The organism is Cellvibrio sp., from assembly GCF_039207905.1.
Classification (GTDB): domain Bacteria; phylum Pseudomonadota; class Gammaproteobacteria; order Pseudomonadales; family Cellvibrionaceae; genus Cellvibrio.
Map to the genome: position 1 here is coordinate 1 of NZ_JBCECX010000004.1, position 57,671 is coordinate 57,671.

The window sequence follows — 57,671 nt, forward strand, 5'->3', positions numbered from 1 at the left end:
GCATATTGTTGTTTTCTTCAAAGTAGAAGAGGCCGGTGATCCACTGCAATTTGCTTTCGCCAGTGGATTGCAATTGCAACTCGTGGGACTGGGATTTGAAGGTGGCCTTGTTGAAGAACATCGACATATCCCAATCGGTAATGCCGCGATCCAGATCCGAACGTTGCGACTGGATTTGTTTTGCCCAACCGGCGTTGTACACCACCGCGAGGTTATCGCTGAAATCCCAACGCAAGTTAGAGCGCAGGTTTTCGATGGTTTGGTCGAGCATGCCGGGGGTATTAACTAACAGCGTGTATTCGTCAGCACCTGGACCATAGACGTTTTCGCAACCCTGTAATGGCGCTGGAGTATCGCCGTTCATCACCGTAGTTTTGGCGGCTTTGCTGCAGTCGATGCTGTCGCTGCTACCGGCGCCGTCATTTTGGAAGCGCTCGTACGCCAGTTGCCAGGAGAAATCATCGCTCGGCATCCACAAGCCGGCGATACGGAACGCGTATTGGTCGGAGTTGTTATAGAAAGTGCTTGGGTCGGCTTTCACCACATCTTGCGCTGCGCCCCACCAGCGTTTTGCTTGCACGCGGGTACGGTCATCGGCAGCACCGGAATAGGCGGGCGCATTTTTCACACTCTCGGGCAGATAGCGCTGATCCCATTGGTTGGGGTCGTAGTAACCATCCAGATAAGAATCGCGCTTCTCCGTCATAAACGAGGCGCGCAATGCGAAAGTCTCTGCAACCGGAATATTCACCATGCCGCGCACTTGCTGGTGGTTCCAGCGCCCGGCTTCCAGACCTATGCTCGCATCCAGATTCTCAACATCCGGGCGTTTACTGATGATGTTGATGTTACCCACGGTTGAGTTGCGGCCGAACAAAGTTCCTTGCGGCCCGCGCTGTGCTTCGATGCGCTCAACGTCAAACATCAATGCCATCGCACCTTGCGGACGCGGCGAGTAGATGCCATCCAAATGCAAACCAACGGCTGGGTCGCCCAATTCAGTGTTGTTGGTAGAGCGCACACCGCGCATGGAAATCACCGGCGCCGAGCGCGCGGAATCGAGGGTGATGTCCATATTGGGCACCATCTTCGACAAGTCTTTTACGTTGGCGATACCTTCGCGATCCAAATCATTTTGGCTAAATACGGTGATCGCAATCGGCGTTTCCATCAAATTGGTTTCGCGTTTGGTCGCGGTCACGATGACTTCTTCAAGCTTGCCAGCGCCTTCATTAATGGCTTCTTGGGCGTGAACATTCAGGATCAAACTTGCGTTAATCAAACCTATGGCTAATGCCAGCGGCGCGCGCAAATTGCGCACCCGGCGAAATTGGTTGGGAGTGTGTTTCATGGTGATGGGTCTCGTGGCTTGCTTGTTATTTATCGTTAGTTTTTTCTCACTGCACAGATGCCGTGGCATGTGTGCTGAGTTGATTTAACTGCGATGAATAAAGCGCCGCGTCCGGCCACTTGCATCAGAACCAAAAAGTTTAAATAAACGTCAGTTTTGTTGGTGAAAATCAAACGAACGCCAGGAAACTTTAATAAATACAAGTGGATAGGATTTTCAGGGGATATTGGTTGGGGGTGAGATAACGCCAATAGCGGAATAAAAATTTTGGTTTGCAGTCTCGTCGGGTTTGTTTGTTCACAAAAGGATTCGACCAAACGAACGGTCGATCGGCGATTATTTACTTCCCCCGGAACCTTAAGAAGCTTGGCGTTGCACCAGCGTGGATCAGCCAGCGCGGTTAACTCTGTTTTTTGTAACCCGGTAACACCTTAGAATTTTGGTGATTGTGACATTTTGAAACAACTTTTATTAAATATTTTTGAATATCTGCGCGAGCGGGATTTTTCTTTTAGAATAAAAATATAAGAACAGGAGAACAACGATGAAAAAAATAATCTCAAGCAACGAACTCTTTAAAATCTTCCTCGTAGAAAAATACGATCCCGATAACCAGACGGTTACATCCTATTACGAACTCTTCGAATGTGGACACCGCCCGGTAGAGATTTTCGAGTCTCTCGCCAAAGCCGAACAATCCATGCTGCAAAAAACCGAATTCTGGAAGCAGCTGATTAAGAAAATACCCTTGCATCTTGAAGGGCGTTTTATTGCTTGATTGCTGTTGGGTAGTTTTACCCAACAGATGTTCAATCGATGTAGGTGGGGGGGATGATGCTTTCGATAGCTACCATATCGAATAGTGATCGCCCATCCGTGTGGCTAAGGAAATTAAGTAGGCACAAAAAATAAAGAACGTACCTGCAATTAATAACTCTGTGTTAAACACAGCCAGCAAAAGAAAAACAACACCAACAATGGCTGATATCTTTTCGCCTCTTACATAAGCTTGTTTTTTGTAAATTCCCATCCAGGGATAGTCTGGTCCTACAAATGCTAATTTGACGAAAAATGGTAACTTTTTCCATTCATCAGTGCTTTTATCAATCATATCTATCTCCTGCTCTAAAGTAGCAATGTCAACTTCCAACGCTGAAGCAAGAGATCTTAATGATTCAAAACTGGCCTTATGGCCCCGTTCAATGCGTTGTATGGTTCTCACACTTAAGCCAGCCATAAGTGCTAACTGCTCTTGTGAAATCTTCCGCTTTTCTCGCAACTGTTTCAGAATCATTTTTATTCTCATGCTTCAAGTGAAGCTCAAGATTGATATGTTATTTTCCTTGTCAGGTACGAAAATTACCCGACAAGCACCTGACAATATGACATTTTTGAATACTGTAACGGGTATATGCGCACAAGTTGTTGAATCGGTTGATTTTGAGTTTTCAAAAAACTGTCTCGTCAAATAGCTGGGTAAGTAAATTTACATAATATCAGGCTTGTTCAATTACGCTGGATCGGCAATAACAGGTGGCTCAATCGCCAGCGAAAAACCAAACGTATTAATGCCTGAGTCGCTGGAGGCAAACACTTTGCCGTTGTGCATGAGCGCAACGGCGCGGACGATGGACAATCCCAGTCCGTGATGGAGATTGCTGCGCGAGCGGGATTCATCGACGCGGTAGAAGCGTTCAAACAAGCGTTCTAAATGCTCGGCTTCAATTGGTTCGCCGATGTTGGCGACGCAGACCCAGGCGTAGCCATCTTCCTGTTTTAAGCTCACAGTGATTTCACTCGCGGCATACGCATGGCGCGCGCTGTTGTCGAGTAAATTGGCGAGCGCGCGGTGGAACAGGCGGCGGTCGATGCGCGCTTGCACATCACCGTCTATCGCGACTGTCAGCATTTTACGTGCGAAGGATGGCTCCAAATAATCTGCTGTTTTGAGTGCTTCTTCGCGCAGTGATACTTCACTTAATTGGAGTGCGTGTTCGCCTGCTTGTGCGTGGGACAAAAATAACATGTCGTTCACGATGGACGTCATGCGTTCCAGTTCTTCCAGATTGGATTGCAGTAAATCTTCCAGTTCATGTTGCTCGCGATGACGTGATAATCCGAGTTGGGTTTGGCCAATCAAATTGGTGAGGGGGGTGCGCAATTCATGTGCGACATTCGCGTTAAAACTTTCCAATTGGTTCCAGGCAACTTCTTGGCGGGTGAGTACGCCGTTGAAAGATTCCGCCAGCGTTTGCAATTCAATCGGTAAAGTGCGCGTCGCCAAACGTTGGCCGCGATTACCGGGCGCGAGTTTGTGCGCTTGCTGGCTGAGGTGATTGACGGGCAGCAAGCCGACGCGCGCAACAATAAAACCAAGCAGGGCCACTAAGAGCACACCGACTATCGAAATCAAAATCATCGCGCGCGTAAACGCGTTGAGTGTGCCCATGTAGGGGGTGGAATCCAGCGCGGCTGCGTAGCGCACTGCGGGGCGATCGCCATTGGCGGGAATATCAGTAATCAATAAATACAGCGAGCAAGGTTCTTTGGGGATGCGCGAAAATCCGCTGGGATATTTTGCCCAGTCGATACCTTCGGGAGCTGCGCCGCCGACTTGGTAGCGCGGGTCATCGCTGAGCACCCAATAATGGGTGTGGCCGCCTTCAACGGTGGTCCAGTTGGCGAGTTTGGTGGCGATGGAAGACCAGTCAGTAAGTGAGTTGCGCGCGGTGATGTAAGGCACCATCAAGCTGTGGCGAAACTGTAATTCCTGATGCATTTGTTTGCGCAAGGAATCGTGCAGCGAGTGGCGCAACATCAGCGCGGAAATGGCAACAATCGCGATGGAGGCGAGTAAAAACATCGCCGCTAAACGCACGGAAAGTGAACGGCCAATCAGGGTATTAGTCATCGTTTATTGTTCATCATTATTGTGGCGCTGGGATTCCGGGCGCACTTCCAATACGTAGCCCATGCCGCGCACTGTGTGCAGCAGTTTGATTGCATAGGGTGCATCAACTTTTGCGCGCAGCCGTTTGATCGCCACTTCAACGACGTTGGCGTCGCTGTCGAAATTCATATCCCACACCTGCTCGGCGATCATCATTTTGGAGAGAATTTCTCCTTGATGGCGCGCGAGCAAACTCAGCAGCGCAAATTCTTTGGCGGTGAGGTCGATGCGTTCACCGGCGCGCGTCACCCTCCGTGCGAGTAAATCGAGGTGCAGGTTTTCGATTTGCAATTGGGTCACATCGGCCCCGTCACTTTGACGGCGGCGCAATAGCGCTTGCGTGCGTGCAACCAGTTCGATCAGGGAAAAAGGTTTGGGCAGATAATCATCGGCACCGCAGCGCAGGCCTTTGACCCGCTCATCGACCGAGCCGCGTGCCGAGAGCATCAACACCGGCGTTTGTTTGCTTGCGCGCAAACCTTCGAGCACGGCGTAACCATCTTTACCCGGCAGCATTACATCCAGAATAATCACATCGTATTCGTGCTCTAACGCCAGATGCAGGCCGTCGACGCCGTTGCCGGCAACATCGACCATAAAACCCAACTCGCTCATCGCGCGGTTGATATAAGACGAGGTTTTGTCTTCATCCTCGACCAAAAGTAAGCGCATTCAGTGTCTCCGCAGACTAGTGAAAAACGGCTTGGTGGAACCATTGAGTAAAAATGGCGCATCTTTAGTGTAACCCCCAATTCCCGACAACAAGCCAACATTTACCTGACATTTCTGTCAGGAAGGGGTTGCGCGAATTCGGCTTCTATCTCCTCGATGCTTGGCAGACTGGATTTCAAATTTTCCGGTAGGGCTTGGGTTAATTGGTATGCAGAAATACCGATAGGTTTGTGAATGTCACACAGAGCGTATTCGGCAACGAGTTTGTCTTTTTGTTTGCAGAGTAATAGGCCGATGCTGGGATTGTCGTGTTCTGTTTTTAATTGCTTATCGATAGCCGTCAGATAGAAATTAAGCTTGCCTGTGTGCTCAGGTGTGAAGTCGCCGGATTTTAATTCGATTACCACATAGCTGCGCAATTTAAGATGGTAGAACAGCAAGTCCAGATAAAAATCTTTACTGGCTACTGTTAGCGGAACTTGTTTGCCTACATACGCAAAGCCTGCGCCTAGCTCCAGTAAAAATTGGGTTATGTGTTGTGTTAAAGCCTGCTCTAGCTCGCGCTCGTTGTAATCGTGAGTCAGGTTTAAAAAGTCGAATATGTAGGGATCTTTAAGCGTTTGCAGGGCAAGATCCGACTGCAGGGGCGGTAGTGTTTGTTCGAAGTTGGTTATCGCTTTGGCATCGCGCTGGTATAGACCGCTTTCGATCTGATGCACCAATACATTGCGGCTCCAGCCGTGCTTTAGGGTGTTTTGTACGTAAAACAGTGCTTCAACATGGTTTGGGCACTTACTAATGATGATCAGATTGTGCCCCCATGGAATCTGAACTAATTGCGCTACAGCCTGTAGCGCAATTGAACTGTCCGCAGTCCAGTACCGACACCATTGGCGAATTTGCTCCAAATTTCGTTTTGAAAAGCCTTTGATATCAGGGAATTCGGCTATCAAGTCGTGGCTGAGCTGCGCCAGAAAACCATCGCCCCATTGGGCACTTTTTTGCTTTTCAACAATTTCACCGCCCAGCTGCCAATAGAACTCCAGCAATGCAGTGTTCACACTGATGGCAGCTTTAAGTTGGGTTTGTAAAAAGGATTGTTTGATTCCTTTGAGCCAATCCTTGTATTCGAGATTGGTTTTTATGATGGTGTCTGCCACGTTTTTTCTCCTGTCCATGTGTTGTGTAGTGCTATTCCTTTACCGCCATTGAGCGGCGCGAGCCAGATGCTACCGCTTTTGTAGATGTGTGCCTATTGGAAATAAAAAAGCCGATGCATCGCTGCATCGGCTAAAGGTTTCATGGTTACACGAGGGGTTAACCACGAAGGCTGGAGAGACGGATGAGATTTAAAAAGGGCCGGCAGCATTGCTGTGCCGGCCAAGACTTCTAGGTACCGGGCCGCGTAGGCTAACGCTGGTTTACTGCTTGGTGAGTTGCCACCAGTTGATATTCCAGCCACCTTTTCTGACGAAGATCGCCAGGTCTTGCTGACCTGCTTGTAAGTTCACGGTGATGCTCACTGTCTGCCAGTTTTGCCAGCCGCCGGTATTGGGCACAGTCACTACGCCCAAGTCGTTGCCGCTGCGGCTGAGCACTAAAATGCCGCCGGTGTAGGGTGAGGCCACGCGCACTTGCAAGGTGTAATTACCCGCGGTCGGGATGTTGATTGGATAGCTCATCCAGTCGTTGTCATCGGTGCTGCCCGCGTTAAAGCCGCCGCCACTATCGGTAGTGGTTTCCATGCGGATGCCGCTGTGGTCTTTAAACATCTCAGCTTCGATGCGTTGGCCAACGGTCGGTTTCCAGTTCATCCAGGTGGCGATGCTTTCATTGCGCACCAGCGGTTGGGTGGAGAATTGGCGGAACCAGGTTTCGATTTGCGCCGCGCTGGCGTTGCTGACGTTGATGCCGCTCATGCCGCCGCCATTGCTGGAGTTGGTGATCATGCCCCAGTTCCAGCTGCTGGTATCGCCATTGGAGCCGCCGGATGAGGTGGTCTTCCACGCCCAGTTGGTTGCTGCCCAGCCGTAGCTGTTGTAGATGTCGTAGGTTTTGCGGGTCATCTGGCCGCCGTAGCTACCCAGTAATGTCCAAGGTTGGAATTCACCGACCAGGAACGGGGTTTGGATACCGTTGATCCGGTTGCGCCAATCGCAGCTTTCGCCGGTGCCTGCAGGGTTTGTTGCGGTGCTGTTGCAGTGCAGCCAGTTCGCATGCATGTTGGCTTGGCCAGCGCCGTAAGCGGCTGTGTCATTCCAGCCCCAGAGGCCGGGGTAGAAATGCATCCAGGTGGAGACGTTAGTTCGGCCGTTGTTGTTCGGGTTGCCGTAAGCATCGATACCGGAGTTGTGGCCGGGCAGCAGGATGATGTGGTTTGCATCTTTCGCGCGCACTACGTTGAACAGCTCGTAGGAGCGGTTGGCGAGGGTGGTTGCGTCTGTGCCCCAAGGCTCGTTCAGCAAGTCATAAGCGGCTACTGCAGTGCGACCGTTGTAGCGCTGGGCGATCATGTCCCACAACCACTTGGTGCGATCCCAGTAGTTGGCGTTGGTCCAGAGTTGCGCGGCACCGATACAACCATCGTGTTGCTCCGATGCTGCCGCTTGGCCGCCCACTGCACCGTGCAAATCGAGGATGGTGTACATGCCGCGTTTTTCCGCTTCATCTATCGCCCAGTCCAGATACTGCCATGCGTCGGCGCGCAGGTTGTAAGGATTGTATTCATCCTCAATCAGGCTGTAGAGGAAGGGAATGCGCACCACATTCATGCCCATTGCCTTCATCATGTCGAAGTCGCGGGTGGTGATGTAGTTGCTGCGGAACACTTTCATCAAGCGTTCTTTTTCGCCATTGCCGAAGCGTTGGGACAGCACCGATTCCAGCGTGCACTGGTCATTCACTGCACCACCGCTGTGGGAGATGATCCCACCCATCATCCAGAATTCCTGGATCAGCCAGTTGCCGAGGTTGGTGCCGCGCAGGTCGACGCGCTGGTTGTTGGTTGCATTTACCCATAGGTGGCCGCTTTGCTTGATCGCTGGCAAGCGCGCCCAGCTTACTGAGCTGGAGGAGCTAGAACTGGAGGAGGAAACTGCGGTGATACGGAACCAGTTGAGGTTAAAACCACCGGCCGGAATTGCGATACCAAAACTGCGGGTGCCTGCACTCAGGTTCACGCGGTGTTTGATGGTGGTCCAGGTTTGCCAGCCGCCAGTGCTGGGTACGGCGATGGTACCGTATACCGTTGCACCGCCCGACTCCTCTAAACGGATAGTCCCGCCACCGCTTTGGCTGGCGACCCGATATTCCACATCATAAGCGCCGGTGGTTGGGATGTTTACGGTATTGTTGGCGTAGGCCATCCAATCATTGGCATCGATCCAGCCGACATTCTGCCCGCCGCCGCTATCGCTGGTGGCTTCCAACTGCACGCCATTCATATGGCTGTAGGCTTCGGCTTGTATGGTGGCCGGTAAACTGGCCTGACTGAAGCTGTATTGACTGACTAATGCGCTGCATAGGCATAGCGCAAGTGCTGACTTGTTCATAGTTGAGTACCTGTAAACGTTATTGTTATTTCTCACAGAGTACGAAAGCCTGGTTCCAGGTTACTGCATTCCCTTGTTGCCATGCCGTCATCGCAAGGCGCTGGTTTTCGTGAGGGATGAGATTAGGCGGGTGCTGTAACCACTGTCGTTCGAAAGCAAAAGTGGTACTTTAAAAAATCACGAGGCGAACGGGTACGAGAGCGGGAAAAATGCTCGTACGCGATTTTTTCTGGCTCGAGGGGTTTATCTTCTATAGTATCCGGTGACAAAACCAAGGCGCGGTCAACCACCACAACAGCGCGCACTATAAGAAAACATCGGGAACACTATATGAACTTTGTCACATTCAACTTTCACGACGTCATACTGCTGATGACGGCCATACTCTGCTGTTTATTTGCACTCTTACTGATTGCAACCAATCCTCCCAAAAATACTAGCAATTATTTCCTTGCCGCTTTTTTGGTCGCCCACGCCTGTATTCCACTCCATGAGCTGATCCTCTGGGGCGCTGAATTCAAACTTCATGTGCGGGAACATGTGCCAGGAATTTATTTTATCGGCGGCTTCGCCTACTACCTGGATGCAGTGTTGCTCTACTTTTATGTGAAGTCGCTGGTGTTCCGCGATTTCCATCTGCGCCCCAAAGACTTCCTTCATCTAATACCGCTTGGGCTGTTTGCGCTGTTTATGATTGTGGCTTTCTACCGCTATCCGGCATCAATTCGTCTGGATTGGATCAATACCGAAGCCTTCGTATATAGCGGCGGTTACATCACTGCTGAATTCCTGAGCAAAACCCTGCGTGTTGTTTATTGCGCCGCTGCGTTTATGTTGATCTTCAAATATAAAGATATCCTCAAAACTACCCACTCCAATATTGAAAAGGTCGATATCCTCTGGCTGAAAATCCTGGTGGTAGGTTTTGTGGTTATCACCCTGATGCACGAGGTACTTGCCCTCGCCAAAGTGATTGGCTTTATCGGCGGGTACGATTTCCAACATCCCGACCCCAAAGGCAACATTATTGAGTTCATTGGCTTGAGCGGAAATTACGCACTATTTTTCCTGGTGTGCATCCTGGTGTTTACCAGCATGCGCTACTTCAGCAACTTTGAAGCTGTGCGCCAAAAAGACAGTAAAGAGCCGCCGAAAAAATCGACGCAGGAAAAACTGCTCAACCCCGAGTACGCCGAAAAGATCGACGGCATTATGCGCACGCAACAGACCTACCTGAATCCGGAGCTGACGCTCGACATGCTCGCCGAGACCCTTGCTATTCCTGCGAAAGATTTATCGATGATCATCAACCGCCATTTCAATCTCAATTTTTACGAGTTCATTAATGGCTATCGCATTGAAGAGGCCAAAAAGCGTTTGCTTGAGCCAGCGAATAAAGACAAAACGATTACCGATATTTATCTGGAAGTCGGCTTTAACAGCAAATCGGTTTTCAATACATTCTTTAAAAAACTGGTAGGGAAAACACCATCGGAATATCGCCAACAGCCTGCGGATGTGGCAACGACAACCTGATTCACGTCTGCTATTTATTTCCCTATTAATCATTACAAGAGAAACACACACCCATGACCATGCACAAACAACACTCACGAACGCGACAACTAAAACCTTTGGCTGTGGCTTGCGCATTAGTCAGCGCGCAGCTAATGAGCTTGCCTGCGTTAGCTGCCGATGCTCCTGCCGTAGAAGAAGTGATAGTCACTGCCTCCAAGCGCGGCCAGAGCCTGCAGGATTTTGCGGGCGCCGCGAGTGTGATCACTAATTTTGCCGGTGTTAAAAATATTGGTGATATTGCCAACCAGGTTCCGGGCTTCTCAATTGTCGATGCAGGCCCGCGCAACCCAACCGGTTTGGTGATCCGTGGTTTGCGTATGGATGAAGTAGGTTCAAATGATTTGGGTGGCGACGGCGCTGCAGTGGCGAGTTATGTCGATAACATTCCGCTACAAGGTTATTTTGTTCCGCCATCATTCAGCGTGAAAGATTTGCAGCAAGTAGAAGTCGTGCGCGGCCCGCAGGGTACTTTATATGGCAACGCATCTATCGGCGGTTTGATTCGCTACGTGACCGCAAAACCGGATCTCGCTAAACAATCAGTGCGCGTCGGTGCAGAAATTTCACAAACTGATCACAGCGATGATTTGAATTACGATACTGATCTGGTTGTGAATACCCCGTTAATCGATAACACACTCGGCCTGCGCTTAATGCTCGGCAAAACCGAAAACGCCGGTTTTATCGATAACGATTATTTACTCACCGGCCCCGCCGAAGACATCAACGACGATGAAACCAAACAAGCGCGCGTGAGTTTGCTCTGGCAAGCAACTGATAACTTCTCGCTGAACACCATGTATCACTACCAAAAAATAAATGTGGGTGATCGTCAGGCGACTAATGAAATTTTTACTGAGGATAAATACGCTGCATCAAGCCGTTATTTGCAGCCGATGCAAGGTGAATTGCAGTTGGCGAGCATTGATGCTGAATATGACATGGAATTTGCGACCTTAACGGCCAGCCTGAATCACTATGATCTTTCTCACAACGAGCGTGCAGATCAAACAGATTATTTAATTTATCTTGGCGGTAGCTATTACACCGACTATGAAGATTTTTCGGCATTCACTGCAGCGAATGTTGATGTAGTAAAAGATAGCGTTGAATTGCGCCTAGCTTCTGCAACAGATCAAGCATTGCGCTGGTTGGTTGGCGGTTTTTACAGTCGCGACGATCTGGACGTATTAACGCGCGATGTGGTGCCGGGCTTTGCCGAGTACTCGGGTGAATATCGCCCCGGTGATCTGGATTATCTGGCAACACAAACTGAAACCTTGGATGAATATTCTGTTTATGCGGAAGTAAGTTATGACTTGACTGAGAAATTGGAGGCAACGCTAGGGGTGCGCCATTTTCGTTATGACGATGATCTTGAGGTTTGTTGGGCACTCTATCCAACAGAAGATGGATTGAATTGTGAATCAGGTGATGATGTTAGTAAGGATACTCTCGGTAAATTCAGTACAGCCTATAACTTTACCGAAAGCCACAATGTTTATTTTGCCGTTGCCGAGGGCTATCGCCGAGGTGGCGCAAACCTGATGCCAGTGGGGGTCACAACACATCGATTCTATGCGCCTGACACAGCAGTTAATTACGAGTTGGGATGGCACGGCAACTGGCTGGATAATCGTGTTCAATTAAATACCGCTCTTTACACTATTGAATGGTCAGATATTCAATTGAGCCTTTCGGATGACGGGCGCGGCTATACAGGTAATGCTGGCGAGGCGCAAACAAAAGGTGTTGAATTAAATGGATCAATACAACTTAATAGTAATATCAAGTTGCTTGCCACTTACAATTACAACAACGCTGAAACAACTCAAGCTGTCGAGGAATTAGCGATCAATGATGGCGATAGGCTGCCGGGATCACCGCGCACTCAGGCAGGTGTTGCTTTGGATTTTATCTACCCCGTACATAGTGCTGAAGTTGATGCTAACCTCAGCTTCCATCGAACTGGTGATGTTTATACCGCATTAAATTCAGAATTTTACAATTATCAAAAGTTGCAAAGTTACAACATAGTCAATGCGCGTGTAGGTGTAAGCCTGCGTAATGTGCGTATTGGGGCATTCATTAATAACATCGGCAACACCCGTGGTATTACTGGTGCGCGGAATGACGGGATGCATGGTGACCAAGGCCAATTTGAATACGTGACGCGCCCGCGCACTATTGGCTTATCAGCAACTTACCAATATTAATCGTCAGTAGTGATGAATTAATCCTTCCATGCAGGCATTTATCGTATTTTTGATCTATGCTTGCTGGGCGTTATTTTTTGGCTGCTTGCTGGGAAGCGGGCAGTACACAATCAAAAAGCCGTTATTTTTTGATGTGATGATCATCTAGGGATTTCACACACTTAATTAACAGGAAATATTCAAGATGGCAGCAGATAAGAAAAAAGTGGATAAGAAAGCAGCAGAGAAAAAGACTACGAAAAAGGTAGTTGCTGCGAAAGCTCCGGTGAAAAAAGGTAAGAAAAATGTTGCGGCAACAGATTTAACTATATCTGTGCCTAGAGGTGGACAGATTATTAAGCATTTTAATTTGGCACCTGCCCTACCAACTGATTGTGGTCGTGGAGATTGGTTGTTTGCTGAAGAGGGATCAACGCAAGATATTGAAACACTGACTGTTCGCTTTGAATTGAATCCATCTGCCTTGGAAAGACAGCTAGAACGCGCAGTTTTAATTGTTAGTATGGTTCAAAATGCAGAATTAAATGGAACATGGCGTTTTGCTTTGGGTGGGGTTGCTACCGATCAGGCTGACGAAGATCCAAACAATGATGTTGTAGTTGAGATCATTGATAATGGGTTCACGTTGGTCGCTTACGTTCAAGTATTGGAAAATTCAGCAGAGTATATCCCATTCGGATTTGTTGCGTCATTTACAAGTAGTGATACTGGTGTTGTTTCTATTTATGAGTCACAAGATCCGGGTGTCGTGACAAAAAGACCGTAGTGTTAGTGTGAGAGGTGAGTGCAGCGATTGCGCTCACCTTTTTTCATCATTAGTGCGATGAACTTTGTATCCGTGCAGAGTGAATCGAACCATGGTAGATAAAACCAAGTTGCTCCCATTCCCATTGATAAACTTTTTTCCAAATTGAGTAGTGCTGAGGCGTTGTTTTTTGCTAGAGCATGAATAAGTGCCGCCGTAAATACTGTGTCTATACTTTGTGGGTCCAGCCGCTCTAACTTTTCTAATGTTCTTAAGGCTTCATTCGTTAACCCTAGTTGTATTTGCGCTTGTGCTGTATTCCTCAATGTTTCAGGAGTTTCACTTTCTCGGTTGCTTTGCTCGATTATCTTCCAATAAGCATTTGCTGCGGTTTCTTTATTGTTGAGCAGCTTTTGGTTGTCTGCATAATTCAATAAAAAACTTGTATTACTAGGTAGAATGCTTAAGGCTTTTTTAAGTGCATCATCAGCTTCGGAATATTTTTTATTAAGCATAAGTGCTATTGCAACATTGTTTAATGAGTCTATATCTGAAGGAATTTTTTGTAGTATTTCTTGATACTCTCTGATGGCTGAGTCTGCATCTCCAGAAAAAAGATAAATAAGCCCTTTTAAATTTTTTGCTTTGTAGTCATTTGGTGATAAATCAAGCGCTTTGTTGATGTGTTTCATTGCACTCTTATTGTCACCGCTGAACCAATAGGAGTTAGCTAGATAGTATTGTAGGGCGGATGTGTTCCTAACCTTTTCAAGCTTTTGTAGTAAGCTAATTGCCGCTCTGTAATCTTTACGAGCCATAAGACTATAGGCCGCAAGCTCCAAACTCATTGAGTTGTTTGAATCTATGGTGCTGATTTTTGATCGGGTCCCGTCTGCATCATCGTATTTTTGCAGTGCGATCTGTATTAGGAATAGACTGTAATAATAGTGCAGATCTGTTTGAGGAAATTTTATTAGTTTTTGCTCTAGTTTATCTAGGTGAGCGGAATTGCGGTCACGATGATATAGGTCTAGTGCAATCTCTGTAAGTAAAGTGTTTATTCCAGATATGGAATTAGAGTGTTCTGCTAAAGCGTTGAGCTCTGTTAACAGTTTTAGTGTTGCTCCATTTTTTTTATAGTCATCATTAATTGCAAGAAATTGTACATAGCTACTTTCGGAAAATTTATTGCCTGATGATAGGTTGATTGAATATAAATCACCAACTGCCTGCCTAACTGTTTCAGAGATAAATAAATAATTTTCAGTAAGTACGTCGATTTTTTTCGCGCTTTCAATGCTTAATCTATTTTCTGATAAGGTTTCCTTTGTAAGGCGCGCCAAACTAATTGTGCATGCCTCGATTTTGCACATAATTTCGATTGTGATCAATTCATTCGCTGCAGTAGCCTTATAAACTACCTCATTGTTGCCATTTGCACTCGCGATTTCACTGCTGGGAATCAAATAATACCCATCCAGCTGAATCACACTCTGCTGAATCGCATCATAAACTGCACCTTTAACCAACTCCTGCTGCGATTCCTGCATACCTTCCGCCGTTAATTTCGGCGGAATTACCGCAACATATTTCGGTGGTTTTGGTTGTAGTTGCCAAATCACAATAACTGCAAGAACTAAGACGCTAAATAAACCAGCGCCCACACTGATTTTATTTTCTGCCAGGTAATTTTTGATCTGCAGCCAGCGGTTTTTTTTCGGTGCTGTATTTACTGGCGCGAAGCGTGTTTCAAATGTGGGGTGATCTTGCGTTCTTACGGCGCTGTTGATTCCGGTATTTCCTGGATTCGATTGGTTCGCTGCGCTGCCATTGGGGATAAGCGCTTGGGTGTCGTCGCTGACAAAATCATTGGCCAGTTGCAAATGGCTGAGTTTTTCCAGTTGTGCTGCAACCCAGTGGGTATTGTCCGGGCGTTTGTCCGGATCTTTGCTGAGCAGTTGGCCGAGCAGGTCGTTAATCTCGGGCGGTAAATCTGGGTTGTGTTTGCTTGGCGCAATTGGCGGATGGGAAATAATCCGCTGCATTAATTGCAGTTTATTGTTGGTGTCGCCAAAGGGATGCGCGCCGCACGATAATTGATAGGCGAGTATGCCGAAGGAAAATAAGTCGCTCTTAAAATCGAGTGGTTCGCCCATCGCCTGTTCGGGCGACATGGAGCAATAGCTGCCGGCGACGTGATCAGTCAGGGTTGAGTTAAAGTCTTGTGATTTGGCGATACCCAGATCGGTAATCTTGGCGACTTTGCGCTGGTTGATCAGGATATTTTCAGCTTTTAAATCGCGGTGAATAATGCCGGCGTCGTGCGCAACCGCGAGGCCCTGTGCAATCTCTGTTAGCCAGCGCATGCGCTGGGCAAATGTAGCTATGTGTTCGCGCAGATGCAGTTGCAGGTTTTGCCCATCCACCAATTCCATCACCAGCGCGACTTGCTCGGACTCCTCGATAAAATCGTAGATCTGCACAATATTCGGGTGATTCAATTTCGCCAGCAGCAATGCCTCACGTTTGAATCGCTCTGCGTAGTGGGCTTCAAATAATTCGGTGCGCAAACATTTTATCGCGACCTGGCGATCCAGCTTGGTATCGCGGGCGCGATACACCAGCCCCATGCCGCCGCGCCCGATGCACTCTTGCAGTGCGTAGTGCCCAATGAGCCTTGGCTCCGTGGGTAATGCATCGGTGGATGGCGGGGTGGAATTATTCATTCAATGCTCAGCAGGATTTGGCTGGCGAGGCGAGGGTAAGTTTTTCGCCTTTGTAGATTTTAAATTTTTCGCAACCAAAACGGATTTTTCCGCCGCGCCGCTCCAGCAGGCATTGCTGGCCCAAGGCATCGGGCAATGCATCGACCAATTGTTTGCGCGCGCGGAAAATCTGGATGTTCATGTGGGTGTTGTCCAGCCCCAACTCTGCTGCGAGTTGGTCGGCGTAAACCCAGCCTTGGCTTTTATTGTCGAGCCCACGCACAGCATCTTCAGCGCGATGGCGTGCGAGCTGGAGCAGCAGGTAGTGATGGCTGCGCACGGCGAGGTCGAGGGTTTGCTGGTGATGTAGCTCAAGCTGGGTGGTCTCTTCATCCAGGCTCATATTAAAAATAAATTCGTAATCATTAATATGGCGAGACGATTTCGCTTCCGTCGGGCCATAAACCTGTGCACGCACAAACTGCCAATGGCTATTGTTGAATTGCACCAGGTCGCCATCGTTTAGCTCGGGTTGTTCGTGGTCGCCCTGATGCAGTGCCTCTTGATGCCATTGCTGGGTTTGCTCGTTGTAGAAGAGCGCGAGTTCGGGGGCATTGCTATCGGGCAACAGGTGATAGCGCGAGAGATAAATAGGTTGGAAGCTGGTGAGGTCTTTCTCCAGCGGCCAAAGCATATCGGCCGGTGGGGTCAGGTCGATCACCTTAAAACCGGGGTCTGCCTGTTCGGCAAAGCGAAGGTCGTCATTCGCGCTGAGGTCGCGCACATCGCCTTGGCCAAGCGCTACGCCATTGACCCAGGTGCCGTTAAGGCCGAGATTTTTAATTCGCCAATGCGCGCCGTTCCATTCGATGGCGGCGTGCAATTTGGACACGTAGGGTTTATCGATGTGGGTGTCCACACTCGCAGCGAGTCTGCCAAAGGTGTGATGAGGTGCGAGGGGAAAATAGGTCCCGGCAGCGACATCCAGCAAATAAGCCATAAGGTTTCCGCGTAAATAAAGTAAGAAGCTCTCAAGCGGTGGCGGTGTTGATTCTTTAGCTCCTTTGTATGAATGCTGTCCGCTACCGATGTTTTCTGTAATTGTCTGTAATGGGCAATATCTTGTTAGGCCTATAGATTGCCACAAGATGTATTACTTTTCCCACCTATTGTCCGCGTGAATGACGAGAATATCGCTATGATTGCCCTGTTCCAGGCCGCTATCACACCCAAACCACTCGCCCGCGCCATTCACAAGTTCAATCAATCGGCGACTGCTAAATGGGTGCCGCTCAATAAAAGCTTTATTACGCTGACCAAAATTATCCTGCGTTCCGCGGTCGAACGGCTCAATCTTGCACAGGCTGCAATTACCTTGCGCTGTGTGACGCATCAAGGTTATCGCCATCTGGTCCTGGTGAATGATGCGCAGGATTTGCACATGGTTGCCGGTCAAGTGGAAGAGTTTATTATCTCCACGCAAGAGGCCAACTCCACTCCATTTGAAGATTTTGTCGCGGCAACGGCATTTAGTTTGCCGCTGAATCACAAGCAACCGCAGGGGCAATCGCAGCGGCTGGGCTATTTGGTGGTGCAAGCAGATCCCGGCGTCGCAATTAAACGCGAGCAACTGACTAAAGATCTGGCATTGGTGGCCGATGAGATTGTGCGCACGATTGGCCGCTACCAAACCCGCTATCGTGCAATACATATTTATGGCGACCAAAGTTATTGGATCGGCAATAGCAAAGCATTGCGCCATTTGGATCAACGGATTGATCTCCTGGCCAAAGGGAGTAATCCGGTATTAATCCGCGCCGACAAAGGTGCAGGCAAGGTGATAGCTGCACGCAGTTTGCACTGTTTGTCGCGCGCTGATACGGCTCCCTTTATCGAGTCGGATTGCAAAGAATGGGAAGAGGGAACGGCAGCCAGCATTTTGCAATCGCTGCGCACTTACGCTAACGGCGGAACATTGTTTGTGCGCAATATCGATTCACTTTCAAGCGATAATTTCCAATGCTTGCGCAATTTTTGGCTGCAAACCGCCACCGCGCGTTTTGATGGCGCCGAGAGTGTGCGTTTGATTCTGAGTGTGAGCGAGTATGACTACAAAGTACCGGCCGCGCAGAAGCAGTGGTTGATGCAGTGCGCGCGCGAATTGTGTTTGCCGGATTTGGCCGCACGGCGTGAAGATATCCGCGATCTGGCGCAGTTTTATATCCGTGAATTTGCGTTGGGTACAGAGTTCGATTTGACCGAAGAGGCTTGGCGCTTGCTTGAAGCTGCCGACTGGTCGGGCAATGTCGAACAATTAAAGTTGCTGATTAAAAAGCTTGCTCTGGTTGCCAATGATGAATTGGTTTCTGCTGAAGAGCTGCAAGCCGCGCTCGTTTGATCCTGTTCAAACTGGCACCGTCAGCGAGAGCGGTGCCATCTTCTGATTAGTTGTTCATGCGTTTGAATTCATTGCCATCAAAATAATAAACAGGCACGCTCACATTTTCTGGTCGCTCAATGCTGAGCGAGCTGATACGGCCCGCAGCATCCAGATCATTAATTTGCAATGTGAATTGGCTTTGAGCGAGCGTTGCTGTCCGATCAAAAAAAACACGCGAGTCGCGCAATCTGAAATAGCGATAAGCCGTAGGTGTGAGCTTGAACGTCACTCCTGTGGCTGAAGGCTCAGCCTGAATCCTATTGTGGCTATCAAGATTCACGTAATTAAGCACTTCAATCTTCGGGCTGCTGCCGTAACGCACACGCAGTGCCTCTTCAAATGAGCTGTGGGTAAACAGAAATGCGCTCTGGTAACCGAAGGGCATATTGGCGATAGCTATGGTGTCGTGTTCACGCATTTCTTGTGTTTGCTCTGCGGACAATAAATATTCATTAAGTTCGCTTTGATGATTCCATATGAGCGATTGTCGCCAGTTCTCCCCGCTGTAAATAATCAGGATGATTACCGCTAATCCCCGCATTAGTAATTGGCGATTGGGTGCTGCAGTTGCCCATGCCGCTGCGAGCATCATGCTAAAGCCGGCGCTCGGCAAATATAAATACCAGCGGTGCGAATTGCCGCCGGACATGGGAATCAGTGTGATGAGCAACCAACCAAAACCCAGCCATAACAGTGGTGAGCGCAGCAAACTGCGTGCGGTTGGTCGCCAGATATAGATTGCCAGTGCGATAAGTCCCAGAACTGAAGTTATTGCAGCGGCAACAAATAATCCAGTGTGTAAGATCAACCACTCTCTGGCGATATAAAGATCAAACGGGTAGAGCAGTGCAAAGCCCCATTCCAGATAGTTTTTCAAAATATTGAGCGGGGCAAAATTGGTGTACACCGCGACTGTATCCATCGCTTGCCATTGGTAAATTCGCGCGATCAAATAAACAAATGCCAGCAGAACAAACGGCCAGAGCTTGATTGCCGAGCGCAACATGATCGCGGGGCTGAGTGTTTTTTGTTTAGTGATTGAAATGGCCAGCATCATCACCGGCAAGGTGATAGATAATTCTTTGGATAAAAGCGCAGCAGCAAACCAGATAAAGGTAATTACACGCAGTGTTATGCCGGAATTATTTTTCCAATTGCTAAAACAATAAAGTGTTGCCAGATAAAACACGGCGGCCACCAGATCGGTGCGCCCCAAAATAAAATGTACGCTGGTGATATGGATCGGATGCAGTGCAAAAACACTGCTTGCTACCAGGGTTGCCGTTTTTGACGCCCCCAAGCGCAGCAGCAATCCGTACAGCAGTGCGACGCACAGCAAATGCATGAGCAGATTGCTGATTTTATAAGGCAGTGCGGTATCACCCATTTGATGGTTCAGCCACAGTGACAGGCGCACCAGCGGGCGGTACTCCCGGCCGTAGGGTTTTACAAAAACCTCGGTGGCTGCCGCAAGATTTTCATAGTGGATATTGTTTTCCAGATGCACAAAATCATCGGACGAAAACGAAGGCGTAATCCCTTTGTAAAAAATGGTGCTGGTGAAAAGCAGCAATAACAATAGGTAGCGATGGTCAAAAAATGGTCGCAGGAGCGGGTGGCTGTTCATAAGTCATCGGTTCTGTGGTGATGCGCGGCATTATGCGGGCTTTTGCGTTTGGGTGCAGCCTTGATATTTCGGTCATTTGGGACCCGATTTGTCAGTCAAAAACAGCTATTCCGGTGTTTTGTTGTGAGGCTGCGGGTGCAGGGTTATACTGCCCCGTCTTTAATCCCGGCCCCGGCTGAAATTGCGGGGGTGTTATCGGATATCTGGTTATGAAAACTGCAGTTGTATTGATGTTGCTCTGTCTTGGCCTTGGTGCCTGCGGCCAGAAAGGGCCGCTGTATCTGCCCCAGCCTGTAAAACCCCAGCCGGAGAAAACAGAAGCTCCACGATCCCAGCAGCCTGAGCAAACTCAGGAAATTGCGCCTGCCAAATCGGCTGAGTAATCCCCAACAATTCGTCCTACCGCTTTTTGATCGAGATTTTTTATGCAGCATTTCATTGAACGCAATGGTGAACTCTACGTTGAAGATACCCCGCTGAGCGCCGTTGCCGAACGCTTCGGTACGCCCTGTTATGTCTACAGCCGCGCGGCTTTTACGCAGCAGTATTTATCCTACGCGCAAGCCTTGGGTTCGCATCCGGGCATGATTTGTTACGCGATCAAAGCCAACTCCAATCTGGCGATTTTAAATATGCTCGCCAAACTGGGTGCCGGTTTCGATATCGTTTCCGGTGGCGAATTGGAGCGGGTGTTGCTCGCCGGTGGCCAGCCATCGCGCATTGTGTTCTCTGGTGTGGGTAAAAGTGCCGACGAAATTGCGCGCGCATTGGATGTCGGTATTTTCTGCTTTAACGTTGAGTCAGAAGCGGAGCTGGAATTGCTCGCACAAATCGCGGCAGAAAAAGGCAAAGTGGCCAGCGTGTCACTGCGGGTAAATCCCGATGTGGATGCAAATACCCATCCCTACATTTCTACCGGTTTGAAAGAAAATAAATTCGGCATCGCCATTGAGCGCGCACCGGCGGTCTATGCGCGTGCGGCGCAATTGCCGAGCCTTGCGATCAAAGGTCTTGATTGCCATATCGGCTCACAACTTACCCAGCTGACTCCATTTTTGGATGCGCTCGACCGCTTGTTAATTCTGGTCGATGAATTAGCGAGCAGCGGTATTCATATTTCGCACCTCGATTTGGGTGGCGGTTTGGGCGTTACCTATCGCAATGAAACACCGCCGCCAGTAGCTGATTACATGGCAGCGATCAAAGCCAAATTGGGTGATCGCAAATTAGCGTTGATGTTTGAGCCGGGCCGTTCAATTTCGGCAAACTCCGGTGTGCTGCTCACCAAAGTGATGTTTTTGAAACCAACCGAGCACAAAAATTTTGCAGTGATCGATGCGGCGATGAATGACAATATCCGTCCATCGCTCTATCAAGCATGGCAAGACATTCGCCCGGTGAAGCCGCGCGCGGCAGAAACCCGCCAATGGGATTTGGTTGGCCCGATTTGCGAAACCGGCGATTTCCTCGGTAAAGACCGCGCCTTGGCAATTGAGCCGGACGATTTACTGGCAGTAATGTCCGCTGGCGCCTATGGTTTCAGTATGAGTTCCAACTACAACACCCGTGGCCGCGCTGCCGAAGTGGTTGTGGATGGCGATCAAATGCACTTGGCGCGCGCGCGCGAAACCTTTGAAGATATGATTCGCGGCGAGACTCTTTTACCTGAATAGTACGTCGCCGGAATAGCACGTTTTTATAACGGATATGATTATGCGTTTACGTTTTAGCAAAATGCACGGTTTGGGTAATGACTTCGTCGTGATCGATGGTGTCAGCCAAAGTGTGCGTTTAACTCCGGAAAAAATCCGCTATATCGCTGACCGTAATTTCGGTGTGGGTTGCGACCAGATTTTATTGGTTGAAACCCCGGACGCCCCCGATGTGGATTTCCGCTACCGCATTTTTAATTGTGATGGCAGTGAAGTAGAAAATTGCGGCAACGGTGCCCGTTGCTTCGCTGTATTTGTGCGCGAGCGCAAATTGACTGGCAAAAGTATTATCAAAGTGCAAACCGCGGGTGGCTTGATTGAATTGCGCGTGCAGCAAGACGAGCAAGTGAGCGTCGATATGGGCGCACCGCGTTTGCAACCTGCACAAGTTCCGTTTGTTGCCGATGCACAAGCAGTGACTTATCCATTTGAGGTTGCAGGCAAGACCTACGACATTTCCGCCGTATCCATGGGCAACCCTCACGGTGTACTGGTGGTCGATGATGTCAAAACCGCACCGGTTGCAGAACTTGGCCCGTTGATCGAACGCCATGCGCGCTTTCCCGCGCGCGTGAACGCGGGCTTTATGCAGATCCTGTCGCGCAATGAAATTAATTTGCGTGTATTCGAGCGCGGTGTTGGCGAAACCCTCGCCTGCGGTACCGGTGCCTGCGGTGCTGTGGTCGCCGGTCGTTTGCGCGGTCTGCTCGATGAAAAAGTAAAAGTTAATTTACCCGGTGGCAGTTTGCATATCGAGTGGCCGGGCGAAGGTCAGGCGGTGATCATGACGGGGCCTGCGGTTACCGTCTTCCACGGACAAATAAAAATCTAAAACGCTATGAACGAAAAAATCGCGACTCTTGCAGATCCACTGGAACCGGAACAAATCGAAGCGTATTTGCGCGAGAATCCGGATTTTTTTGAACAGCATCAGGATTTATTGGCAGAGATAACCCTGCCACACGATTCCGGTTCTGCTGTGTCATTGGTGGAGCGGCAGGTCGCGATTTTGCGTGAGCGCAATATCGATATGCGCCATCGCTTGAGCAAATTGCTTGACAACGCGCGCGATAACGACAAGTTGTTCGATAAGAGCAAACGTTTGGTGCTGAGCCTGATTGAAGGGCAAGACATGGGTGATATTATTGATGCCCTGCATTACAGTTTTGATAAAGATTTCAATATCCATTTCACCAGCGTTATTTTGTTTGGTAACACCGAAAAAATTCCCAGCAGCCAGGCACGTATTGTCTCAATCGCTGAAGCGCGTGAACACGTTGGCCCGCTACTAAAAAATAGCCGCGCCGTGTGCGGCACCCTCGGTGCCAAAGAAATGGAATTTATTTTTGGTGAACATGCTAACGAGATTGGCTCGGTTGCCACAGTGCCGCTTATTCACGGTAGCGTGTTTGGTTTGCTCAGCATCGGCAACCGCGACCCACAATATTATCGCTCCAGTATGGGCACTTTGTTTTTGAGTTATATTGCCGAAGTGCTCAATCGTTTATTGCCAAAATATTTGCCGCGCTAATTCTTGATACCATCTGCGAGACTGCCCAGCGGAGATTTATGAACGACCTTTCTCCACCAGCTACGTCCTTGCCCTTCACTGAACAGCTCACTGCGTTTTATACCTACATGCGCAGTGAGCGGCAGTTATCGATCCATACCCAAACGAATTACGCACGCGATCTGGAAAAATTCCAAAGTTTTTGTGCGGCAAAATCGCTCAGCGAACTACAGCAGCTGAATCCAAATCATATACGCATGGCAGTTGCACAATTGCATCGCGATGGATTGGGCGGGAAAAGCCTGCAGCGTTGGCTTTCGTCAGTGCGTAGTTTTTTTCAGTTTTGCATCAGGCGTAGCTGGATAAAAAATAATGTCGCTGATGGTATAGCTGCACCAAAATCGCCAAAAGCCTTACCCAAAACACTGGATGCTGATCAGGCTGCGCAATTTGTGCAAGTCGAGGGTGACGATTTTATTAACAAACGCGACCGAGCACTGGTTGAATTAATTTATTCATCGGGATTGCGTTTGGCGGAAGCGGTGAGCTTGAATCTCAATGATATCGATTGGGGCGATGCCATGCTTACCGTCACCGGTAAGGGCAACAAAACACGCACGCTTCCGGTTGGTTCTCTCGCACTCAGTGCGCTCAATCACTGGTTAGCTGCACGCAAACTCTATACGCAAGATGATGAGCAGGCGCTGTTCACCACTCATCGCGGTCAGCGCATCAGTCATCGCGCGGTGCAAATGCGCTTGCAACAGCTCAGCATAAAACAAGGCATGGACAACCCCGTTCATCCCCACATGCTTCGTCACTCTTTCGCCAGCCACATGCTCGAATCCAGCGGTGATTTACGCTTGGTACAGGAACTCCTCGGGCACGCCAATATTTCCACTACCCAGGTTTATACTCATCTCGATTTCCAACACCTTGCAAAAGTTTATGACAAGGCGCATCCGCGCGCAGGGAGGAAGACGGATGGAGATGATGAGTTGTAGTGGGGGATTGCTTGAACTTGCAAATACTAATAAGGAATTGTTTGATGAGTAATGCTTTTTTAAAATCCGTAATTAGCTTGGCTGTGTTTGTGCTAACACTCTTTTCAGTGACTGCTTTTTCACAAAGCACTGAAGAAAAGAAACCATTGCCGCTGCATCATGGTGGCAGGGTGGTTATTGGTGAACTGAATAATATACCTACTTACACTTATTCATGGCCTGGCGTTTATTTCGAGGCGGCTTTTGTCGGTACCGAAGTTGATTTGAAATTAAATGATAGCAATAACGTATTAAATATTATTGTTGATGGGCAAGCGCCTGTCGTACTTACAAAACCAGGTAGGACAACCTACTCCATTAATAATTTACCTCAAGGTAAGCACCGCGTTCGAATTGAAAAGCGCACCGAAACACTCTACGGCACGGGAACCTTTGAAGGTTTTTTTATTCCAAAAAATAGCCAAGCCATTACCTTGGAAAAACCGAAGCGTAGTATGGAGTTTATTGGCGACTCAGCCCTTGTTGGTTATGGTATTCGGTCGTCCAAGCGTGAGTGCGGCGAGGAGGAAATTGTCTCTTTCACTGATACGCAATTAACCTACGCAGCACTGACTGCTAAAGCATTTAATGCGGACTATCAAATTAATGCGTTGTCGGGCTTTGGTGTGGTGCGTAACTACAACGGTGCTTTTCCGGAGAATACCTTTCTCTCGCTTTACCCTTACTCACTGAATGACAAAGGTGTGCTCTACAAAAGTGATTGGTCACCCAATATTATTGTTATCGGTTTGGGCGGCAATGATTTTGCTACGCCGTTAAATGCTGGCGAAAAATGGAAAACCCGCGAAGCTTTACAAGATGACTATGTGAAGAGCTACAAAGATTTCATTTTGAGTTTGCACACAAAAAATCCTAACGCCCACTTTATATTGCTTTCATATGCAGTGTCTGGAGATGAGCTGGAAAACCAAATTGCGCGTGTAATTAAAGCGCTGAAGCAAGAGGGAATGCGTGATGCCGGCTTGCTCACCACAAAAGCGGTAGAGCTCTCGGCATGCCATTGGCATCCTTCAGAAACAGACCACAAAAATGCAGCGAAAATTTTGATAAGTTACATTAACGCTAATCCTGGGTTATGGAATTAATTGAACGAACAGCATTCACTAAATGAATGCTGTATTGCTTGGGCTTTCTATGGGTTGGATGCGTCTGCCTAACTACCTTAAGCCCTAACAACTATATCGAGATGTGAGTCCTGCATTTATGCTGAATTTTTCCGGAATTCCCGCCGAATTACATGCCCCCGCCCAGCGTTACTGGGATCAATTTGAAGCTGCGGTGCTGAGCCAGAGTTTGGTGCATCCGCGCGATCTATTGCCAGTTTCAATTTCTATTGATGAATTTTTTCGTCAGCTGACACGCGCGTTTGTTGCAAGTGAATTTATTGCCAAGACATCGGCGCAGCGGCCGCAGTACTTAATTGAATTAGTGCAATCCGGCGCGCTGTTTGAAGTGCAGGCAGACTCACATCTTGATGCATTTGCTGCGGCAGTAAATGCGTGTAATACCGATGCAGAATTGGATGTGTGTCTGCGGCGGCAGCGGCAGATGGCGATGATCCGGATTATCTGGCGCGACCTGAACCGTGTGGCAGATATGCGTGAAATCACCGCGGAGCTATCGCGCTTTGCGGATAAATCGATATTGCTCGCGGCGGAATTTCATTACCGCGCGCTGGAAAAAATGTACGGCACACCGATTGGGCGAGAGTCGGGTTTGGCGCAGCCCTTTATGGTGTTGGGCATGGGCAAATTAGGTGCGGGGGAATTGAATGTCTCTTCCGATATCGACTTGATTTTTACTTTCCCCGAGGGCGGTGAAACCAATCATGCGAGTCGTGCGATCAGTAACCAGGAATTTTTTATCAAGCTCGGACAAAAGTTGATTAAAAGTTTGGATACAGTCACTGCTGATGGTTTTGTATTCCGCGTTGACATGCGTTTGCGCCCGCACGGTCAGAGCGGCGCGCTGGCGATGAGCTTTGTGGGCATGGAGGATTATTACCAGACGCAAGGGCGCGAGTGGGAGCGCTACGCGATGATCAAGGCGCGCACTGTGGCGATGGCGGGTGGTGAAGGGCAAATTGCCGCGCGTAAATTGCTGGGGCAAATGCTGCAGCCGTTTACCTATCGCCAATACATTGATTTCAGCGCGATTGAATCACTGCGTGAAATGAAAGGGTTGATTGCGCGGCAAGTGCAGCGCAAAGGAATGAATCTTGATGTGAAATTGGGGGAGGGCGGCATCCGCGAAGTGGAATTTGTGGTGCAGGTTTTCCAATTGATTCGCGGTGGCCGCGATGCCAATTTACGCAAACGCAAAGTGCCGGTGCTCTTGCCATTTTTGGAGCAGGAAAATTATTTGCCACCGGGCGCTGGTTCCGCATTGCTTGAAGCCTATATTTTTCTGCGCAATACCGAGCACGCCATTCAAGGCTATCAAGATAAACAAACCCAATCCTTACCGGTTGATCCGGTCGGTCAGTTGCGCCTTGCTTGGGTGATGGGATTTGAAAATTGGGATAGTTTTTTTGCAACGCTCAGTGCCTATCGCCAGCGCGTGAATGCGGAATTTAAAGCCGTAATTGCCGCTCCCGATGAAGAGGATTCGGTCGACCAAAAGGCCTTGGCATTTTGGCTGGGGTTATGGGAGGGAAGCCTGCAGGGTGAAGATGCAGTGCAATTGTTGACGGCGCGCAATATCGAAGGGCCGGAAGCGCTGCTGAAAAATCTCGCCGACTTGCGCGAAGGGCGCGCAGCGCTCTCGATGCAGGCAAGTGCACGCACGCGGCTCGATGCATTTATTCCGCGCCTGCTGCAAGTAATTGTGCACGAAGCCTTTGGCCCCACCTTGCCGATTACTATTGCCGAAACTTTTGCGCGCGTCGTCCCGCTAATTGAAGCTGTCGCGCGCCGCAGTGCGTATTTGGTGTTGCTGGTGGAGAACCCAACTGCTGTGCAGCAGCTGGTAAAACTGTGCGCCGCGAGTCCTTGGATCGCCGATCAGCTTGCGCAGTATCCGGTGTTGCTGGATGAGCTGTTAACACCGGAAAGTCTTTATGCTCCGCCGGATAAAGAATTGTTGCGCGATGAATTGCGCCGCGATGTGTTGCGCTTGAATTGGGATGACCTTGAAGGGCATATGGAAGCCTTGCGCTATTTCCGCTCGGCGCATGCATTGCGTGTGGCAGCGAGTGAAGTGACCGGTGCGTTGCCGCTGATGAAGGTGAGTGACTACCTGACCTACATCGCCGAAGTGGTGCTGGAGCATGTGCTGAATTTGGGGTGGGAGCACATGGTCGAGCGTCATGGCCGGCCGCGCCGCAGCGATGGTTCGGTCGATACCGCGCCGGATTTTGTGATTGTCGGCTACGGCAAATTGGGCGGGATCGAATTGGGGCACGGTTCGGATCTGGATCTGGTGTTTATCCACAATACCGATTCCAATCTGCAGACCGATGGCGAGCGCGCTATCGATAACACGACTTTTTACACCCGCCTCGGCCAGCGCATTATCCATGTGCTTAATACCTACACCCCGTCCGGCAAGCTTTACGAAGTGGATATGCGTTTGCGCCCGTCTGGCAACTCGGGGTTACTGGTGTCGTCACTCACGGCGTTTGAGAAATACCAGGCCAACGAGGCCTGGACCTGGGAGCATCAGGCACTGGTGCGCGCACGGGTGGTTGCGGGCGATGCCGCGCTCGGCGAGCTGTTTGAGCAGGTGCGTCAGCGCATCCTCACACGGGAGCGGGATCTGGACAAATTGCGTGCGGATGTAAGCGAAATGCGCCGCAAAATGCGCGAGCAGTTAGGAAGCGAGGGAAAATCCAAACCAAACCATCTAAACAGCCCGAAAACACCGGTGTTATTTAATTTGAAACAGGATTCCGGTGGTATCGTGGATATTGAATTTATGGTTCAATACGCGGCTTTGGCTTGGGCTGCAAAAGCACCTGAGATCATCCGGTACACGGACAACATTCGCATACTCGGATCACTGGAAGAGGCAGGCTTACTCGATGCCCAGTCCGTGGCCCACCTGATCGCGGCTTACAAAGCATACCGATCCACCGGGCACCGCCTCGCGCTACAGCGTCAGGAGGCGGTACTAGAAGGCGACAATCACTTCCTGAGCGAACGCGCGCAAGTCACGGCTTTGTGGCAGCAGCTAATCGATCACGATTGATGGTGCGCCCCGAATACTGAATCGTGCGCAGCTGAGGCTGCGCCGACAATCCCCGAACAGACAGAATTTTTCTAACACAGACTTTTTTTGATAAAGAATTTGGAGTTGCTATGTCTTTTGCCGATCGCGACGGCGTTATATGGCTCGATGGTGAACTCATTCCATGGCGCGATGCCAAGGTTCACGTATTAACCCACACTTTGCATTATGGTATGGGCGTGTTTGAAGGCGTGCGCGCTTACAACAGCTCAACTTTGGGTACCAGCATTTTCCGTCTGCAAGAACACACTGATCGCCTGTTCCGCTCTGCGCACATCATGCGTATGAAAATGCCATTCACCAAAGATGTGGTGAATGACGCGCACAAACAAGTTGTCCGTGAAAACAAACTTGCTGAAGCTTACCTGCGCCCGATGGCGTTTTACGGTTCTGAGGGTATGGGCCTGCGCGCTGACAACCTGAAAGTACATGTAATGGTTGCTGCCTGGCACTGGCCTTCGTACATGTCACCGGAAGCGCGCGATCAAGGTATCCGTATCCGCACCTCAAGCTACACTCGCCACCACGTGAATATCTCCATGTGTAAAGCGAAAGCTAACGGTCACTACATCAACTCATTGTTAGCGCTGCAAGAAGCCCTGGACAGTGGTTGTGAAGAAGCTTTGTTGCTCGACAACGAAGGCTACGTGGCAGAAGGTAGTGGTGAGAATTTCTTCCTGGTGCGCGATGGTATTATCTACACGCCGGAACTGACTTCTTGTCTCGACGGCATCACCCGCAACACTATTTTCCAATTAGCAGCCGATTGCGGTTACACCATCAAAGAAAAACGCATCACGCGCGATGAAGTGTATATCGCTGATGAAGCTTTCTTTACCGGTACTGCAGCAGAAGTATTGCCGATCCGCGAATTGGATGGCCGTCAAATTGGTGAAGGTCGTCGTGGTCCAATCACGACTCGCTTGCAAGATTTGTATTTCAAATCTGTGCGCGGTGAATTACCTGAGCACACCAACTGGTTGGCACCGGTTGCGAAATAGCAGCCAAGTGACAATCGCGATAACGGAGCCTCACGGCTCCGTTATCGTTTTGCAGTTTTGTTTTTTTATGTGAATGTTGTTGCGGTTAGTGTCCGGTTTTTATAAAAGCACTCTTTCCTATACATCGAAACGTCGCCTATGAGTGAACCCTTGTTTGTAAGTCAAAAGGATTTTCCTGCCGAGCTGAAAAAAATCCAAAAAATTTTGGTGATTGGCCCTGCATGGATTGGCGATATGATGATGGCGCAAACCCTGTTTAAATTGCTCAAGCTGCGTAATCCACAAGTGCAAATTGATGTGTTAGCTTCCGGTTGGACGCGTCAATTACTTGCGTGCATGCCTGAAGTGGCAGATGTCATTGATATGCCACTTGGCCACGGTAAATTTGGTTTGGGCGAGCGACGTGCATTGGGGAAATCCCTCGCCGATAAAGGCTACGATCAAGCGATTGTATTGCCCAACTCGTTTAAATCCGCGTTCATTCCATTCTTTGCCAATACTCCACTGCGCACCGGTTGGCGCGGCGAGATGCGCTACGGATTATTAAATGATGTGCGCGCACTGAATAAAAAACGTTATCCGTTAATGGTGCAGCGCTACGCTGCGCTGGCGCTGCCAAAAGAAGCAGAGCCGCTAACTGAATTTCCTTATCCGGAATTGCATGTCGATCAATCACAGCGGCCACAATTATTAACAAAGTTTGCATTGCAGCTGGATCGCCCGCTGTTGATACTTTGCCCCGGTGCAGAATACGGTCCAGCCAAACGCTGGCCGGAACATTATTTTGCTGAAGTAGTGGATGAAAAAATTCGTGCAGGTTGGCAAGTCTGGTTAATGGGTTCCGCAAAAGATCGGCAAGTAACAGATGTAATCCGCAACTTATTGTTGGATGACGAGCGCGTGCATTGCCACAACCTGGCCGGTAGCACTTCACTCGGTGAGGCTATCGAATTAATGGCGTGCGCCGATGCAGTGCTAAGTAATGATTCAGGTTTAATGCATATCGCTGCTGCATTGCAAAAACCGCTTGCTGTTATTTACGGTTCAACCTCCCCCGAGCATACACCGCCACTGAGCAAACAAGTCAGTATTATCAGTAAAGAAATTGAATGTGCTCCCTGTTTTGAGCGTGAGTGTCCCAAGGTGCACCACAAATGTTTGCGTGAATTAATGCCGCAACAAGTGTTGCAAGCGCTCGATACGCTCGTATCTTCACCTGCCGTCATTTTCGCGGAAGCGCGAGGATGAAATTAGCCTTCGTTATTTTTCGCTATTTCCCTTTCGGTGGATTGCAGCGCGATATGCTGGCAATCGCCCAAGCTGCGCAAGCGAGAGGGCATAGCGTCAGTATTTTTTGCGAAAGCTGGCAAGGTGAAAAAGTTTCCGGCATTGATGTTGTTGAAATAAAAAGCTCCGGATTTTTTAATGTTGCCGGAGTTAAAAATTTTGTTGAAGCTTTCACTCGCCAATTCGATCAAGCTCAATTCGACCTTTTGGTCGGCTTTAATAAAATGCCGGGGCTTGATGTCTATTTTGCCGGTGATTCCTGTTTTACCAAAAAAGCTTACGAAGAGCGAGCATGGTTCTATCGTTTAACGGCGCGCGCAAAACTTTATCTGCGTTACGAAACAGCAGTTTATTCTCATCTAAGCAAAACACATATTCTCGAAGTCTCTGCAGCTGAGCGCCCATTTTTTGCCAAGTATTATGGAACACTTGATGCGCGGCAGACGCTCTTGCCTCCCGGTGTTGACCGCCAGCTAATAAGCTCCTATGAACTGCGAGATTCTGCACGAAAAAAAGTGCGTGCAGAATTGGCACTTGCTGATGATGCCTGTTTAATTTTGTGCGTCGGCTCAGGTTTTAAAACCAAAGGTTTGGATCGCAGTCTGCGCAGCTTTGCAGAGTTCCGTAAAAATAATCCGAACGCGAGGCTCGCTGTGGTTGGCAACGGCGATGCGCGACCATTTCGAGCGTTAATTGTGTCGCTTGGTTTGAGTGATGCGGTGAAATTTTTAGGTGGTCGCAGCGACATGGCAGATATCTACGCTGCTGGCGATTTGCTACTGCATCCAGCCTACAAAGAAGTTGCTGGTAATGTCATTCTCGAGGCTATGCTATCGGCTATCCCGGTGTTGGTGACGCCAGTTTGCGGCTATGCTCATTATGTCGTTGATTATGCAATGGGCGAATTGTTGTTAGTTCCGGATGATTCAAAATTCGTAGCAACACAAATGCAAAAGTTGTTAGCAGTTGATTCTGTTGAATGGTCATCCAAAGCAGAGCAGTTTGCTCATGCGAGTGATATTTTTGCGCGCCCTGATCGCGCAGTAAATGAGCTTGAGCGTATTGCGCGTGCTCCCGTATCCATTCCGTTAGTGCAATCCGCTGCAACCAATGAGTGGATCTTGTGCGATGAGATGATTGAGGCTTGGCAGGGGCAGGATGTGTTTGCTTTGGTTGCGTCGCTCGCCGGTCCGATTGCCCGCGAAATGCCCGATCGGCAAACCCTGCGCTTTGAAATAAATGGGTGCGCCTACTATCGCAAATGGCATCGCGGCGTAGGTTGGCGCGAGATCATCAAAAATCTGGTTCGTTTGCGCCTGCCGATATTGGGGGCAAAAAATGAGTGGGAGGCACTCACTAAATTACGCGCCTTGGCTATCCCCAGTCTGGTGCCTGTGGCCTATGGGCTGCGCGGTAAAAATCCGGCGAAGCAGCAGTCATTTATCGTGACTCGGGAGCTTGATGACGTTATCCAACTGGATCATTACTTCGAGCAACATTCAGTCGCGATTAAGACCCAACGAAGTATTCTTCGGCGTCTTGCCGTGATGGCTCGCACCCTCCACGGCGCAGGCATTAATCACCGCGACTTTTACCTTTGCCACTTTATGCTTAAACCGGCTTCTATTGTGGCAGGTGGACCGCCGGATATTTATTTAATTGATTTGCATCGCGCTCAATGCCGTGCGCAAGTACCGCTTCGATGGCAAATCAAAGATTTGGCTGCGCTCTATTATTCAACGTTGAATCTTGGCTTTAGTCGTCGCGATATATTGCGCTTTTTGGCTGTGTATTTTGATTGCCCGGTGCGTGAAATTTTGACCACCAAGACTCCGTTGCTAAAGCAGATTCAGCGTCGGGCATCAAAAATGTATTGGCGTGATTTTGGCCATGCACCTGCGCTTCATTGATATAAGGAATTTTAATGTCATTAGCATTTTTTAACGATGCGCTCTATCGGGAGAAAAAAATAGCCGCATGGGTATCAGTAGGTCTGCTGGTATTTATCAGCGCATTTATGTGGGCGCCTTCTCGTGATGGACTTGAGGGTATTTACGCGCTTTGTCTTTTTATTCCTATGTTGTGTTTGCTCCCTTGGCGTAAACCATCAATTGCTGCCTATGGCGGAGGCTTCACTCTGCTAGGGTTACTATTTGCTGGTTACTCCGCGCTCACGACTTTTTGGGCGCCGGAATCGGATCCCGGTTTTTTTATTTTGCAGTTTTTTATTTTAGCCAGCTGGTTGTGTGGATTGGGTTGGATGGCTCAGCGTGGACTGATTAATGTTGCAGTGATTATCAAAATGCTGATTGCTGTTGGAGCAATTACATCGGTTGTTAACCTGATTGTATTTTACACGCAGCATCCTTTTTCCGCGCGCATTGAAGGTTGGAGTGTGACGCGTAATCCCAATCATATCGGCTCGGTGTTTGGGGTGCTGACTCTGCTTGCTTATATCGATTGGTTGCGTTCGTCGACCGTAAAACAAGGCGCTTACTATTTGCTATGTATCGCACTAATTGTTGTGTCTGTGTTGGCGTCCCAAAGTCGTGCTGCGCTTGGTGGGTTGGCATTGTTGATACCCGTTGCAGCCATACTCTATTGTCGCAGTACTAATAAATGGCTACTTCAGATTGCAGCATTGCTGGCGTTAATTGTCGTCGCTTATGCGTTGGGTAATCAGGTTCACAATTTGCTTTTTGAACGCGGTATTAGTTTGCGCGATATGATTTGGGCAGAGGTTTTTAATCGCACCATTCAGGGTTACGCCATCTGGGGGATAGGTTTGGAAGAAGAAGGGCGCATTACACTGAGTGATGGCAGCATATTTAATCATGCGCACAATGCCTGGCTGGATATGTTTTACCGCACTGGCGTTGTTGGTGTTGGATTAAGTGTAATTTATTTCGCCTACCTGTTACGCCATTCAATCCTGCGGCCTGAACATTATCCACTGTTGTTATGGTTGTTATTTGGCTGCATTTATTCGTTGGTCGATTCGCGTGGTTTTTTTTGGCAAATTGATCCCAAATGGTTTTGTATCTGGTTGCCGGCGGGGCTAATTGGCGCTTTGGTAAGCTCGCAGCTATTAAACCCTGCAACGCCAGTAACATCTGAATTAAATATCAAACAGTAAATTTATCACTGGATAAGTTATGAGTACTGATCTGAAAAAAAATACTGTCGTGGGTGAGGCCTCAGCTTGGGTTGTTTACAAGCGCTTGCTCACCTATGTGAAACCCTATTGGCTGCTGTTTACTGTCGGCATTATTGGTTTTGCGCTTTATGGTTATTCGAACAAATTATTTGTGCACACGTTGGAAAATTTGATCCATGTTATCTCCGATAACAATCCAGCTGATCGTTATCTCGTGCCTTTGCAAGTGATGGGTATTACAGTCTTGCGCAGTATTGGCGCATTTCTCGGGGCTTTTTATTTGTCCAAAATTGCGTTTAGCGTTATTCATAATTTACGCACCCAAGTGTTCAACCATATGACGCAATTGCCGAATGCGCATTTTGACCAAAGTAGCTCAGGGCACCTTATCTCGGTGATCACCTACAACATTAACGGTGTAACGGCGGCGGCAACAGATGCATTAAAGATTACCTTACGTGAAGGACTGACAATCATTTTCTTGTTCGCAACTCTGATTCAAATGGATTGGAAGTTGACGATGATTTTTGTCCTGATTGCGCCAGTGATTGGTTTGCTGGTGTCGATGGTGGGCAAGCGCTTGCGTCGCTTGAGCAATAAAGTGCAAAACTCCGTGGGTGACATTACCCAGGTGGCGGGTGAGATGATTAATGGTGTGCGGGTAATGCGTAGCTTTGGTGGTGAGGAATATGAAAAGCAACGCTTTGAAGATGCCAGCAAAAAAAATTACCAACAAAATATGAAAATTGTGGTGACCTCGGCCGCAAACACCCCGCTTATTCAACTGATTGTTGCTGCCGCCATGGCAGCGTTAATTTTTATTGCGCTGAGTTTTATGGAGATTGCAGATCCCGCGAAATTTGTTGCCTATATGACTGCAGCGGGAATGATGCTGCCATCCATGCGTCGTTTGGGTGAAGTGGCGCCTACCGTGTTGAAAGGCGTTGCGGCAGCAGATAGTGTATTTACATTACTTGACTCTCCTACAGAAGAGGATGTCGGTACTTATAAAAGCGAGCGCGCCAAGGGTGATGTTGATTTCAAAAATGTAACATTTTGTTATGCAAACCAATCCAAACATGCCTTAAATAAAATTAATTTACGCGTCACTGCCGGAGAGGTTGTTGCGTTAGTCGGGCGCTCTGGCAGCGGAAAATCCACGCTGATCAGCCTTCTCAACCGTTTTCACGATGCTACGGAAGGTGAGGTGCTGATTGATGGCGTTCCGATACGTGAGTATCAACTTGATAATTTGCGTGCGCAAAGTGCGTTAGTTAACCAACAGGTGACCTTGTTTAACGATACCGTTGCGGGCAATATTGCTTACGGCAGTTTAAGGGGCAGCGATATGGATGCGATTCGTCGCGCCGCTGATGCAGCCTACGCTACCCCCTTCATTGAACAGTTACCCGATGGTTTCAATACCATGATTGGTGAGTCAGGTGCGCGGTTATCCGGTGGTCAGCGTCAGCGTTTGGCAATCGCCCGGGCGCTATTGAAAGATGCACCTATTTTGATTCTTGATGAGGCCACATCGGCACTCGATAACGAATCAGAACATTTTATTCAGGCCGCTTTAGATAAAGTAATGCTTGGGCGCACGACTTTCGTGGTTGCCCATCGCTTATCGACCATCGAACGGGCTGACCGGATTATTGTTATGGATCAGGGCGAAATCGTGGAGCAGGGAACCCATTCACAATTATTGGCACAAAACGGCCATTATGCGCGACTCCATGCGCGGCATTTTAATGATGACGACGATCTATCCGAGCAATCTCTGATAGAGGTCTGATAAGTGAGTAACAACAGAATTAACACTTTTCAGGATGTGGTTTTAATGGATTTCAACAATCGGGGTTACTTATGCATTTAACAATGCCTTATTTCGAGCGTGCTCACATATTGGTTGTTGGTGATTTGATGTTGGATCGGTATTGGCACGGCAGTAGCTCAAGGATATCCCCTGAAGCTCCTGTGCCTGTAGTTAATGTCAATCAAACGGAAGACCGCCCTGGTGGTGCAGGTAACGTCGCATTAAACATGGCAGCTTTGGGGTGCGGAGTATCGCTAATCGGAATCGTGGGTGATGACGAGGCCGGGCGTATTCTGCATAACCGATTAAAGGCGGCAAAGGTACATACCAATTTTCATGTATCGGCGACCAAGCCAACAATTACCAAATTGCGTGTTGTTAGTCGCCATCAGCAATTGTTGCGAATGGATTTTGAAGAAAAGTTTGATCTTTCAGACAGTCGCGAATTCGCCAGCAAAGTGAAGGGATTAATCAATCGAACTGATGCTCTGGTGTTATCTGATTATGCAAAAGGTAGTTTGCTTGATTGCCAATCGCTTATCCGCATGGCCCGTAATGCTGGTGTTCCGGTACTTGTTGATCCTAAGGGTAGTGATTTCAGTCGCTATCGCGGTGCAACTATCCTGACTCCTAACTTCCACGAGTTTGAAGCGGTAGTTGGTAAATGCACCAGCGAACAGGACATGGTGAATAAAGGCGAGGCGCTGATGCAGGAGTTGGATCTGCAAGCCTTACTGGTAACTCGCGGTGAGCAAGGTATGACCCTGTTGCGTCATCATCAGTCTGAATTGCATCTTCCTGCGCGTGCGCGTGAAGTATTTGATGTGACCGGTGCAGGCGATACTGTTATTGCAACACTCGCGGCGGTAATTGCGTGTGGTTTGTCTCTGCCTGAGGGGACTGCACTGGCGAATCTTGCAGCGGGTATCGTGGTTGGCAAGATGGGTACCGCAACTGTCAGTGCGCCTGAGTTGCGTCGTGCGATTATCGCTGAGCAAGGCGCTGAGCGCGGTGTAGTTACCGAAGAACAATTGTTGATGGCGTTGGAAGATGCGCGCGCAAGTGGTGAGCGAATTGTATTTACCAACGGCTGTTTCGATATTATTCACGCTGGCCATGTGGGCTATCTCGAAGAGGCGCGCAAACAAGGTGATCGATTGGTACTGGCGGTTAATTCCGATGCATCAATCCGCCGTTTGAAAGGCGCTGGTCGCCCGATCAATCCACTCGATCGTCGTATGGCGGTACTTGCTGGCCTTGAGTCGGTAGATTGGGTGGTCTCATTTGATGAAGATACACCTGAGCGTTTATTGCGTCGTATTAAGCCGGATGTATTGGTTAAAGGCGGGGATTACAGTGAAGATCAGGTTGTCGGCCACAAAATTGTTAAAGCCTACAACGGTTCCGTTAAAGTGCTTAGCTTTTACGACAACTGCTCGACCACATCAATAGTGAACAAAATTTTGCGGCAGTAAATTTGTTTTGATGCAATAAACTTCGATGCAATAAAAAAGCCCCGCCAGTGATTGTTACTGGCGGGGCTTTTTTATTATTCGGAATTTATTTATTACGCCGCTAATTCCAAAATTTCACGCGATGCTTCCGGTGTAATTGCGCCGTGTTCGCCGAGCGCAAGCAGTTCGTGTTTTACTAGCATATCTACCAATTTAGGGATGGACTCGCGGCCAACACCGTAACCGCTCAATGTAGTAGGTGTGCCCATTTGCTCGAAGAAACCGCGTGTCGCAGCTATAGCTGCATCAATCAATTCATCTTCGTTGGTGTTATTCAAATTCCAGACGCGACGACCATACTGCAATAGTTTTGCGCGCTTTTTATCGCGTTGGTGTTGCATCACTGCCGGTAAAACTACTGCGAGAGTTTGGGCGTGATCAAGTCCGTGCATAGCGGTAAGTTCGTGGCCGATCATATGGGTGGCCCAATCTTGCGGAACACCAACACCGATCAAGCCGTTGAGCGCCATAGTCGCTGCCCACATCACATTGGCGCGAACCATGTAATTGGTTGGCTCTTTAAGTGAGCGAGGGCCTTCTTCGATAAGCGTCATCAACAAGCCTTCCGCGAATCGATCTTGTACTTTGGCATCGACTGGATAAGTCAGATATTGCTCCATGATATGCACAAATGCATCCACTGCACCGTTGGCGATTTGGCGTGGTGGCAAACTGTAAGTGGTGGTGGGGTCGAGGATTGCAAACTGCGGATAAACGAGTGGACTACCGAAGGATAATTTTTCCTGAGTTGCTGCTTTGGTGATGACCGAGTTGCCGTTGCTCTCGGTTCCGGTGGCAGGCAAGGTGAGCACGCAGCCAATCGGAAGAGCGCTAAAAAACGGCTGATGCTTTGCCATTATGTCCCATGGCTCGCCATCAAAATCCACCGCTGCGGCAATCAGCTTGGTGCCATCAATTACACTGCCGCCGCCAACGGGCAACAGAAAATCGATTTTTTCTTTTTTAATCAACTCTACGGCTTTCATCAGTGTTTCGTAGTGAGGATTGGGTTCGATGCCGCTGAACTCAAACCAGGTTTTACCTTCAAGCGCTTTTGCAACTTGTTCGTAAACGCCGTTCTTTTTGATCGAGCCGCCGCCGTAGGTCACCAAAATGCGAGCATTGGCCGGGACGAGATTGGCGAGTTCTTTGATCTGGCCTTCACCAAAAACAATTTTGGTGGGATTGGAAAACGTAAAATTTTGCATGAGTGATTCTCCGGGTCTGCTACACGATTGCATTTACGAATGGGCGATAAAAATATCACCCGCTTCAATGCTGTAATTGATTGGGGTAAGTGCCCGCCCGCTGCAAGGGCCGGCCACACATTTGCCTGTTTTGATAACAAAGAGCGCGCCGTGATTGGCGCACTGGATCATGCTGCCGCTGTCATCGAGGAATTGATTTTCCACCCATTCCAGCGGAATCCCCAGATGCGGGCAGCTATTGCGATAGAGATAAATTTTGCCCTGCTGTTTTAGCGCAAAAAGTTTGCGCTCCCCAAACACGAAGCCCTTGCTACCACCTTCGGGGATGTCGGCAAGGGCGCAGAGACGCAGTTTATCCTCCGGTGTTATCGGGGTGTTTTCCACTTACTTTGGTGCTGCAAGACGGATAGATTGGGTCACTAACTTGCCGTCACGCACGACACTGATGTCGACTTTTTGGCCTGGTTTGTAGTTTTCCAGCGCGCTCAGTAATTGATCGTCGTTAGTCACCGGATGGTCGCCGATGGCGACCACAACATCACCTAGGGTTATTTGCCCCCATGCATTGCGTTTGGCACCTTGCAGTCCGATTTCAGCGGCGGGTGAGTTGGGTTCGACGCGCAAAATCGGCACACCTTCGATACCAATTTGCTGTGCCCATTGATCGGGCGCAACCGCTATACCCAGTACCGGGCGCACCAGGCGACCGTGGGCAATCAACTCGGGCACTACTTCTTTTACGGTATTCACTGGAATCGCAAAACCGATACCGGCGCTGGCGCCGCTGGGGCTGTAAATCATGGTGTTAACGCCGATCAGCTTACCCTCTGAATTCAGCAGCGGCCCGCCCGAGTTACCAGGATTGATGGCTGCATCGGTCTGGATCACGTTGGTAATTTTGCGCTGGTTGGGGGAGATGATCTCGCGCCCCAAGGCGCTGACAACACCGGTGGTGAGGGTTGCATCTAATCCGAACGGATTGCCGATGGCGAGGACTTTACGGCCAACGCGCAAATCACCCGAGTCGCCCAATGGCAAGGCATTTAATTTGGCTTTGGTGGCATCGATTTTCAGTACCGCGAGATCACGCTCCGGCGCCAAGCCGACTACCGTTGCGGGCCAGTTGGATTGGTCTTGCAGGGTGATGGTAATCTGCCGTGCACCTTCAACCACATGGAAGTTGGTGACGATGTAGCCTTTGTCGTTCCACACGAACCCGGTACCCGAGCCGCGTGGCACGGTTACCAGATCGAAGGAGTAGGGATCGCGGGCGAGTTGTTGGTTGGTGACGAACACCACACTGGGGCGTGCAGCTTCAAATACTTCCACACTGTTGCGTTCGTCATCGGTTGAGAAAGCCTGGACGGTCGCGCTCAGGGCGCTGGCGCCAGTCATAAACATAAGTATTAACCAGCGCCAGAGTCTCATTGTCGATCTCCGCGCAAATTAAGCGTTGTCACGCAAGGCTTGGATTCGTGCTTCCAGCGGAGGGTGGCTGGCAAACAGATTACGTACACCACCGCTGATACCAAATGCGCGCATGCTGGTCGGCAACGGGCTTTCTACACCGGCATTGGATTCCGCTTGCAAACGTTGCAGGGCGCGGATCATTGCGCCGCGGTCTGCCAAGGTTGCACCGGCGTGGTCAGCGCGGTATTCGCGGTAGCGCGAGAAGGCAGCCACGATCATCGAGGCCAAAATTCCCAGCACAATTTCAGCCACGAAGGTGGCGATCATAAAACCGAAGCCGCGGCCGCTTTCATTCTTGAGCAATACGCGGTCAACAAAGTCGCCGATGATGCGCGCGAAGAACATCACGAAGGTGTTTACCACGCCCTGGATCAAGCTCAGGGTGATCATATCGCCGTTGGCAACGTGGCCGATTTCGTGGGCGAGTACGGCTTCCACTTCATCGCGCTCGAAGCGTTGCAACAGGCCAAGGCTCACCGCGACGAGCGCAGCGTTACGATTCCAGCCAGTTGCGAATGCGTTTGATTCCTGAGCAGCAAACACTCCTATCTCAGGAGTTTTAATCCCGGCTTTTTCCGACAGTTTGGTAACAGTGTCCACCAACCATTGTTCATCGGCGTTGCGTGGTTGCTCGATCAGCTGCACGCCCATGCTGCGTTTGGCCATCCACTTGGACATAAACAGGGAGATAAAAGAACCAACAAAACCGAATACAGCACAGAAAACCAGCATGCTTGATAAATCCAAACCTGCTGCTGTGCGATAGTTGCCAACACCAAGCAGGCTCAGCACCACACCTGCCACGAGCATGACCGCGAGGTTAGTTAACAAAAACAAGCCAATGCGTAACACGATAATATCTCCCATGAGTTAATTGGTTCGTTGCTCAAACGCAACGTCACGGGCATATATGAGTGCGATCCAAACGAATTTCAATTGCGTCCGGGTTAAGAAAGGAAAATGGAAATGCGGGATAAAATGGGCGGGAAGAAAAGTGGCCGCCTTGTAGGGCGGCCCAAGCAACCGTGTTAGCCGAGAGACTTTCGGAGAGGAAAGACCCTAGGGGTGAGAAGAAACAGCAATCGACTTGCAGGGCGACTATTGAATCCTCTCGACTGTTGTACGGGAGATGCCGTGCAGCAGTGAGTTAACAATAATCGTTCTCATTATCGTCGTCAAGTCTTTTTGAGAAAAATTCTTATTTAGTTTGCCTGTGATGATTTCAGGTTGAGCAGTTGATTATTGAGCTGATTGATTTTGGCTGCCATTTCTTCAATCAGGCCCAAACAAATTTGCGGTTGGTGTTCGATAAGGGCGATGAACTCTTCTTTGCGTACCGCCAGCACGGTGCAATCAGTGGTGGCAATAACGGACGCGATGCGTGTTTGGCGGGTGAATACGGCCAGTGCCCCAAAAATTTCATTAGCGCTTATCTCGCCCACTTTTACGTTATCGCAGACGGCATCGGCTGCTCCTTCCAGCAAGGTATAAACCCGGTCGGCAACATCGCCTTGCTTGATAATCGTATCGCCCGCTTTGAAATGCAGGAAGCCGGCGGAGGGTTGGAATTCGGTGCGCAATTCCTGGGTGAGTGCCTGCTCGTAGTAACTGATATTACACAGCAGTAAATAGGCCCAGGTGCGTTGGGATTTGAGATCGCTATTGGCTTGTGTAACCAATGTGTCGCGATCATAAGCCACCACGGTGATGGGCGACTTGCACGCGAATTGGCCTTGGGGGAGGTTGAGCGAGCGGGGCAGGCCAAGTAGATCGCCTTCGGAAAAATGCATCACCAGTTTATTGTGCAGGTAATAATCGACTTGGCCTTCGGTAATCAGGAGCAGCCGTGTCGGTGCGATATCGGCAAAAATATCGCTGCCCGCTTCAATCACAAAAGGATCATCAGCGGGTGTAGTTTGCGTGCACAAAAGCTCGGTCAGGCCGCGCAGTTTGGCTGCCAGCTCGGACATCAGGTCAGACTGTTTGGTAGGAAGATGCATATATCCCTCGGTTACAAAAAAGCACTAGTAAGGCGCTTTTAGTGTAGCCTGTGTCGGGGAAAAATCTGCGTCTAAAACCTCAGTCTGTTAACCGATTAAAGTTTTGTGTGCGTTTTATGCCGTCGCCTGATTGAAACTTCCCTGGTCGGGCATTTCAGCTTCGCTCACCAGTTGGGCTTTTAAGTCAGGGGGGATATCGTTCCAATGTACGTCCATGAGTGCACCCTGCAAGGCGTACAGCATGACTTTGGAAACGTTGATGTCGCGGGCTCGTATGCGGCGATAAGCCTCAACAGCGCCAGTGCGTTTGAGGTCGGCGTGGGTGTTGATCCCTATAGCGCGGAGGATATTTACCGATGCCATTCCAAGGTTCTTTAATTGCAGTAACTCACTATGACAGGCAGTCATACAATGCAATCTCCATTTATTATTATCGGGTGTTGTGTTTTAAATTTCCGTTTACAGCGCAGGCTTATCTTACATACTTGCATGTCTTGTGCAATTGTTTTCTCGCGACCGGGGCGCAAAACGCGATCAATGGTGTATCTAAAGCAGCTTATTGACGCACTTTTTTACAAAAAATTTCATCTGTAAATCCAACTTAACAAGGCTTGTGCATGATTGATTGGACTGAAAGATTATTGCTCGGGTTGGATGAGCGCGAGCTGGTAGAGATGCCCTCGTTGTCATGCCGTGTCCATCAAGGATTAGTGGAGCCGCTGACGTTTTTACAACAGCGTGCGGCCAGTGCCGGTTTTATATTGAAAGTGGCCAGTAGTTATCGCAGTTTTGAGCGGCAGTTGTTGATTTGGAATAACAAGGCGCGTGGCCTTCGACCAGTGTTAAATGATGCAGGCGTGGCGCTTGATATCAATTTGTTATCTGCGCGCGATAAAGTGTTTGCGATCTTGCGTTGGTCTGCGTTGCCTGGAGCTTCGCGCCATCATTGGGGCACTGATATTGATGTGTATGACGGTTCGCGCATTGACGACAATTATCAATTGCAATTGACCGTTGAGGAAACACAGGGCAATGGCCCCTTTGCTGAATTCCATTATTGGCTGAGTGACGAATTGGCAATGTGCTCCAGTGATTTCTATCATCCCGATTTTTATAGACCCTATGCGCAAGATCGCGGCGGCATAGCGCCCGAGCCCTGGCATTTGAGTTATGCGCCCCTTGCCAACGCATTTGCACAACAACTGACTCTGCCGTTGTTGCGCCAGCAGTTGGAGCAGACCGATCTGGAGTTAAAGCATACGGTGCTGGAACACCTCGACGAAATTTACCAACGTTTTATTCGTGTTGAATAACACCTTAAGGAATGCGATTGAAAAACTCTGAACCGATTGTGCCAGCATCGCCTAAAGCAATTCGCTCATGGATGTTATTTGATTGGGCCGCACAGCCATTTTTTACCGTGGTGATCACGTTTATTTTTGGTCCTTACTTTGTATCGCGCCTTGCAAATGATCCGGTCGCGGGGCAAGCGGCTTGGGGCTATACCGTGATGATTGCCGGGATAATTATCGCCCTTATGGCGCCCGTGTTAGGTGCAGTTGCCGATGCAACCGGCGCGCGCAAACGCTGGATCGCATTTTTTGCCAGCATCAAAATTGTTGCATTACTGTTGCTCTGGTTTGCTGCACCCGGTTCAGCATTATGGTTGCCGATGTTGTGCATTATTTTGGCGATGGTTGCAGCGGAATTTTCCATTGTGTTTAACGATTCGATGATGCCGCGCTTGATTCCGCAAGCAGACATTGGCCGCATTTCCAATCTTGCTTGGGGTTTGGGTTATCTTGGTGGATTGGTGGTGTTATTCAGTGTGTTGTTATTGCTTGCCGGTAATCCAGCTACCGGAAAAACCTTGCTTGGCATTGCGCCCTTATTTGGTTTGGATGCAGCGCTCGGTGAAGATGCTCGCATCACCGGCCCCTACGCTGCGCTCTGGTATTTGATTTTTATTTTGCCGATGTTTTTATTTACTCCAGACTCCAGCAAAGGCGTCCCGCTTGCAAGCGCGGTAAAAGAAAGTATTGGTGAATTAAAAAACACCCTGGGCGAATTGGTTCGCCGTCGCGGCATTTTACGTTTTCTAATTGCACGTATGACGTATCAGGATGGTGTAAACGGCCTGCTTGCGTTGGGCGGCACTTTTGCTGCGGGCATGTTTGGTTGGCAGACCATTGAGATGGGGATTTACGGCATTTTGTTATTGGTTGTCGCGATTGGTGGCTGCGTCTATGCGGGAAAATTAGATGCGCGTATGGGGTCAAAAACCGTTGTGTTGTTGAGTCTTGGCTGTTTGATTATTGCCACTGTTGGCATTATTTCTACTGGTCCTGGCTATAGTTTATTTGGTCTGGTGCAATTGTCGGCCGAGGATTCCGGCGGATTATTTGCAACACCCGCAGAAAAATTCTACATAGGTTTTGGTTTGTTAATTGGTTTGGCATTCGGCCCGGTGCAAGCATCATCGCGTTCTTATTTGGCACGCAGTGTCAGCGTAGATGAGGCAGGACGTTACTTTGGTTTGTATGCGCTCTCCGGACGCGCCACTGCATTTTTAGCGCCCATGGCGGTGGCGAGTTTAACGCTCTACACCGATTCCGCGCGCATCGGCATGGCGGCCTTGATTGTATTTTTAGTGTTGGGCTTTGCGATTTTATTGAGGGCGCCGTATCCCGCGTCATCCTCAACTGCGCCCAACTAATTCACGTAGTATCACAGAGGTATTGTGTCGGTATGTTAGTTATTTTTGATTGCGATGGTGTATTGGTTGATAGTGAAATTATTTCGGCGCAGGTGTCGAGTGATTGTTTGAAAGAAATTGGCATCACGCTTGATGCGGATTACATTCTTGAAACCTATCGCGGAAAATCCGTGGCGGATTGCATTCGCATGATCACCGAAGAATTGTCGCAACTGGAATCCTGGAACAATTATTCGGATGCAGAAAAAGCCGAGCATGGGGCGAAATTCTGGCGTCATGTGCAATTGCAAACTTTGGTGGTGTGCGAGCAGCAGCTTGAGCCAGTGAAAGGGGTGATGCCGGTGTTGGATTATCTGCGCGATAACCAGATTCCGTTTTGTGTTGCTTCTAACGGCAAGCATGAAAAAATGCGCATGACTCTCGCAAAAACCGGCATCATTTCTTATGTGCAAGGGCGAGTGTTTAGTTTTGAAGATGTAACACGCGGTAAACCTGCACCGGATTTATTTTTGCACGCGGCAAAAACTCTCGAAATTCCAGCGGAACAGGCAATCGTGGTGGAGGATTCGCTCACCGGTATTCAAGCGGCAGTGGCCGCGGGTATGCGCCCGCTGGGTTATTGCCCGCCGAATCACGATGGCAGTGATAACACCTTGTTGCCCGCAATGCGTGAATTGGGTGCTGAAGTCTTTTTCTCGATGGACGAATTAATCCCGTTAATTTTAAAGCGCTAATCGTTATGGCTACTTCATCGACAACCGCAACTGTGGCAGCTCCGCTGGATGTGTGGCAGGAGATTCGCAACGAGGCGCAACAAGCGAGTGCAGATGAACCTGTGCTCGCGAGTTTTTATCATGCGGCGATTTTAAACCACGCGTCTTTTCCGGCGGCGATCAGTTTTCATCTCGCCAATAAGCTCGATAGCCAAACGTTGCCAGCGATGATGTTGCGCGAAGTGTTTGAGCAAGCGATGCGTGCTGATGCAACTATTGAACTCGCGATGCGCGCGGACATTCGTGCACATCGCGAGCGTGATCCAGCATGCAATAAGTACTGCATGCCGTTTTTATTTTTTAAGGGCTATCACGCGCTGCAATCCTGGCGCATTGCCCATTGGTTGTGGCAGCAGGGGCGCAATCCGCTCGCGCTTTATTTCCAGAACCAGATTTCGCAAGCGTTTGATGTGGACATTCATCCCGGTGCAAAAATCGGTAGCGGGATTATGATCGACCATGCAACAGGTGTGGTGATTGGTGAAACCACCGTGATTGAAGATGATGTGTCCATGCTGCACGGCGTAACCCTCGGTGGTAGCGGCTGCATGAAGACTGATCGCCATCCGAAAATCCGGCGCGGGGTTTTGATCGGCGTGGGTGCAAAAATTTTAGGCAATATTGAGATAGGCGAGGGCGCAAAAATCGGTGCAGGTAGTGTCGTGCTGGATGCGGTTGAGCCCCATACGACTGTGGCGGGAGTTCCGGCGAAACCGGTTGGGCGCCCCAAAGGTGACATCCCGGCGTTAGATATGGATCACCACCTCAATGAAGATGGCAATAACTGAGTAAGTGGGTCAGGCGCTACGTTCGCTGATAGAAGTGGTTTCATCGTCGCAGCCATCCATCAGCCATTTGAGTACTGACTCGCGACTTTTAAGCATGGATTGGTAGTGCTCGATGAGCATGGTGTTGGGGCGTGGGTGTACCTTCATCGCATCGATGCGGTCGGTGAGAAAGGCAATGTCCTGTTCAACCTTGATGCGCGCATTGCCGTGGGCACTGAGCGTACCGTCTACTACCAATCGATTGTCTTGCAGTTTCTTTTGGATAAAAGGCAACATAGTTCGACCACTCCCTCGCAGTGTAGATAATCAGTATGGTCGCGGCCTGCGTGGCTCGCCAGTTTTTACTAAGACTGATTGGTTACATTCTGTGCGTTACTTATCGCTCTTGCGCTCGCAGCTGCAGATTCGGCAGCAATTGAAGGTGCGGGTGCTATCATTTAGGCAGAGCATTCTCCTGACAGGCTTTTGGATTTATGAGCGCACCTGAATTCGACATTATTTTTCGCGGCGATATTGTTTTCGGTCACCAGTTGGCCGATGTGAAACTCAAGCTGCAGCAGTTGTTCAAAGCAGACGCGGCCAAAGTAGATTCCCTGTTTACCGGTCGCCCCGTGCCGCTCAAGCGCAATCTGGATGAAGCCACCGCGAATAAGTATCGCGATGCGCTGCTCAAAGCCGGTGCGATGGTAGAAATCTGTTCCACTGACAATAGCCCCGCCAATGCCGCTCCCAAACCAGCTCCCGTGCGGCGTGAACCTGAACCGGCCCACGCGCGCTGGACACTCGCGCCGCTTGGTGCGGATCTGCTACCTGCACGTGAGCGTCCTGCACAACCGGCTCCGGTTCAGGTGGATATATCAAGCCTGAGCTTGCGCCCCGCCGAAGGTAATCTGGTGGATAACAGCGAGGTACAGGAAGAGATCTTTGCGCAAGTTGTCGCCCCCGATCTGGGCTTGGCCGCCGTCGGTGAGGATCTGATCAGCGCCGATGAAAAGTTCGAATTGCCCTTGGTCGAAATTGAACTTGAGGATTGGGAAATCGCCGAGGCGGGCAGTGATTTGCTGACAGAAGACGAGCGCCCGATTGTGTTGCCAGCCGTTGTTGAAGTAGGTGATTTCGGTTTGGCGCCAGCAGGCAGTGACTTGGGGCAACTTAAGCCCGAGGTGAAGCCAGTGATTCCCGATATCAGCGGCTTGCGTCTGGCCGATTCCGGCAACTAATTCGCTACTTAAAAAAACGCGCACTCGATTATTCGGGTGCGCGTTTTTTATTGCCCATAGATTAACGCTTATTCAACACAAAGCGCTGCGCATTGCCGCCGGTGCACCACCATTGGTGTACTTTCGGGCCGATGCCCATATCCACATCCAGGCACTTATTCGAGTGCGCTGCGGCAAATTCCACTTCCAGCGGACTCCAGGTGATGACTTTCATGGTCCAGGTTTGCGCGCCGCTCGCGTTGCAGTCCCACTGTTGGACGAGCGTGCCGTCAGCTGTACCCGCCGCCGCTACATCAACGCATTTGCCGCTGTTGAGTGCGCGCAATTCCATTTTGTAGCCAGTCAGGTCGGTGAGAGTGAAGGTCTGTGCGTTGGTGCCATTACAGGTGTAGACCTGCAATTTTGCGCCGTTGGCGGTGCTGGCCGAGCTGATATCAAGGCATTTGCCGCTGGCTTTGTTTTTGATTTCATAGGTGCCGAAGGCGCCGACGTAGCGCGGTTGCTCGCGCATCAATTGGGCAAAGTGCGCGCCGCTGTAAGTTTCGCTATCGATGCGCCAGTTGGCTTCGCCCTGCTTGTCGATATCAAACCAGTTGAAGGCTTTAACCGACGGGAATTTGGTAACCAGATCGTTACGGAAATTGGTCATCCACTGCAGTTTGTTGCCACCGCTGGCCACACCCATCTCGCCGATCACTAGCGGGCGTCCGGTCGATGCCAGGCGTCCATACCAAGGCTGCATTTCTGCCGCGAAGCTGCCGCCATCACCGGAATAAATATCCAGCCCCAACCAATCCATATAGCCGGGAATATAGAGGTCGTATAAATCCGGATTGCCCGCGCGGGTACCTTCACAGCCATGGTTCACTGCCCAGAGCGAATGGGCAAAACTGACGTTGGTGGCGCCGACAGCGCGGAAGCGGTTGACCACATGTTTGTAAGCATCGCGGAAGCGCGCCCAGGTTTCGTTGTGTTTACAGGGCGACCAGTCATACCAGTTGCCATTTGCTTCGTGGAACAGGTCGATGAGCACCGGCACGTTTTCCGCTTTCAGTCCGTGGGCGATGTTGTCGATGATATCGTTGTGCTGGCCATCCAGAATTTGCGCGATCACATTGCGGCCGACGCGCTGGTTATTCGCCGCGGTGCGCCACCAGCATTTGCTGTTGTCGCGCAGTGCCAACTCGCCGTGGAACTCCAGATTGATGTAAGGCACGCGACCCTGGGCTTTGATTTTGCTGATTTCATCCTTCCACAGGTAGTACCAGTTTTTGCTGCCATCGGGGCGGAAAACCTCGGGGAAGATTTTGCCAAAGTAGGGCGCGGCATTGCCGTACCACTGCTTGTTGTCAGCCCATTCCCAGGCGTGGGTGATTTTGTCACCACAGGGGTTGGCGGCGGTCCAATCGCGGTCGACAAAGGCGCCCATCAGGATGCGATCTCCGGCGGGAACTGTGTTGGCCTGTGCGCTGTTGAGGATAAAAATCGATCCAAGAGTCAGGATGCCGGTGCTTAGCCAGCGGGGTAAAAGGGTTTTCATAGTGTCACCGTATTATTTGTTATTGGGCGGTTGTTGTAAGAGCCAGAACGAGTGGGTGCTGCCGAACGGAATCTGCCGGGATAGGGCGCGAAACTATGGCAACCGTTCCAGCATAAGCTTCCGTGTAGCGCGCGCACCCCAGTTGCGGTGCGCAGCTAAAGTGGCAGTGGAGGTGCCAGGTTCGAGTAAAAGTGGCACTGAAATATCTAGAACGGCGGGGTTAAAAACTGTGAACCGTGTCTGTTTTTGGTTGGTGTGTGTGGCACTTTCTTCCTAAACTCCCTTCTAAACTTAACTAGTGACGTGCCAAAACATCTGATCAGGCAGGTTGCGTTGCATTACGCTGTGCTTCAAAAGGACGCTGGGAGGTTGTTGTTATGAAACTTGCGGTAAAGATTGTCGGAGCCTTTTTTGGGCTGATATTGATTGCGGTATTGGCATTTGTTTTTCTGGTGGATGCCAACAAATTCAAGCCTCGCATTGAGGCAATCGCCAAAGACCAGGGAATCGCCCTGCAGATTAACGGCGACCTCGGTTGGAATCTGTGGCCCAGTTTGGGGGTGGCGGTGAATGAGGTGCGGGTTGCCGCGCTGGAGCAGCCAGCCCAGTCCATCGCCGAGATCAAGCAAGCGAGTTTGATGCTGGCATTGATGCCGCTGTTCTCCGGTGAGTTCAAGGTGGATCACGTCGCCGTTGATGGCGCGAATGTCTCGCTCAGTGTGAACGCCGCCGGCAAAGGCAATTGGGAAGCACTGATCAAACAAGATAAAACAACTCCCCCACCACAACCGGCACCCGCGGCTGATTCGAATCTCAAGTTAGATATTCAGCACATCAGCCTTACCAGTTCAAAGGTGAGTTACACCGATGCACAATCCGGCCAGAAAGTTGAACTGCGCGATTTAAATCTATCGATGAGCGACGTCAATTTGCGCTCAACACCTTTCCCGGTTGAATTGTCGTTTGTCGCCGAGCTGGCGCCAGAGGGGGGCGATAAATTGGAGGTGCAGGGCAAGTTGAACAACAACCTCAGTGTCGACAGCACCTTCAATAGCATCAAGTTGGATGACGGCAAGGTGAAGCTGGATATCAAAGGCAAAGAATCAGCCGCACTAGATCTTGGCTATTCACTCGCGCTGACCGATTTGCAAAAAAATCTCACCTACAAAGGCCAGATAAAGTTGGCTGAAACCAACGCGCGCAAATTGCTCACCGCTTTGGGCACAACGCTCGATACGGCGGATAAAAATGCATTCAGCAAACTCGCGTTTTCATCCAATATTGACGGCACCGCAACAAAAGTGAGCCTGGACAATTTGCAGTTAGCATTTGACAGCACCTCATTCAAAGGCAGCATTGCCGTGACCGATTTCAGCACCAGCGCACTCAAGGTGGTGTTGGATGGCGATACACTCAATGCCGATAATTATTTGCCGCCACCGGCTGAAAAGCCTGCACCTTCTACCGCGGCTAACGCACCAGCCACGCCGTCCGCAAAATCCCCGGCGGAAGATACCGAATTACCGCTTGAGATGCTGCGCGGTTTGAATATCAACGCAAAATTATCGCTACAAAAATTAACGATCAATAAAATCGATCTGGAAAATGTAGTGCTTAAAGTGCTCGCCAAAAACGGCATGATCGAGCCGGAGTTAAGTGCAAAAGCGTACTCGGGCACGATAATCGCCAAAGGCCAATTGGATGCGCGCGGCGCACAATCGCAGTTGCAATTTGATGCCGGTGTCACCGGTTTGGAATTGGCGCCGCTGCTAAAAGATCAGGAGATGGATTCCAAATTCGGCTTAAAAGGCGCGATACAAATGCGCGCACTCGGCTCTGCGCAAGGTAATAGCACCAACCAATTATTTAAGTCGCTGCGCAGCAATGCAAACTTCTCCGGCGCACAGGTGCAGGTGTCACCAATCAATCTGGAGGAGCAGTTTTGTAAGTTAGTCAATCTGGTCAACCAATCGCAAGATCCTGCGCAGCAGTGGGATGCGTACACCGAAATGAGCGAGCTGTCTGGTGCAATCAAAATTCGCGATCAAATTGTTACTATCGATACCTTTAAAGCCGGTGTGGATAAATTACAGTTGGGTTCAACCGGTAAAATCAATCTCGCCACCGATGAATACGATATTTTCCTGCCCTTTAAATTATTGAAAGATAAAACCGATACAGTGACTGCCGAGCAAGTTGCAGTGACTACCAGTGCGGGCAATGGCGGTTGCAGCATTGGCAGCCAATACTGGCTGGAGCGCGGTCTGGAATTGCTGCGTTGCCGCGGATCCTTCGATGAAATCAATCCCCTTAAAGATTGCCGCCCCGACAGCGCTCTATTGCGTGAGCTAACCAAAGATTACGCCGTCTACAAACTCAAAGAAAAACATGGTGCAAAATACGAAGAGAAAAAAGAAGAATTAAAAGAGAAAGTGGAAAAAGAGAAAAACAAATTATTCGATAAGTTGCAACAGCGTTTAAATAAAGGCGCTGCTTCATCTGCCGCCGCAGCTCCTGCAACAGACACTGCGACCAGTGCTGCTGCAACTGAAACAGAAAGCGAATCACCAGCTGCGCAATAAAACTATTGTGCGCTGTTTATTCACAGCGATAACGAATGAAATCGATATTAAATACAGGGAGGTTAAAAAATAGAAAGGATAAAAATAGTGCGCGGTGTAATCAGAATAATGTAATAGCTAAATAATCAGGCTCACGCGTGTTCCAGTATGGCACGCGTGAGCTGCAACAAAAATCTTAAGCGGCAGAACGATTTTCGTAATTGGCTTGCTGAAACGAAATAAATTCATCCAACGCTTCGTACCAACCTTCCCACCATTCAACTTGATATTGTTTGCGCTCTTCCGGTGTTGCATTTTTTATCCAGCAATCCAGACCTGCATCCAGTGTTGGTGCATTTATGCCAACAGTCTTGGCCCACTTTCCTAATTCCTTTGGTGTCATCATTGGATACCTACTTGTTCTCGTGTTGATGTTAAATTGAAACACTTGTTTGTTTCTTGATTATGACTAAGCAAGCGATATGCCAATTTTATATTGGGCTGTAGTGATGTTTGGCCATCAGTAGATGGCAGGACTGATTAACTGCAATCCAGTGCTTGTTTGCCTGTAATCCAGCTGCTTTTGGAGCTACTTCATCAGTAGGGATGGGATGGTAAATTGAGTGAATTTTTCTGGTTCAATCCACTCAATTCCATAATTGCTATTCAGGTATATGCGGCAATGAGTTTCAAAAAACCCCGAAATGGCAAATTTTTTTGTAAAAAATAGCTTTCTGCATTAGTTGATGTGACATCTAACGATGTAGTGTGGTTTGGTATTTTGTTTGCTGCGAAACCATCCCCCTTTGGTTGTTAAACAAAGGGGGAGATCGTTATTAAAACACTTGCAATTCAGCTTCACCTGCTGGCAGATCATTGATCGAACGACAGAAGTGTTGTGCAGTTTCATTAAGTGCCAGGGCGATGACTCCATCGGTGTGGTGCCAGAGCAAATTTGTATGACGAGCACTGGATGATAGGTCGACACAGATCTCATTATTGCGATAATGCAGTTGATGCTGTGCGGTGCTGCGGCTCATTACATTAACTTTTGACTGTGTTGTGGTGGTTTTATTTTTGATAGTGTTGGACGCGAATTTATGCTCCAGCAGTATTTTTTTATTTTCCAATAAGATGAGGCGAGTGGGCTGCTGCTCATCGGTTGGAATTGCTAACTGCAACTGATACTCGCCCGGTGAGGCATCGTGGTCAAATTGTAGGAATGTAACAGGCAAATCCCGCTGGCTGCCATCGGCAAAATCTACCTGTGCCCGATGTGTGTTGCTTGCTTGCAGCTTGGGCAAATGCGGGAGGGCGATTTGCTGCACAATCTGTGCTCCGGTCCCGGTAACGGCAATTCGTAGATAAAGGCTGCTGTGGGCATTGGTTGCGGTGCTTGATTTGCGTGCTGAGATAGCCGCATGTGCTGTGTTGATGACATGAGGTTGACCGACCAGCGAATCTAAATAGTCTTGGGCTTTTTCATAGTTGTAATCTGATACATGGTCGCCCCCGCAATAACCCATCAGGTCTTTGAGCTCAGGAGTGAAAATGGTGGTGTAATCTTGATCTGTTCCGTAGCTGCCGATTGCTCCGTTGGTGTATGGAAAATCGGCGTCCGCGCTACCCGCGTCACCACAGGGCGCGTGATTCACACTAAAGTTATGACCTAATTCGTGGGCAAGAACTGTGTCCAATACAACCGATCGGCTAACACCCACCGCAACCATGCCCTGTGTAAATCCGCGTCCGTCAAACCACCCGCTGGTGAAGCTTTGGTCGAAGTAACCATAGTAATAGCCGGTTCCATTTTCGATCGCCCGAAGGTCGGCAAGCTCATTCAGCATTGAGGTCGTGGTGTTCTGCCCAACTGTTTGGCTAAGTTGATATGGTGCCCTGCGTGAAATTTGAATTTCGCCCAGTGGCCAGAAACGGGTCAGGCTGTCGCGCACCAATTCGTCGGTGGGTAGTGCGGTAACCAGTCCATTTAACTGGAATGGAATCAGACGGAGATTAATCCCTTTTACCTTGGCGAATTGTGGATGCAATTGCAGTTGGCTGGTACCTGCAAGTACTACTTCAATTTTTACCCCTGGTTGCATTAGTCGCGCCGGGATGTGGCTGTAAAAGCTCTGGTTGCGTTTATCGTGTTGTTTGGCTGTTGGTATGGACGTAGGTGGCGTCACGGGCACTGCTTCGCGCTGGTCGTCCAGCTCTGCAAATACCTGTAATTCTGGTATTGGTGTAGCCGTTGGCGCGTTGACATGCAGGCGCAAGGTTCCCACTTTACCTGCTACCAATAATGGATTGGTTTTTATGATGGTTTGCGCCCAATCGTAGGATTGCAAAAAGGCAGTTTGCGGCTTGTTTGTGGTGGTCACCGTAATGGGGGCAGATGTTTTTCGTGCCTTGTAAATGCCGGTATCAACAACTAGAAATGGTGCGTATTCATGCAGGTTATAACCTGCGAGGCGGATACTAGTCTGCGTATGGCAATTTTCAATCACCTTGGCGGGCAAGCGCGGTAATTGGCTGTCCAGGTTGAAATGCAGTTCGCATAACCAGGGACCTTGGTCAGTAGAAGGGATCTGCCAATTGAGTTCCAATTCACCATCTTGCACCTTGCCACTCAGGATAACCTCATCAATTAAATCATTGGGCGGGCATTCTTTTTCGGGCCAGCTATTGGGGGCGATGAGCTCCACGCTGACACCTTTTTTCTTGAGTGCATCGACAACCGGGAGGGCGCGTGAAAATCCCCGGGTTTTCAGGCAGCCACCAAGCCCGACGCTGCTCAGCTTCGCCAGGCCTTGACTGAGTAAAGGAGTAATATCGGTCACCGAGCTATTGGCGGCATTCAGGGTCGTCAGGTTTGCCAGCGATTGGAGGGGCGATAAATCCTGAATCAAGCTGAAGCCAATGCTGAGATACTCCAGTTGTTTGTTGTTTGCCAGTGGCGTGATATCGGTCACTTGGGTTCTATCCAGCGCAAGGGTGCGCAAGGGCATTTTGGACAAAAACGCGAGCTGTTCGTTGGTGATCGGATTTTGGGAAAGATATAAGTATTCGATTTGCAGTGTTGCCAGAGGTCTGAGATTGGTGATGTGGTTGCTGGTAATGTGCAGTGATTTCAGGTTTTTGGCATATTCCAGTCCATCCAGCCATTGGATATTGGTTTGGGTTGCATCGAGCTGCTGCAATTTTTCCAGGTCTGTTGGCAGTAGTGGCTGGTCATGGGTAATCGATAATTCGGCGCGAACCTTTTGCTCTAGCTTAGGATCGGCAAAATAGACATGTTGTGTGTCATTAAAACTCAGTTGTAGCTGGCATGAGCTGGTCACCGAAGGGATCACAAACTCGTTGTCTTGACTGTCGAAATAGCCCTCGCAGCCTTGGCTAAAGCTGTATTTGTTGCCGCTTCCGGGGGTAATTTTAAAATGCACTTCATCGCCATAGCGCGCCGTGATACTCGTGGGGGTCACCGCACCATCACCCTTGATCAGCGTTGAAATTTCATAATCGACCACTGTAAATTCCACGCGCAGCGTGCAGTCGGCAGTCAGGTCATTAATCATCAGTGCATCCTTGGTCCAAATAGCGCCACAGCCACTCACCTTGGATACGGCGTAACCCGGTGTTGGTATAGGGAAAAAATAGGCGCCGTTACCTTGGAAGAAATACAAATCCATACCATAGAGCGACGTGATTTTGCGTGGTGATATGGATCCTGAGCCGACCAGTTCGGTGTTAATCACCAGTTGTTGTTGCTCGAAACTGATATCCACACTACAAGCTGCGGTTACCGGTGAAGTGGTAAAGATATTGCCGTCCAGCGCTCCGCCACAACCGGTTGCACTGGCGATGCGATAACCGGTATCGGGGGTGATGGTGAACCGTCCTGTCGTGCCTTCAACCACGGAAGCTGAAGTAGGGCTAACGCTGCCACCAGCATTTTGCTTGATGGCAACCGGGTGAGTAGGCTGCGCAGCAAAGTTGGCGGTTATCGTACAATTGCCAGTGACAGAGCCTGTGGTGTAGAGGTTACCAACCAGGCTGCCATTGCACCCGGACGCCCCTTCAATGTGGTAGCCAGAGTTGGCAGTTAAGGTGAATGTTGTGGTTTGGCCGGATGTAACAGTGCGACTGGCCGGGGAAATACTACCGCCTTGTCCTGCAGTGGCATTAACCGAGTAGATGGTACTGGCGGCGGATGTTGTTCCTCCACCGCTGCTGTTGCCTCCACCACCTCCGCCGCAGGCGCTTAACGCTAGTGCAAATCCAAGGGTGGTGTTCAACAATAGCCAGCGACTAATTGTATGGCTTGAGTTCATTTTTATTATTCCTTTTGAGTAAATGTAGTAATGTCCCGCTCGGTTGTGCAGAGCGGGAAATAGTGCGTTATTTTTTGCGGCAAATTGTAGGTGACTTTTTGACCGCCATCCATGTGATTTATGGGCTAGTCATGCGGTTTATGGATAGTTATTAGAACTTATTGGTGTGTTTACAGGTTTATTTGCGAGTAGTTATGGCCTCTTCTTTTTCCGCGCCGGTGCTGAAATGGTTTGATAAGCACGGGCGCAAACACTTGCCCTGGCAGCAGGACATCAGCGCCTATCGCGTCTGGCTGTCTGAGATTATGTTGCAGCAAACCCAGGTCACCACCGTCATTCCCTATTTCGAACGCTTTGTTGCGCGCTTCCCGACAGTAGAATCCCTGGCGGCGGCACCTATCGACGAAGTGCTGCATTTATGGACTGGCTTGGGTTACTACGCCCGGGCGCGCAATCTGCATAAGTGTGCAAAAGCGGTGGTGGAGCAATACGGCGGCGAGTTTCCTTCAACCGTTGCTGAACTGGCCGAGTTGTCTGGTATTGGCCGCTCTACTGCGGGGGCGATTGTCAGCATCGCCTTCCAAAAGCGGGCTGCTATTTTGGATGGCAACGTAAAGCGCGTGCTCGCCCGCTATCACGCCTTTGATGGCTGGCCGGGGCAGTTGGATGTCGCCAACCAACTCTGGGAAATCGCCGAGGCCTATACACCGAAAACCCGTGCGAATCATTACACCCAGGCGATGATGGATATGGGCGCAACCCTCTGCACGCGCAGTAAACCCAAGTGCGAGCAATGCCCGATACACATAGGCTGCGTCGCCTTCGCGCAGGGGAATCCCCAAGCCTATCCTGGTAAAAAACCGAAGAAGGCGCTGCCTGAAAAATCGGTGCAGCTGTTAATGCTGCGCAATCCGGCGGGCGACCTGTTATTGCAGCAGCGTCCGGCGCAGGGGATTTGGGGTGGCTTGTGGAGTTTCCCCGAATTGGATATCGAGCGCGACGCGCAGGAATATGTTGAAGATCATTACGGCAAAGTCGTCGAGTTGGAAGAGTGGAATAGCTATCGCCACACTTTCAGTCACTATCATTTGGATATCACACCAGTGCTCATCCAACTGGCTAAAAGCCCGCGTGCTATCGGTGAAGCCGCCACGCACTGGTACAATCCCCATCAGCCCGATGCCTTGGGGCTCGCTGCGCCGGTAAAAAAATTATTGGAAAAACTCGCGCAGCTCGACCCGCGCGTCCATCAAACCTCGGAAAAACCAAAAGCTACGGCGAAAGCAAAAGCTGCAGCCCAACGTAAAACCCGATCAACAAAAAGTAAGTGAGAAACAAACATGACCCGCATGGTTTTTTGCCGCAAATACAAACAAGAATTGGAAGGCTTGGACATGCCACCCTATCCTGGCGCCAAAGGGCAGGACCTCTACGCCAACGTCTCAAAAAAAGCCTGGCAAGAGTGGATGGCACACCAGACAATGCTCATCAATGAAAAACGCCTGAACGTAATGGACATGGGCACCAAAGTCTATTTGACCGAACAGATGACCAAATTTTTATCCGGTGACAACTACGATGCTGCTGATGGCTATGTGCCGCCGGCTAAGTCTGAGTAACTGCATCATCTCCCTTCTGTAATGTCTGCGGAATAATTGGTTTTTGATAAAGAGCTGATTTGCAAAAGCTCTTTATCAAAAACAAAAAAGCGCTCGATTTAATTGAAAATTTTGTCGATTAATACTCGTTTATCTCCATTGCCGTTGTGTTTAAGCGCGATATAAGTGCGGCACTTCAATTAACATGGGTGTAGTATTACAAAAAATAACAATTTCTAGCTGATACCTGCCGGAAGCACCATGACCAACGAAGCCACAGATTTACACTCAGCCGCATTGGAAGCCGATCGTTTTGGGCTATTTGTAGCGGGTGTAGCTGATT

46 protein-coding genes (1 of these 46 running past the window's edge) are annotated in these 57,671 nt (G+C 49.5%); 27 read left to right on the forward strand and 19 right to left on the reverse strand.

Annotated features, from left to right (window positions below):
• Window positions 1-1,351 (reverse strand): TonB-dependent receptor plug domain-containing protein (locus tag AAGC78_RS02950; protein ID WP_435782539.1); only part of this gene is annotated, 1,351 nt, incomplete at its 3' end.
• Between the two features lie 544 nt (window positions 1,352-1,895).
• Between AAGC78_RS02950 and AAGC78_RS02955 the strand changes: the two genes are divergently transcribed.
• A complete protein-coding gene (locus tag AAGC78_RS02955) occupies window positions 1,896-2,129 on the forward strand; it encodes a hypothetical protein (protein ID WP_435782540.1) in 234 nt (77 codons plus the stop codon).
• Between the two features lie 69 nt (window positions 2,130-2,198).
• Here the strand turns inward: AAGC78_RS02955 and AAGC78_RS02960 are convergent, their stop codons facing one another.
• The 5 genes from AAGC78_RS02960 to AAGC78_RS02980 form a co-directional block, all read right to left on the reverse strand.
• On the reverse strand, window positions 2,199-2,645 hold the full coding sequence (locus AAGC78_RS02960; protein WP_435782541.1) for a helix-turn-helix domain-containing protein: 447 nt from the start codon (window positions 2,643-2,645) through the stop codon (window positions 2,199-2,201).
• Window positions 2,646-2,861: 216 nt separating this feature from the next.
• Window positions 2,862-4,262 (reverse strand): heavy metal sensor histidine kinase, encoded by a 1,401-nt coding sequence (locus tag AAGC78_RS02965; RefSeq protein ID WP_435782542.1) that lies wholly within the window; start codon window positions 4,260-4,262, stop codon window positions 2,862-2,864.
• Window positions 4,263-4,265: 3 nt separating this feature from the next.
• Window positions 4,266-4,973, reverse strand: a complete 708-nt coding sequence (locus tag AAGC78_RS02970; protein ID WP_435782543.1) for a heavy metal response regulator transcription factor — start codon at window positions 4,971-4,973, stop codon at window positions 4,266-4,268.
• A gap of 101 nt (window positions 4,974-5,074) precedes the next feature.
• On the reverse strand, window positions 5,075-6,133 hold the full coding sequence (locus AAGC78_RS02975; RefSeq protein ID WP_435782544.1) for a PDDEXK nuclease domain-containing protein: 1,059 nt from the start codon (window positions 6,131-6,133) through the stop codon (window positions 5,075-5,077).
• A gap of 261 nt (window positions 6,134-6,394) precedes the next feature.
• The gene (locus AAGC78_RS02980; protein WP_435782545.1) at window positions 6,395-8,524 is read right to left on the reverse strand and encodes a carbohydrate-binding protein; all 2,130 of its coding nucleotides are present in this window, start codon (window positions 8,522-8,524) and stop codon (window positions 6,395-6,397) included.
• A gap of 330 nt (window positions 8,525-8,854) precedes the next feature.
• Between AAGC78_RS02980 and AAGC78_RS02985 the strand changes: the two genes are divergently transcribed.
• From AAGC78_RS02985 to AAGC78_RS02995, 3 genes are all read left to right on the forward strand, one after another.
• Window positions 8,855-10,060: a helix-turn-helix domain-containing protein gene (locus AAGC78_RS02985; RefSeq protein WP_435782546.1), complete on the forward strand. Its 1,206-nt coding sequence runs from the start codon at window positions 8,855-8,857 to the stop codon at window positions 10,058-10,060.
• Window positions 10,061-10,113: 53 nt separating this feature from the next.
• Complete coding sequence (locus tag AAGC78_RS02990) at window positions 10,114-12,318, forward strand: TonB-dependent receptor (protein WP_435782547.1); 2,205 nt, start codon at window positions 10,114-10,116, stop codon at window positions 12,316-12,318.
• A gap of 184 nt (window positions 12,319-12,502) precedes the next feature.
• The gene (locus AAGC78_RS02995) at window positions 12,503-13,084 is read left to right on the forward strand and encodes a DP-EP family protein (protein ID WP_435782548.1); all 582 of its coding nucleotides are present in this window, start codon (window positions 12,503-12,505) and stop codon (window positions 13,082-13,084) included.
• Between the two features lie 2 nt (window positions 13,085-13,086).
• Here the strand turns inward: AAGC78_RS02995 and AAGC78_RS03000 are convergent, their stop codons facing one another.
• Together AAGC78_RS03000 and AAGC78_RS03005 are read right to left on the reverse strand one after the other, a co-directional pair.
• Window positions 13,087-15,789 (reverse strand): protein kinase domain-containing protein, encoded by a 2,703-nt coding sequence (locus AAGC78_RS03000; protein WP_435782549.1) that lies wholly within the window; start codon window positions 15,787-15,789, stop codon window positions 13,087-13,089.
• Between the two features lie 7 nt (window positions 15,790-15,796).
• Window positions 15,797-16,768, reverse strand: coding sequence for an FHA domain-containing protein (locus tag AAGC78_RS03005; RefSeq protein WP_435782550.1), 972 nt, complete (start codon window positions 16,766-16,768; stop codon window positions 15,797-15,799).
• A 198-nt stretch (window positions 16,769-16,966) separates the two neighbouring features.
• Here AAGC78_RS03005 and AAGC78_RS03010 point away from each other — a divergent pair, with 198 nt between their 5' ends.
• The gene (locus AAGC78_RS03010; protein WP_435782551.1) at window positions 16,967-18,166 is read left to right on the forward strand and encodes a sigma 54-interacting transcriptional regulator; all 1,200 of its coding nucleotides are present in this window, start codon (window positions 16,967-16,969) and stop codon (window positions 18,164-18,166) included.
• 46 nt (window positions 18,167-18,212) lie between these two features.
• Here AAGC78_RS03010 and AAGC78_RS03015 read toward each other — a convergent pair whose 3' ends face one another.
• Window positions 18,213-19,835 (reverse strand): phospholipid carrier-dependent glycosyltransferase, encoded by a 1,623-nt coding sequence (locus AAGC78_RS03015; RefSeq protein WP_435782552.1) that lies wholly within the window; start codon window positions 19,833-19,835, stop codon window positions 18,213-18,215.
• A gap of 209 nt (window positions 19,836-20,044) precedes the next feature.
• Between AAGC78_RS03015 and lptM the strand changes: the two genes are divergently transcribed.
• From lptM to hldE, 13 genes are all read left to right on the forward strand, one after another.
• Window positions 20,045-20,218, forward strand: a complete 174-nt coding sequence (gene lptM / locus AAGC78_RS03020; RefSeq protein WP_435782553.1) for an LPS translocon maturation chaperone LptM — start codon at window positions 20,045-20,047, stop codon at window positions 20,216-20,218.
• A gap of 42 nt (window positions 20,219-20,260) precedes the next feature.
• A complete protein-coding gene (gene lysA / locus AAGC78_RS03025; protein ID WP_435782554.1) occupies window positions 20,261-21,508 on the forward strand; it encodes a diaminopimelate decarboxylase in 1,248 nt (415 codons plus the stop codon).
• A gap of 40 nt (window positions 21,509-21,548) precedes the next feature.
• Window positions 21,549-22,379, forward strand: a complete 831-nt coding sequence (gene dapF, locus AAGC78_RS03030; RefSeq protein WP_435782555.1) for a diaminopimelate epimerase — start codon at window positions 21,549-21,551, stop codon at window positions 22,377-22,379.
• A gap of 6 nt (window positions 22,380-22,385) precedes the next feature.
• The gene (locus AAGC78_RS03035) at window positions 22,386-23,078 is read left to right on the forward strand and encodes a DUF484 family protein (protein WP_435782556.1); all 693 of its coding nucleotides are present in this window, start codon (window positions 22,386-22,388) and stop codon (window positions 23,076-23,078) included.
• A 38-nt stretch (window positions 23,079-23,116) separates the two neighbouring features.
• Window positions 23,117-24,061 (forward strand): tyrosine recombinase XerC, encoded by a 945-nt coding sequence (gene xerC / locus AAGC78_RS03040; RefSeq protein WP_435782557.1) that lies wholly within the window; start codon window positions 23,117-23,119, stop codon window positions 24,059-24,061.
• A gap of 44 nt (window positions 24,062-24,105) precedes the next feature.
• The gene (locus AAGC78_RS03045; protein ID WP_435782558.1) at window positions 24,106-25,206 is read left to right on the forward strand and encodes an SGNH/GDSL hydrolase family protein; all 1,101 of its coding nucleotides are present in this window, start codon (window positions 24,106-24,108) and stop codon (window positions 25,204-25,206) included.
• 118 nt (window positions 25,207-25,324) lie between these two features.
• The gene (gene glnE / locus AAGC78_RS03050) at window positions 25,325-28,309 is read left to right on the forward strand and encodes a bifunctional [glutamate--ammonia ligase]-adenylyl-L-tyrosine phosphorylase/[glutamate--ammonia-ligase] adenylyltransferase (protein WP_435782559.1); all 2,985 of its coding nucleotides are present in this window, start codon (window positions 25,325-25,327) and stop codon (window positions 28,307-28,309) included.
• Window positions 28,310-28,419: 110 nt separating this feature from the next.
• A complete protein-coding gene (locus tag AAGC78_RS03055) occupies window positions 28,420-29,349 on the forward strand; it encodes a branched-chain amino acid transaminase (protein WP_435782560.1) in 930 nt (309 codons plus the stop codon).
• A gap of 138 nt (window positions 29,350-29,487) precedes the next feature.
• Window positions 29,488-30,597, forward strand: a complete 1,110-nt coding sequence (gene waaF, locus AAGC78_RS03060) for a lipopolysaccharide heptosyltransferase II (RefSeq protein WP_435782561.1) — start codon at window positions 29,488-29,490, stop codon at window positions 30,595-30,597.
• Window positions 30,594-32,546 carry a lipopolysaccharide core heptose(I) kinase RfaP gene (rfaP, locus tag AAGC78_RS03065; protein WP_435782562.1) on the forward strand — a complete coding sequence of 651 codons (1,953 nt, stop codon included), beginning with the start codon at window positions 30,594-30,596 and terminating at the stop codon, window positions 32,544-32,546. Before waaF ends, rfaP begins: the two co-directional genes overlap by 4 nt.
• A 14-nt stretch (window positions 32,547-32,560) precedes the next feature.
• Window positions 32,561-33,772: an O-antigen ligase family protein gene (locus AAGC78_RS03070; protein WP_435782564.1), complete on the forward strand. Its 1,212-nt coding sequence runs from the start codon at window positions 32,561-32,563 to the stop codon at window positions 33,770-33,772.
• A 19-nt stretch (window positions 33,773-33,791) separates the two neighbouring features.
• Window positions 33,792-35,588 (forward strand): lipid A export permease/ATP-binding protein MsbA, encoded by a 1,797-nt coding sequence (gene msbA / locus AAGC78_RS03075; RefSeq protein ID WP_435782565.1) that lies wholly within the window; start codon window positions 33,792-33,794, stop codon window positions 35,586-35,588.
• Between the two features lie 71 nt (window positions 35,589-35,659).
• On the forward strand, window positions 35,660-37,084 hold the full coding sequence (gene hldE, locus AAGC78_RS03080; RefSeq protein ID WP_435782566.1) for a bifunctional D-glycero-beta-D-manno-heptose-7-phosphate kinase/D-glycero-beta-D-manno-heptose 1-phosphate adenylyltransferase HldE: 1,425 nt from the start codon (window positions 35,660-35,662) through the stop codon (window positions 37,082-37,084).
• Window positions 37,085-37,176: 92 nt separating this feature from the next.
• Here hldE and AAGC78_RS03085 read toward each other — a convergent pair whose 3' ends face one another.
• The 6 genes from AAGC78_RS03085 to AAGC78_RS03110 form a co-directional block, all read right to left on the reverse strand.
• Window positions 37,177-38,331 carry an iron-containing alcohol dehydrogenase gene (locus AAGC78_RS03085; protein WP_435782567.1) on the reverse strand — a complete coding sequence of 385 codons (1,155 nt, stop codon included), beginning with the start codon at window positions 38,329-38,331 and terminating at the stop codon, window positions 37,177-37,179.
• A 33-nt stretch (window positions 38,332-38,364) separates the two neighbouring features.
• Window positions 38,365-38,715, reverse strand: coding sequence for a Rieske (2Fe-2S) protein (locus AAGC78_RS03090; RefSeq protein ID WP_435782568.1), 351 nt, complete (start codon window positions 38,713-38,715; stop codon window positions 38,365-38,367).
• Window positions 38,716-39,759 carry a S1C family serine protease gene (locus AAGC78_RS03095; protein ID WP_435782569.1) on the reverse strand — a complete coding sequence of 348 codons (1,044 nt, stop codon included), beginning with the start codon at window positions 39,757-39,759 and terminating at the stop codon, window positions 38,716-38,718.
• Between the two features lie 18 nt (window positions 39,760-39,777).
• On the reverse strand, window positions 39,778-40,653 hold the full coding sequence (htpX, locus tag AAGC78_RS03100; RefSeq protein ID WP_435782711.1) for a protease HtpX: 876 nt from the start codon (window positions 40,651-40,653) through the stop codon (window positions 39,778-39,780).
• Between the two features lie 350 nt (window positions 40,654-41,003).
• Window positions 41,004-41,801 carry a cyclic nucleotide-binding domain-containing protein gene (locus AAGC78_RS03105; RefSeq protein ID WP_435782570.1) on the reverse strand — a complete coding sequence of 266 codons (798 nt, stop codon included), beginning with the start codon at window positions 41,799-41,801 and terminating at the stop codon, window positions 41,004-41,006.
• A gap of 114 nt (window positions 41,802-41,915) precedes the next feature.
• The gene (locus AAGC78_RS03110) at window positions 41,916-42,209 is read right to left on the reverse strand and encodes a TfoX/Sxy family protein (protein ID WP_435782571.1); all 294 of its coding nucleotides are present in this window, start codon (window positions 42,207-42,209) and stop codon (window positions 41,916-41,918) included.
• Window positions 42,210-42,418: 209 nt separating this feature from the next.
• Here AAGC78_RS03110 and AAGC78_RS03115 point away from each other — a divergent pair, with 209 nt between their 5' ends.
• From AAGC78_RS03115 to cysE, 4 genes are read left to right on the forward strand one after another with little or no spacing between them, the layout of a single operon-like run.
• Window positions 42,419-43,114 (forward strand): M15 family metallopeptidase, encoded by a 696-nt coding sequence (locus tag AAGC78_RS03115; protein ID WP_435782572.1) that lies wholly within the window; start codon window positions 42,419-42,421, stop codon window positions 43,112-43,114.
• 17 nt (window positions 43,115-43,131) lie between these two features.
• Entirely contained in the window at window positions 43,132-44,517 is a 1,386-nt protein-coding gene (locus AAGC78_RS03120) for an MFS transporter (protein WP_435782573.1), read from the forward strand.
• 32 nt (window positions 44,518-44,549) lie between these two features.
• Window positions 44,550-45,251 (forward strand): HAD family hydrolase, encoded by a 702-nt coding sequence (locus AAGC78_RS03125; protein WP_435782574.1) that lies wholly within the window; start codon window positions 44,550-44,552, stop codon window positions 45,249-45,251.
• A 5-nt stretch (window positions 45,252-45,256) separates the two neighbouring features.
• Window positions 45,257-46,078 (forward strand): serine O-acetyltransferase, encoded by an 822-nt coding sequence (cysE, locus tag AAGC78_RS03130; RefSeq protein ID WP_435782575.1) that lies wholly within the window; start codon window positions 45,257-45,259, stop codon window positions 46,076-46,078.
• A gap of 9 nt (window positions 46,079-46,087) precedes the next feature.
• On the opposite strand, the gene AAGC78_RS03135 is transcribed toward cysE, so the two are convergent.
• Window positions 46,088-46,354: a hypothetical protein gene (locus AAGC78_RS03135; protein WP_435782576.1), complete on the reverse strand. Its 267-nt coding sequence runs from the start codon at window positions 46,352-46,354 to the stop codon at window positions 46,088-46,090.
• Between the two features lie 197 nt (window positions 46,355-46,551).
• Here AAGC78_RS03135 and AAGC78_RS03140 point away from each other — a divergent pair, with 197 nt between their 5' ends.
• Window positions 46,552-47,298, forward strand: coding sequence for a hypothetical protein (locus AAGC78_RS03140; RefSeq protein WP_435782577.1), 747 nt, complete (start codon window positions 46,552-46,554; stop codon window positions 47,296-47,298).
• 61 nt (window positions 47,299-47,359) lie between these two features.
• Here AAGC78_RS03140 and AAGC78_RS03145 read toward each other — a convergent pair whose 3' ends face one another.
• Complete coding sequence (locus tag AAGC78_RS03145; RefSeq protein WP_435782578.1) at window positions 47,360-48,838, reverse strand: RICIN domain-containing protein; 1,479 nt, start codon at window positions 48,836-48,838, stop codon at window positions 47,360-47,362.
• A gap of 377 nt (window positions 48,839-49,215) precedes the next feature.
• Here AAGC78_RS03145 and AAGC78_RS03150 point away from each other — a divergent pair, with 377 nt between their 5' ends.
• Window positions 49,216-51,420 (forward strand): AsmA family protein, encoded by a 2,205-nt coding sequence (locus AAGC78_RS03150; protein WP_435782579.1) that lies wholly within the window; start codon window positions 49,216-49,218, stop codon window positions 51,418-51,420.
• A gap of 175 nt (window positions 51,421-51,595) precedes the next feature.
• Here the strand turns inward: AAGC78_RS03150 and AAGC78_RS03155 are convergent, their stop codons facing one another.
• Window positions 51,596-51,805: a hypothetical protein gene (locus AAGC78_RS03155; protein ID WP_435782580.1), complete on the reverse strand. Its 210-nt coding sequence runs from the start codon at window positions 51,803-51,805 to the stop codon at window positions 51,596-51,598.
• Between the two features lie 430 nt (window positions 51,806-52,235).
• The gene (locus AAGC78_RS03160) at window positions 52,236-55,730 is read right to left on the reverse strand and encodes an InlB B-repeat-containing protein (protein ID WP_435782581.1); all 3,495 of its coding nucleotides are present in this window, start codon (window positions 55,728-55,730) and stop codon (window positions 52,236-52,238) included.
• 194 nt (window positions 55,731-55,924) lie between these two features.
• Here AAGC78_RS03160 and mutY point away from each other — a divergent pair, with 194 nt between their 5' ends.
• From mutY to AAGC78_RS03175, 3 genes are all read left to right on the forward strand, one after another.
• Window positions 55,925-57,061: an A/G-specific adenine glycosylase gene (gene mutY / locus AAGC78_RS03165; protein WP_435782582.1), complete on the forward strand. Its 1,137-nt coding sequence runs from the start codon at window positions 55,925-55,927 to the stop codon at window positions 57,059-57,061.
• A gap of 9 nt (window positions 57,062-57,070) precedes the next feature.
• Window positions 57,071-57,349 carry an oxidative damage protection protein gene (locus tag AAGC78_RS03170; RefSeq protein ID WP_435782583.1) on the forward strand — a complete coding sequence of 93 codons (279 nt, stop codon included), beginning with the start codon at window positions 57,071-57,073 and terminating at the stop codon, window positions 57,347-57,349.
• A 240-nt stretch (window positions 57,350-57,589) separates the two neighbouring features.
• Window positions 57,590-57,671 carry the start of a response regulator gene (locus tag AAGC78_RS03175; protein WP_435782584.1) on the forward strand. 1,445 nt of this gene lie beyond the right edge of the window, so the window shows 82 of its 1,527 coding nt (coding positions 1-82); the start codon lies at window positions 57,590-57,592; the stop codon falls past the right edge of the window.

What these genes read in the sequence shown, in the direction of transcription:
- AAGC78_RS03085 (WP_435782567.1), bottom strand. Translation starts at nt 38,331, where the DNA reads ATGCAAAATTTTACGTTTTCCAATCCCACCAAAATTGTTTTTGGTGAA.
- AAGC78_RS02985 (WP_435782546.1), top strand. Translation starts at nt 8,855, where the DNA reads ATGAACTTTGTCACATTCAACTTTCACGACGTCATACTGCTGATGACG.
- AAGC78_RS03000 (WP_435782549.1), bottom strand. Translation starts at nt 15,789, where the DNA reads ATGAATAATTCCACCCCGCCATCCACCGATGCATTACCCACGGAGCCA.
- AAGC78_RS02995 (WP_435782548.1), top strand. Translation starts at nt 12,503, where the DNA reads ATGGCAGCAGATAAGAAAAAAGTGGATAAGAAAGCAGCAGAGAAAAAG.
- cysE (WP_435782575.1), top strand. Translation starts at nt 45,257, where the DNA reads ATGGCTACTTCATCGACAACCGCAACTGTGGCAGCTCCGCTGGATGTG.
- waaF (WP_435782561.1), top strand. Translation starts at nt 29,488, where the DNA reads ATGAGTGAACCCTTGTTTGTAAGTCAAAAGGATTTTCCTGCCGAGCTG.
- AAGC78_RS03155 (WP_435782580.1), bottom strand. Translation starts at nt 51,805, where the DNA reads ATGATGACACCAAAGGAATTAGGAAAGTGGGCCAAGACTGTTGGCATA.
- AAGC78_RS02970 (WP_435782543.1), bottom strand. Translation starts at nt 4,973, where the DNA reads ATGCGCTTACTTTTGGTCGAGGATGAAGACAAAACCTCGTCTTATATC.
- xerC (WP_435782557.1), top strand. Translation starts at nt 23,117, where the DNA reads ATGAACGACCTTTCTCCACCAGCTACGTCCTTGCCCTTCACTGAACAG.
- AAGC78_RS03150 (WP_435782579.1), top strand. Translation starts at nt 49,216, where the DNA reads ATGAAACTTGCGGTAAAGATTGTCGGAGCCTTTTTTGGGCTGATATTG.
- AAGC78_RS03015 (WP_435782552.1), bottom strand. Translation starts at nt 19,835, where the DNA reads ATGAACAGCCACCCGCTCCTGCGACCATTTTTTGACCATCGCTACCTA.
- AAGC78_RS03105 (WP_435782570.1), bottom strand. Translation starts at nt 41,801, where the DNA reads ATGCATCTTCCTACCAAACAGTCTGACCTGATGTCCGAGCTGGCAGCC.
- AAGC78_RS03055 (WP_435782560.1), top strand. Translation starts at nt 28,420, where the DNA reads ATGTCTTTTGCCGATCGCGACGGCGTTATATGGCTCGATGGTGAACTC.
- AAGC78_RS03110 (WP_435782571.1), bottom strand. Translation starts at nt 42,209, where the DNA reads ATGACTGCCTGTCATAGTGAGTTACTGCAATTAAAGAACCTTGGAATG.
- lysA (WP_435782554.1), top strand. Translation starts at nt 20,261, where the DNA reads ATGCAGCATTTCATTGAACGCAATGGTGAACTCTACGTTGAAGATACC.
- mutY (WP_435782582.1), top strand. Translation starts at nt 55,925, where the DNA reads ATGGCCTCTTCTTTTTCCGCGCCGGTGCTGAAATGGTTTGATAAGCAC.
- rfaP (WP_435782562.1), top strand. Translation starts at nt 30,594, where the DNA reads ATGAAATTAGCCTTCGTTATTTTTCGCTATTTCCCTTTCGGTGGATTG.
- AAGC78_RS03070 (WP_435782564.1), top strand. Translation starts at nt 32,561, where the DNA reads ATGTCATTAGCATTTTTTAACGATGCGCTCTATCGGGAGAAAAAAATA.
- msbA (WP_435782565.1), top strand. Translation starts at nt 33,792, where the DNA reads ATGAGTACTGATCTGAAAAAAAATACTGTCGTGGGTGAGGCCTCAGCT.
- AAGC78_RS02960 (WP_435782541.1), bottom strand. Translation starts at nt 2,645, where the DNA reads ATGATTCTGAAACAGTTGCGAGAAAAGCGGAAGATTTCACAAGAGCAG.
- AAGC78_RS03045 (WP_435782558.1), top strand. Translation starts at nt 24,106, where the DNA reads ATGAGTAATGCTTTTTTAAAATCCGTAATTAGCTTGGCTGTGTTTGTG.
- dapF (WP_435782555.1), top strand. Translation starts at nt 21,549, where the DNA reads ATGCGTTTACGTTTTAGCAAAATGCACGGTTTGGGTAATGACTTCGTC.
- AAGC78_RS03095 (WP_435782569.1), bottom strand. Translation starts at nt 39,759, where the DNA reads ATGAGACTCTGGCGCTGGTTAATACTTATGTTTATGACTGGCGCCAGC.
- lptM (WP_435782553.1), top strand. Translation starts at nt 20,045, where the DNA reads ATGAAAACTGCAGTTGTATTGATGTTGCTCTGTCTTGGCCTTGGTGCC.
- AAGC78_RS03115 (WP_435782572.1), top strand. Translation starts at nt 42,419, where the DNA reads ATGATTGATTGGACTGAAAGATTATTGCTCGGGTTGGATGAGCGCGAG.
- AAGC78_RS02980 (WP_435782545.1), bottom strand. Translation starts at nt 8,524, where the DNA reads ATGAACAAGTCAGCACTTGCGCTATGCCTATGCAGCGCATTAGTCAGT.
- AAGC78_RS03170 (WP_435782583.1), top strand. Translation starts at nt 57,071, where the DNA reads ATGACCCGCATGGTTTTTTGCCGCAAATACAAACAAGAATTGGAAGGC.
- AAGC78_RS03145 (WP_435782578.1), bottom strand. Translation starts at nt 48,838, where the DNA reads ATGAAAACCCTTTTACCCCGCTGGCTAAGCACCGGCATCCTGACTCTT.
- glnE (WP_435782559.1), top strand. Translation starts at nt 25,325, where the DNA reads ATGCTGAATTTTTCCGGAATTCCCGCCGAATTACATGCCCCCGCCCAG.
- AAGC78_RS03140 (WP_435782577.1), top strand. Translation starts at nt 46,552, where the DNA reads ATGAGCGCACCTGAATTCGACATTATTTTTCGCGGCGATATTGTTTTC.
- AAGC78_RS03135 (WP_435782576.1), bottom strand. Translation starts at nt 46,354, where the DNA reads ATGTTGCCTTTTATCCAAAAGAAACTGCAAGACAATCGATTGGTAGTA.
- AAGC78_RS02990 (WP_435782547.1), top strand. Translation starts at nt 10,114, where the DNA reads ATGACCATGCACAAACAACACTCACGAACGCGACAACTAAAACCTTTG.
- AAGC78_RS03160 (WP_435782581.1), bottom strand. Translation starts at nt 55,730, where the DNA reads ATGAACTCAAGCCATACAATTAGTCGCTGGCTATTGTTGAACACCACC.
- AAGC78_RS03005 (WP_435782550.1), bottom strand. Translation starts at nt 16,768, where the DNA reads ATGGCTTATTTGCTGGATGTCGCTGCCGGGACCTATTTTCCCCTCGCA.
- AAGC78_RS02955 (WP_435782540.1), top strand. Translation starts at nt 1,896, where the DNA reads ATGAAAAAAATAATCTCAAGCAACGAACTCTTTAAAATCTTCCTCGTA.
- hldE (WP_435782566.1), top strand. Translation starts at nt 35,660, where the DNA reads ATGCATTTAACAATGCCTTATTTCGAGCGTGCTCACATATTGGTTGTT.
- AAGC78_RS03035 (WP_435782556.1), top strand. Translation starts at nt 22,386, where the DNA reads ATGAACGAAAAAATCGCGACTCTTGCAGATCCACTGGAACCGGAACAA.
- AAGC78_RS03010 (WP_435782551.1), top strand. Translation starts at nt 16,967, where the DNA reads ATGATTGCCCTGTTCCAGGCCGCTATCACACCCAAACCACTCGCCCGC.
- AAGC78_RS03125 (WP_435782574.1), top strand. Translation starts at nt 44,550, where the DNA reads ATGTTAGTTATTTTTGATTGCGATGGTGTATTGGTTGATAGTGAAATT.
- AAGC78_RS02965 (WP_435782542.1), bottom strand. Translation starts at nt 4,262, where the DNA reads ATGACTAATACCCTGATTGGCCGTTCACTTTCCGTGCGTTTAGCGGCG.